Origin of the sequence: Luteimicrobium subarcticum (assembly GCF_002798015.1) — a bacterium.
In the GTDB taxonomy this organism is placed as follows: domain Bacteria; phylum Actinomycetota; class Actinomycetes; order Actinomycetales; family Cellulomonadaceae; genus Luteimicrobium; species Luteimicrobium subarcticum.
Window position 1 is genome coordinate 229,153 of record NZ_PGTZ01000008.1, and the last position, 56,007, is coordinate 285,159.

52 protein-coding genes, 1 tRNA gene, 1 other RNA gene and 1 riboswitch (2 of these 55 cut by a window edge) are annotated in these 56,007 nt (G+C 73.3%); of the genes, 30 read left to right on the forward strand and 24 right to left on the reverse strand.

Annotation, left to right across the window (positions count from 1 at the left end; translation table 11 throughout):
- From CLV34_RS09835 to CLV34_RS09850, 4 genes are all read right to left on the reverse strand, one after another.
- On the reverse strand, nt 1-1,153 hold the 5' portion of the coding sequence (locus tag CLV34_RS09835) for a beta-ketoacyl-[acyl-carrier-protein] synthase family protein (protein ID WP_100350106.1). The gene continues 92 nt to the left of window position 1, outside the view; 1,153 of the gene's 1,245 nt are visible here — the first part of the coding sequence; its start codon is at nt 1,151-1,153; the stop codon falls past the left edge of the window.
- A 106-nt stretch (nt 1,154-1,259) separates the two neighbouring features.
- Entirely contained in the window at nt 1,260-1,508 is a 249-nt protein-coding gene (locus tag CLV34_RS09840; protein ID WP_100350107.1) for an acyl carrier protein, read from the reverse strand.
- Between the two features lie 140 nt (nt 1,509-1,648).
- Complete coding sequence (locus CLV34_RS09845; RefSeq protein ID WP_100350108.1) at nt 1,649-2,608, reverse strand: ACP S-malonyltransferase; 960 nt, start codon at nt 2,606-2,608, stop codon at nt 1,649-1,651.
- A 103-nt stretch (nt 2,609-2,711) separates the two neighbouring features.
- Nucleotides 2,712-3,908 (reverse strand): PucR family transcriptional regulator, encoded by a 1,197-nt coding sequence (locus CLV34_RS09850; protein ID WP_245859157.1) that lies wholly within the window; start codon nt 3,906-3,908, stop codon nt 2,712-2,714.
- 247 nt (nt 3,909-4,155) lie between these two features.
- Here CLV34_RS09850 and CLV34_RS09855 point away from each other — a divergent pair, with 247 nt between their 5' ends.
- Nucleotides 4,156-4,752, forward strand: coding sequence for a hypothetical protein (locus CLV34_RS09855; protein ID WP_342747216.1), 597 nt, complete (start codon nt 4,156-4,158; stop codon nt 4,750-4,752).
- A 101-nt stretch (nt 4,753-4,853) separates the two neighbouring features.
- On the opposite strand, the gene aceE is transcribed toward CLV34_RS09855, so the two are convergent.
- Nucleotides 4,854-7,607, reverse strand: coding sequence for a pyruvate dehydrogenase (acetyl-transferring), homodimeric type (aceE, locus tag CLV34_RS09860; protein WP_100350111.1), 2,754 nt, complete (start codon nt 7,605-7,607; stop codon nt 4,854-4,856).
- Nucleotides 7,608-8,000: 393 nt separating this feature from the next.
- Between aceE and CLV34_RS09865 the strand changes: the two genes are divergently transcribed.
- The gene (locus CLV34_RS09865; protein WP_100350112.1) at nt 8,001-8,414 is read left to right on the forward strand and encodes a DUF3052 domain-containing protein; all 414 of its coding nucleotides are present in this window, start codon (nt 8,001-8,003) and stop codon (nt 8,412-8,414) included.
- A 4-nt stretch (nt 8,415-8,418) separates the two neighbouring features.
- A complete protein-coding gene (locus CLV34_RS09870) occupies nt 8,419-8,886 on the forward strand; it encodes a peroxiredoxin (RefSeq protein ID WP_245859158.1) in 468 nt (155 codons plus the stop codon).
- A 102-nt stretch (nt 8,887-8,988) separates the two neighbouring features.
- Here the strand turns inward: CLV34_RS09870 and CLV34_RS09875 are convergent, their stop codons facing one another.
- The 3 genes from CLV34_RS09875 to CLV34_RS09885 are packed head-to-tail and all read right to left on the reverse strand — an operon-like array spanning nt 8,989 to nt 14,207.
- Nucleotides 8,989-11,808 carry an alkaline phosphatase family protein gene (locus CLV34_RS09875; RefSeq protein WP_100350113.1) on the reverse strand — a complete coding sequence of 940 codons (2,820 nt, stop codon included), beginning with the start codon at nt 11,806-11,808 and terminating at the stop codon, nt 8,989-8,991.
- Between the two features lie 3 nt (nt 11,809-11,811).
- The gene (locus CLV34_RS09880; protein WP_100350114.1) at nt 11,812-13,209 is read right to left on the reverse strand and encodes an ABC transporter permease; all 1,398 of its coding nucleotides are present in this window, start codon (nt 13,207-13,209) and stop codon (nt 11,812-11,814) included.
- A complete protein-coding gene (locus tag CLV34_RS09885) occupies nt 13,206-14,207 on the reverse strand; it encodes an ABC transporter ATP-binding protein (RefSeq protein ID WP_100350115.1) in 1,002 nt (333 codons plus the stop codon). The genes CLV34_RS09880 and CLV34_RS09885 overlap by 4 nt, the downstream gene beginning before the upstream one ends.
- 194 nt (nt 14,208-14,401) lie before the next feature.
- Between CLV34_RS09885 and CLV34_RS09890 the strand changes: the two genes are divergently transcribed.
- The 3 genes from CLV34_RS09890 to arfB all read left to right on the forward strand — a co-directional run bounded on the left by CLV34_RS09890 (nt 14,402) and on the right by arfB (nt 15,444).
- Nucleotides 14,402-14,478 (forward strand) — tRNA-Val (locus tag CLV34_RS09890).
- Between the two features lie 136 nt (nt 14,479-14,614).
- Nucleotides 14,615-14,680: riboswitch (guanidine-III (ykkC-III) riboswitch) on the forward strand.
- 13 nt (nt 14,681-14,693) lie between these two features.
- Nucleotides 14,694-14,960 carry a CBU_0592 family membrane protein gene (locus tag CLV34_RS09895; RefSeq protein WP_100350116.1) on the forward strand — a complete coding sequence of 89 codons (267 nt, stop codon included), beginning with the start codon at nt 14,694-14,696 and terminating at the stop codon, nt 14,958-14,960.
- A gap of 37 nt (nt 14,961-14,997) precedes the next feature.
- Nucleotides 14,998-15,444, forward strand: a complete 447-nt coding sequence (gene arfB, locus CLV34_RS09900) for an alternative ribosome rescue aminoacyl-tRNA hydrolase ArfB (RefSeq protein ID WP_100350117.1) — start codon at nt 14,998-15,000, stop codon at nt 15,442-15,444.
- A gap of 88 nt (nt 15,445-15,532) precedes the next feature.
- Here arfB and CLV34_RS09905 read toward each other — a convergent pair whose 3' ends face one another.
- On the reverse strand, nt 15,533-15,877 hold the full coding sequence (locus tag CLV34_RS09905) for an EthD family reductase (RefSeq protein ID WP_211289410.1): 345 nt from the start codon (nt 15,875-15,877) through the stop codon (nt 15,533-15,535).
- Between the two features lie 43 nt (nt 15,878-15,920).
- Nucleotides 15,921-17,198 (reverse strand): MFS transporter, encoded by a 1,278-nt coding sequence (locus CLV34_RS09910; protein WP_100350118.1) that lies wholly within the window; start codon nt 17,196-17,198, stop codon nt 15,921-15,923.
- An 82-nt stretch (nt 17,199-17,280) separates the two neighbouring features.
- Between CLV34_RS09910 and CLV34_RS09915 the strand changes: the two genes are divergently transcribed.
- Nucleotides 17,281-18,180: a LysR family transcriptional regulator gene (locus tag CLV34_RS09915; RefSeq protein ID WP_100350119.1), complete on the forward strand. Its 900-nt coding sequence runs from the start codon at nt 17,281-17,283 to the stop codon at nt 18,178-18,180.
- A 214-nt stretch (nt 18,181-18,394) separates the two neighbouring features.
- Complete coding sequence (locus CLV34_RS09920; protein ID WP_157803787.1) at nt 18,395-18,949, forward strand: GNAT family N-acetyltransferase; 555 nt, start codon at nt 18,395-18,397, stop codon at nt 18,947-18,949.
- An 8-nt stretch (nt 18,950-18,957) separates the two neighbouring features.
- On the opposite strand, the gene CLV34_RS09925 is transcribed toward CLV34_RS09920, so the two are convergent.
- Both CLV34_RS09925 and CLV34_RS09930 read right to left on the reverse strand, forming a co-directional pair.
- Nucleotides 18,958-19,719 carry a succinate dehydrogenase/fumarate reductase iron-sulfur subunit gene (locus tag CLV34_RS09925; RefSeq protein WP_100350121.1) on the reverse strand — a complete coding sequence of 254 codons (762 nt, stop codon included), beginning with the start codon at nt 19,717-19,719 and terminating at the stop codon, nt 18,958-18,960.
- A complete protein-coding gene (locus tag CLV34_RS09930; protein ID WP_100350122.1) occupies nt 19,716-21,467 on the reverse strand; it encodes an FAD-binding protein in 1,752 nt (583 codons plus the stop codon). The genes CLV34_RS09925 and CLV34_RS09930 overlap by 4 nt, the downstream gene beginning before the upstream one ends.
- Before the next feature lie 98 nt (nt 21,468-21,565).
- On the opposite strand from CLV34_RS09930, the gene CLV34_RS09935 reads away from it, so the two are divergent.
- The 5 genes from CLV34_RS09935 to CLV34_RS09955 all read left to right on the forward strand — a co-directional run bounded on the left by CLV34_RS09935 (nt 21,566) and on the right by CLV34_RS09955 (nt 28,109).
- Nucleotides 21,566-23,263: a bifunctional 3'-5' exonuclease/DNA polymerase gene (locus CLV34_RS09935; protein ID WP_100350123.1), complete on the forward strand. Its 1,698-nt coding sequence runs from the start codon at nt 21,566-21,568 to the stop codon at nt 23,261-23,263.
- Nucleotides 23,264-23,389: 126 nt separating this feature from the next.
- Nucleotides 23,390-25,588: a discoidin domain-containing protein gene (locus tag CLV34_RS09940; protein WP_100350124.1), complete on the forward strand. Its 2,199-nt coding sequence runs from the start codon at nt 23,390-23,392 to the stop codon at nt 25,586-25,588.
- Nucleotides 25,589-25,632: 44 nt separating this feature from the next.
- Nucleotides 25,633-26,565, forward strand: a complete 933-nt coding sequence (locus CLV34_RS09945; RefSeq protein WP_100350125.1) for a Nif3-like dinuclear metal center hexameric protein — start codon at nt 25,633-25,635, stop codon at nt 26,563-26,565.
- A gap of 90 nt (nt 26,566-26,655) precedes the next feature.
- Entirely contained in the window at nt 26,656-27,396 is a 741-nt protein-coding gene (locus tag CLV34_RS09950) for a zinc ribbon domain-containing protein (RefSeq protein ID WP_100350126.1), read from the forward strand.
- Nucleotides 27,393-28,109 (forward strand): histidine phosphatase family protein, encoded by a 717-nt coding sequence (locus CLV34_RS09955; RefSeq protein ID WP_245859160.1) that lies wholly within the window; start codon nt 27,393-27,395, stop codon nt 28,107-28,109. The genes CLV34_RS09950 and CLV34_RS09955 overlap by 4 nt, the downstream gene beginning before the upstream one ends.
- Before the next feature lie 36 nt (nt 28,110-28,145).
- On the opposite strand, the gene CLV34_RS09960 is transcribed toward CLV34_RS09955, so the two are convergent.
- Nucleotides 28,146-28,949 carry a YaaA family protein gene (locus CLV34_RS09960; RefSeq protein ID WP_100350127.1) on the reverse strand — a complete coding sequence of 268 codons (804 nt, stop codon included), beginning with the start codon at nt 28,947-28,949 and terminating at the stop codon, nt 28,146-28,148.
- Between the two features lie 15 nt (nt 28,950-28,964).
- Entirely contained in the window at nt 28,965-29,381 is a 417-nt protein-coding gene (locus CLV34_RS09965) for a DUF2809 domain-containing protein (protein WP_100350128.1), read from the reverse strand.
- Nucleotides 29,382-29,399: 18 nt separating this feature from the next.
- Between CLV34_RS09965 and CLV34_RS09970 the strand changes: the two genes are divergently transcribed.
- The 3 genes from CLV34_RS09970 to rnpB all read left to right on the forward strand — a co-directional run bounded on the left by CLV34_RS09970 (nt 29,400) and on the right by rnpB (nt 30,440).
- Nucleotides 29,400-29,786, forward strand: a complete 387-nt coding sequence (locus CLV34_RS09970; protein WP_100350129.1) for a tautomerase family protein — start codon at nt 29,400-29,402, stop codon at nt 29,784-29,786.
- Between the two features lie 45 nt (nt 29,787-29,831).
- Nucleotides 29,832-30,032, forward strand: a complete 201-nt coding sequence (locus CLV34_RS09975; protein ID WP_100350130.1) for a hypothetical protein — start codon at nt 29,832-29,834, stop codon at nt 30,030-30,032.
- Between the two features lie 9 nt (nt 30,033-30,041).
- Nucleotides 30,042-30,440, forward strand: an RNA gene (gene rnpB / locus CLV34_RS09980) — RNase P RNA component class A.
- 2 nt (nt 30,441-30,442) lie between these two features.
- Here rnpB and CLV34_RS09985 read toward each other — a convergent pair.
- Entirely contained in the window at nt 30,443-30,985 is a 543-nt protein-coding gene (locus CLV34_RS09985; protein ID WP_100350131.1) for a tyrosine-type recombinase/integrase, read from the reverse strand.
- A gap of 291 nt (nt 30,986-31,276) precedes the next feature.
- Between CLV34_RS09985 and CLV34_RS09990 the strand changes: the two genes are divergently transcribed.
- From CLV34_RS09990 to CLV34_RS10020, 7 genes are all read left to right on the forward strand, one after another.
- Entirely contained in the window at nt 31,277-31,882 is a 606-nt protein-coding gene (locus tag CLV34_RS09990; RefSeq protein WP_100350132.1) for a hypothetical protein, read from the forward strand.
- Nucleotides 31,883-31,942: 60 nt separating this feature from the next.
- On the forward strand, nt 31,943-32,131 hold the full coding sequence (locus CLV34_RS09995; protein WP_100350133.1) for a hypothetical protein: 189 nt from the start codon (nt 31,943-31,945) through the stop codon (nt 32,129-32,131).
- 638 nt (nt 32,132-32,769) lie between these two features.
- A complete protein-coding gene (locus CLV34_RS10000; RefSeq protein ID WP_100350134.1) occupies nt 32,770-33,105 on the forward strand; it encodes a helix-turn-helix transcriptional regulator in 336 nt (111 codons plus the stop codon).
- Nucleotides 33,092-34,339: a type II toxin-antitoxin system HipA family toxin gene (locus CLV34_RS10005; protein ID WP_100350135.1), complete on the forward strand. Its 1,248-nt coding sequence runs from the start codon at nt 33,092-33,094 to the stop codon at nt 34,337-34,339. Before CLV34_RS10000 ends, CLV34_RS10005 begins: the two co-directional genes overlap by 14 nt.
- A 517-nt stretch (nt 34,340-34,856) precedes the next feature.
- Nucleotides 34,857-36,941 carry an MMPL family transporter gene (locus CLV34_RS10010; protein WP_245859162.1) on the forward strand — a complete coding sequence of 695 codons (2,085 nt, stop codon included), beginning with the start codon at nt 34,857-34,859 and terminating at the stop codon, nt 36,939-36,941.
- Nucleotides 36,942-36,971: 30 nt separating this feature from the next.
- Entirely contained in the window at nt 36,972-37,649 is a 678-nt protein-coding gene (locus tag CLV34_RS10015) for a GNAT family N-acetyltransferase (RefSeq protein ID WP_245859164.1), read from the forward strand.
- A 33-nt stretch (nt 37,650-37,682) separates the two neighbouring features.
- Nucleotides 37,683-38,750 (forward strand): hypothetical protein, encoded by a 1,068-nt coding sequence (locus CLV34_RS10020; protein WP_100350295.1) that lies wholly within the window; start codon nt 37,683-37,685, stop codon nt 38,748-38,750.
- Nucleotides 38,751-38,781: 31 nt separating this feature from the next.
- Here CLV34_RS10020 and CLV34_RS10025 read toward each other — a convergent pair whose 3' ends face one another.
- Nucleotides 38,782-39,579, reverse strand: coding sequence for a hypothetical protein (locus CLV34_RS10025; protein ID WP_100350137.1), 798 nt, complete (start codon nt 39,577-39,579; stop codon nt 38,782-38,784).
- A 297-nt stretch (nt 39,580-39,876) separates the two neighbouring features.
- Between CLV34_RS10025 and CLV34_RS10030 the strand changes: the two genes are divergently transcribed.
- The gene (locus CLV34_RS10030) at nt 39,877-40,206 is read left to right on the forward strand and encodes an STAS domain-containing protein (RefSeq protein WP_245859166.1); all 330 of its coding nucleotides are present in this window, start codon (nt 39,877-39,879) and stop codon (nt 40,204-40,206) included.
- 64 nt (nt 40,207-40,270) lie between these two features.
- On the opposite strand, the gene ppgK is transcribed toward CLV34_RS10030, so the two are convergent.
- Nucleotides 40,271-41,032, reverse strand: a complete 762-nt coding sequence (gene ppgK, locus CLV34_RS10035) for a polyphosphate--glucose phosphotransferase (RefSeq protein ID WP_100350139.1) — start codon at nt 41,030-41,032, stop codon at nt 40,271-40,273.
- Nucleotides 41,029-41,847: a type I methionyl aminopeptidase gene (gene map, locus CLV34_RS10040; RefSeq protein ID WP_245859176.1), complete on the reverse strand. Its 819-nt coding sequence runs from the start codon at nt 41,845-41,847 to the stop codon at nt 41,029-41,031. Before map ends, ppgK begins: the two co-directional genes overlap by 4 nt.
- A 206-nt stretch (nt 41,848-42,053) precedes the next feature.
- Here map and CLV34_RS10045 point away from each other — a divergent pair, with 206 nt between their 5' ends.
- A complete protein-coding gene (locus CLV34_RS10045; RefSeq protein WP_100350141.1) occupies nt 42,054-42,233 on the forward strand; it encodes an SPOR domain-containing protein in 180 nt (59 codons plus the stop codon).
- Between the two features lie 2 nt (nt 42,234-42,235).
- Here the strand turns inward: CLV34_RS10045 and panB are convergent, their stop codons facing one another.
- Both panB and CLV34_RS10055 read right to left on the reverse strand, forming a co-directional pair.
- Complete coding sequence (panB, locus tag CLV34_RS10050) at nt 42,236-43,063, reverse strand: 3-methyl-2-oxobutanoate hydroxymethyltransferase (protein WP_100350142.1); 828 nt, start codon at nt 43,061-43,063, stop codon at nt 42,236-42,238.
- A complete protein-coding gene (locus tag CLV34_RS10055) occupies nt 43,060-44,811 on the reverse strand; it encodes an NAD+ synthase (protein ID WP_100350143.1) in 1,752 nt (583 codons plus the stop codon). The genes panB and CLV34_RS10055 overlap by 4 nt, the downstream gene beginning before the upstream one ends.
- A gap of 114 nt (nt 44,812-44,925) precedes the next feature.
- Between CLV34_RS10055 and glnA (CLV34_RS10060) the strand changes: the two genes are divergently transcribed.
- The 3 genes from glnA (CLV34_RS10060) (at nt 44,926) to CLV34_RS10070 (ending at nt 50,415) form a co-directional block, all read left to right on the forward strand.
- Nucleotides 44,926-46,263: a type I glutamate--ammonia ligase gene (gene glnA / locus CLV34_RS10060; protein ID WP_100350144.1), complete on the forward strand. Its 1,338-nt coding sequence runs from the start codon at nt 44,926-44,928 to the stop codon at nt 46,261-46,263.
- A 3-nt stretch (nt 46,264-46,266) separates the two neighbouring features.
- The gene (locus CLV34_RS10065) at nt 46,267-49,431 is read left to right on the forward strand and encodes a bifunctional [glutamine synthetase] adenylyltransferase/[glutamine synthetase]-adenylyl-L-tyrosine phosphorylase (RefSeq protein WP_245859167.1); all 3,165 of its coding nucleotides are present in this window, start codon (nt 46,267-46,269) and stop codon (nt 49,429-49,431) included.
- A gap of 120 nt (nt 49,432-49,551) precedes the next feature.
- A complete protein-coding gene (locus tag CLV34_RS10070) occupies nt 49,552-50,415 on the forward strand; it encodes a CPBP family intramembrane glutamic endopeptidase (RefSeq protein WP_100350145.1) in 864 nt (287 codons plus the stop codon).
- A 93-nt stretch (nt 50,416-50,508) separates the two neighbouring features.
- On the opposite strand, the gene glnA (CLV34_RS10075) is transcribed toward CLV34_RS10070, so the two are convergent.
- Entirely contained in the window at nt 50,509-51,933 is a 1,425-nt protein-coding gene (glnA, locus tag CLV34_RS10075) for a type I glutamate--ammonia ligase (protein WP_100350146.1), read from the reverse strand.
- 204 nt (nt 51,934-52,137) lie between these two features.
- On the opposite strand from glnA (CLV34_RS10075), the gene CLV34_RS10080 reads away from it, so the two are divergent.
- Nucleotides 52,138-52,581 carry an RDD family protein gene (locus CLV34_RS10080; protein WP_100350147.1) on the forward strand — a complete coding sequence of 148 codons (444 nt, stop codon included), beginning with the start codon at nt 52,138-52,140 and terminating at the stop codon, nt 52,579-52,581.
- A gap of 79 nt (nt 52,582-52,660) precedes the next feature.
- On the opposite strand, the gene CLV34_RS10085 is transcribed toward CLV34_RS10080, so the two are convergent.
- From CLV34_RS10085 to lipB, 3 genes are all read right to left on the reverse strand, one after another.
- Nucleotides 52,661-53,389 carry a DUF4191 domain-containing protein gene (locus CLV34_RS10085; protein ID WP_100350148.1) on the reverse strand — a complete coding sequence of 243 codons (729 nt, stop codon included), beginning with the start codon at nt 53,387-53,389 and terminating at the stop codon, nt 52,661-52,663.
- Nucleotides 53,390-53,409: 20 nt separating this feature from the next.
- A complete protein-coding gene (gene lipA / locus CLV34_RS10090) occupies nt 53,410-54,411 on the reverse strand; it encodes a lipoyl synthase (protein WP_100350149.1) in 1,002 nt (333 codons plus the stop codon).
- 62 nt (nt 54,412-54,473) lie between these two features.
- On the reverse strand, nt 54,474-55,157 hold the full coding sequence (gene lipB / locus CLV34_RS10095; protein WP_100350150.1) for a lipoyl(octanoyl) transferase LipB: 684 nt from the start codon (nt 55,155-55,157) through the stop codon (nt 54,474-54,476).
- Between the two features lie 93 nt (nt 55,158-55,250).
- Here lipB and CLV34_RS10100 point away from each other — a divergent pair, with 93 nt between their 5' ends.
- Nucleotides 55,251-56,007 carry the 5' portion of a protein kinase gene (locus tag CLV34_RS10100; RefSeq protein WP_100350151.1) on the forward strand. 938 nt of this gene lie beyond the right edge of the window, so only the first 757 of its 1,695 coding nucleotides appear in the window; its start codon is at nt 55,251-55,253; the stop codon falls past the right edge of the window.

Here is a 56,007-nt window from a genome sequence, read left to right on the forward strand (position 1 = left end):
GGGTGTCGCGCACCAGCGGGACCTCGAGATCCGGCTCCGGGTTCTCCACGTTGATCGTCGGGGGAGCGACACGGTCGGCGACCGCGCGGACCGTGAACAGGGTCTCGAGCGCGCCGGCACCGCCGAGCAGGTGACCCGTCATCGACTTCGTCGCCGACAGGGCGACATGGTCGGCCTCCGACGCGAAGAGGTGGCGGATCGCGCGGGCCTCGATCATGTCGCCCACCATCGTGGACGTCGCGTGCGCGTTGACGTGCACGACGTCACGGACGCTCGCGCCCGCGTCCGCCAGCGCCATCTCCATCGCGCGGATCTGGCCCTTGCCCGTGGGCTCGGGTGACGTGATGTGGTAGCCGTCCGCGGACAGGCCGACACCCGCGAGCTTCGCGTACACGCGGGCGCCGCGGGCGGCGGCGTGCTCTGCGGACTCGAGGACCAGGACGGCCGAGCCCTCGCCGATGACGAAACCGTCACGGTCGACGTCGTACGGGCGCGAGGCGTGCGCCGGGTCGTCGTTGCGCAGCGACAGGGTGCGCGACGCGGCGAACGCCGCGACGGGCATCGGGTGGATCACGGCCTCGGTACCGCCCGCCACGACCACGTCGGCCCGGCCGGCGCGGATCATGTCGACCGCGTAGCCGATCGCCTCGGCGCCGGACGCGCACGCCGACACGAGGGCGTGGGCGCCCGCCTGGGCGCCCAGGTCGAGCGACACGTACGCGCTCGGGGAGTTCGGCATGAGCATCGGCACGGTCGTCGGCAGGACGCGGCGGGCGCCGCGCTCCCGCAGGACGTCCCAGCCGTCGAGCGTCGTGTGGATGCCGCCGATGCCGGACGACACGACCGCGCCGAGGCGGACCGGGTCGACCTCGGGGGAGCCCGCGTCGGCCCACGCCTCGCGCGCCGCGATGACGGCGTACTGCGCCGACGGGTCCATGCGCTTGATCTCGGGCCGCGCGAGACGCTCGTTGACGTCACCGACGACGGTCGCCGCGAACGTCACCGGGATGCCGTACTTCTCGGACCAGTCGTTGTCGAGGGTGCGCGCACCGGACGTGCCGGCGAGTGCCGCCTCCCAGGTGGTGGGGGCGTCGGCACCGATCGGGCTGAACGCGCCGAGGCCGGTGACGACGACGTCGGGTCGAGGGGTCATCGAAGCTCCTGGGATCGAGGGCGGTCGTCCGTGGCGGGCGCGGTGAGCGCCCGCCACGACTCCTGCGACGCGGCACGACGTGCCGGCGTCGGGGTGGTGCGAGGCGTCAGCCCTGCGCCTTGGTGATGTAGTCGACGGCGTCGCCGACGGTGGAGAGGTTCTTGACGTCCTCGTCGGGGATGCGGACGTCGAACTTGTCCTCGGCGTGCGTGACGATCGTCATCATCGACAGCGAGTCGATGTCGAGGTCGTCCGTGAAGGACGCCTCACGGACGACGGCCGAGGCGGGCTGGCCCGACTCCTCGGCGACGATCTCGGCGAGGCCGGTGAGGACTTCCTCAGAGGTGTAGGCCATCGTGGTGCTTCTCCTTGCGTGTTGACGGGGTGGTGACACGGGTTGTGGCGGGCCGTGGACGACGGCGGGGCGGGCCCCGCCGGCTGGTCCGTCGACCCGGGCGCCGCGGTGCGGGCCGTCCGGGGCCTACGGTACGACGATCAGTCGGCGGGCGTGGTGGTCGCCCGGCCCGCGTGCCGCGCGACGAACTCCTTCGCGGCGTCGACGTCGTCGGCGGACTTGACGGCGAACGCCTCGACGCCGGGCAGGGCGCGACGCGCCAGGCCGGTCAGGACGCCGCCCGGCGCGAGCTCCAGCAGTCCGGTGACGCCCTGGTCGAGGAGGGTCGCCTGGCACAGGTCCCAGCGCACGGGGCGCGTGACCTGGCCGACGAGCCGGGCGAGCGCGTCCGCGCGGTCGACGACGGCGGCACCGTCGGCGTTGGACAGCAGGGTGACCGTCGGGGCGGTGGAGCCGTCCAGCGCCAGGGCGTCGACCGCGGTGCGCAGCTCGTCCGTCGCGGGCGCCATGGCCTGCGTGTGGAACGCGCCGGCGACCTGGAGCGGGATGACGCGGGCGCGGCGCGGCGGCTCTGCGCCCAGCGCGGCGAGGGCGTCGAGCGGGCCGGCGGCCACGACCTGGCCGCCGCCGTTCACGTTGGCGGGGGTGAGGCCGAGGGCCTCGAGGCGCGCGGTGACCTCGTCGGGCTCGCCGCCGAGGACGGCGGCCATCCCGGTCGGGGTGAGAGCGGCGGCGCGGGCCATCGCGGAGCCGCGCACGCCGACGAGGCGGACGGCGTCCTCGGGGCTGAGGAGCCCGGCGACGGCCGTCGCGGCGAACTCGCCCACGGAGTGGCCGGCGGTCGTCGCGACGCCGGCAGCGCCGGCGTCGTCACCCAGGATCGCGTGGGCCGCGAGGAGCGACGCACCGACGATGAGCGGCTGGGCGACGGCCGTGTCGCGGATCGTGTCCGCGTCGGACGTCGTGCCGTGGGTCAGGAGGTCTGCGCCGGAGAGCTCGGACCAGGTGCCGAGGATCTCGCGGAGTCCGGGGATCTCGAGCCAGGGCGCGAGCATTCCGGGGGTCTGGGAGCCCTGTCCGGGGCATACGACGGCGAGCACCCCCCCACCTTGCCGCGTCGCGGGGTCGGTGGGGCGTCGCGACGCGTACCAACCTGCCGACAGCACCTTGTGCGTTTCCTACAACGGGCGCTCCTGCAGGGCGTCAGGCGTCGTCGCGGCGACCGTCGATCTGCCCGAGCGCGAGCGCGACCTGGAGCACGAAGGACTCGCGCGCGTCGAGCGGGTCCCAGCCGGTGATCTCGGCGACCTTGCGCAACCGGTAGCGGACCGTGTTCGGGTGCACGTAGAGCGACCGTGCGGCGGCCTCGAGCGAGCGCCCGGTGCCCAGGTACCCCGACAGGGTCTCCAGGACGGCTCCGCCCGCCTGCTCGAGCGGCCGGTACGCCTGGGCGACCAGGGTGCGCCGGGCCGTGGTGTCGCCGGTGAGGACACGCTCGGGCAGCAGCTCGTCCGCGTGGACCGGGCGGGGCGCCTGCGGCCACGCGGCCGCGGCGGCCAGGCCGGCGAGCGCAGCCCGGGCCGACCGGTACGCCTCGTCGACGGACGGGACGACCGGGCCGATCACGACCGGGCCGTCCCCGAACCGCGGGGCCAGCGCCTGCGCCGCGCCCAGCAGGCCCGCGCTGTCCTCCGCGTCGTCGCCGCGCCCGCCCAGCACGACGACGAGCCGGTCGCCGTGGATCCCGACGAGGGCGTCGCCGGCGCTGCGGCGTGCCGCGCGACGCAGGTCGGCGGTCCGCACCTCGTCGAGCGGCGCCGTCGTGCTGCCCACGACGACGAGGACGGCGCCCGACCCGGACCAGCCCAGCGCCGACATCCGGGACCGCAGCGACGCGTCCGAGCCCTCGGCGTCGCCGCGCAGCAGCGCGTCGACGACGAGCGCCTCGAGCCGGGCGTCCCACGCGCCGCGGACCTCCGCCGCGCGGGCGTAGACCTCGGCCGCCGAGAAGGCGATCTCGCGCGAGTAGCGCAGCACCGCCTCCCGCAGGTCGCGCTCCGTGCCGGGCAGCGCGAGCTGGTCGGAGTACTGCTCGACGACCTCGACGCCGATGCGGACGAGCTGGAGGGTGTGCTGCAGCGAGATGGACCGGGCGAGCTCGGTCGGCGCCGCGGCGAAGATCTCGCCGGCGCCGTGCGGAGGACGGTCCGGGTCGGCGAACCACTGGGTGAACGCGGTGATCCCGGCCTGCGCGAGCAGGCCCACCCAGGAGCGCTCCTCGGCGGACAGGGCGCGGTACCAGTCGAGCTCGGAGTCGATGCGGCGCATGGTGGCGCTGGTGAGGAGCCCGCCGGCCTCTCGGACGCGTTGGAGGTTCTCGGGGTTCCCGGTGGTCGGCACGGGACGAGCATACGAACGTCGTTGTGGACAGTCCACAAAGGGTCCATGCGGTGGAGCGTCCCCGGACCCGAGACGTGGCGCCATCCCGTGTCGAGATCGTCCCGGGATCGGGTCACGGGGCGACAAAGCGGTTAGGGTCGAGGGCATGGCTCTGATGCCCCGACTCCGACAGCTCCTGCGCAGGCCCGGCTCCGCATCGCGGGTGGGCGCGCGGCGGCCGTCGTCGGCGGCTCGGCGGGGGGACACCGTGCACGAAGACGCTCTGCGGGCAGTGCTGTCCGACAACCCGAACGACGTCCGCGCGTTCGGTGCCCTGGCCGAGATCGTCCGACGGCGCGCCGCCGAGGCGAACGCCGACACCGACCCCCTCGCCGGGCACGCCGACGCCGACCGCCCGGTCGACGACGAGCAGCGCCGTCGTGCGGCGGACAACGCCGAGTGGGCGCTCGCCGAGGAGCTCGCCGGCAACCCCCGCGCGTGGTACCCGCTGGTCTCGCTCGCGCGGTTGTCGATGGACGCCGACCGCGAGGGCGCGCTGCGCCGGCTGGCGACGGCTGCCGAGCGCGACAGCGACGGCGAGGGCCTCGCTGCCGGGCTCGCCCTGCTGCGCGAGCACGAGCTGCCGCAGGAGGCGCTGGGGCTCGGCGTCGGGCACTGGCGGCCGCGCGAGCACACCGCCGAGGCGGGTCGCCAGATCGTCCTCGCGGCGCTCGACGCCGATCGGCCTCTCGAGGCTCGGATGCACCTGGAGTCGCTCGTCTCCGCCGGTGGCGACATCGGCGGGGTGCGCGACGACCTCGAGCACCGTGTCGCGCACGCCGAGCAGCACATCGCCGGGACCTGACCACAGCGTCTGCCGCGGACGACACAGCTGCCGCGGACGACAGGGCCGGGCTCCCCGCGGGGAGCCCGGCCCTGTGCGCGTTCAGCCGGCGGTGCGGCGGGTCAGGAGTCGCCGCCCGCGTTGCCGGACGTGCCGGCGGTGACGTCGTGCAGGCGGTACTGCTCGATCGCCTTGGCGACGACGCCCGGGTCGACCTCGCCGCGGCGCGCGAGCTCCGACAGCGTGCGGACCACGACCGACGGGCCGTCGATCTTGAAGTACCGGCGCGCCGCGGCGCGGGTGTCGGAGAACCCGAACCCGTCGGCGCCGAGCACCGCGTAGTCGCCCGGGACCCACTGGCGGATCTGGTCGGGGACCAGGTGGTCGTAGTCGCTCGTGGCGACGAACGGACCGGGCGCGCCCTGGAGCTTCTGCGTCACGTACGGGACGCGACGCTCCTGGTCGGGGTTGAGGTACGCGTCGGCGTCGGCGTCGAGGCCGTCGCGGCGCAGCTCGGTCCAGCTCGTGACGGACCAGACGTCCGCGAAGACGCCCCAGTCCTCGCGCAGGAGCTGCTGGGCCTCGAGCGCCCACGGCACCCCGACCCCCGACGCGAGGATCTGCGCGCGCGGCGCACCCTCGGTGACGTCCTCGGCGGCCGACAGTCGGTGGATGCCGCGCAGGATGCCCTCGACGTCCACGTCGTCCGGCTCGAGCGGCTGGACCATCGGCTCGTTGTACACCGTGAGGTAGTACATGACGTTCTGGTCGCGGCCGTCGGTGCCGTCGCCGTACATCCGCTGCATCGCGTCCTTCACGATGTGGCGGATCTCGTAGCCGTAGCAGGGGTCGTACGACACGATCGCGCGGTTCGTCGCCGCGAGCAGCGGTGAGTGGCCGTCGGCGTGCTGCAAGCCCTCGCCGGTCAGCGTCGTGCGGCCCGCGGTCGCACCGACGATGAACCCGCGGGTGAGCTGGTCGCCCGCCGCCCAGAACTGGTCGCCCGTCCGCTGGAACCCGAACATCGAGTAGAAGATGTAGACGGGCACGAGGGTCTCGCCGTGCGTCGCGTACGACGTGCCGACGGACTGGAACGCGGACGCGGAACCGGCTTCGTTGATGCCGGTGTGCATGACCTGGCCGGCCTCGGACTCCTTGTAGGAGAGCATGAGGTCGCGGTCCACCGCGAGGTAGTGCTGGCCGAGCGTGTTGAAGATCTTCGCCGACGGGAAGATCGAGTCGAGCCCGAACGTGCGCGCCTCGTCCGGGATGATCGGGACGATCCGCTGCCCGACGCCCTTGTCCTTGATGAGCTCCTTGAGGAGCCGGACGAAGGCCATCGTGGACGCGATCTCCTGCTGGCCCGAGCCGCGCTTGAGGACGTCGTACGCCTTGTCGTCGGCCGGGGGCAGCACGTCGTGCTTCGAGCGGCGCTCCGGGACGAACCCACCGAGCACGCGACGGCGGTCCAGCATGTACTGGATCTCCGGCGACTCCATGCCCGGGTGGTAGTACGGCGGCTCGTAAGGGTTGGCCTCGAGCTCGGCGTCCGTGATCGGGATGTGCAGCGAGTCGCGCAGCACCTTGAGGTCCTCGAGCCCGACCTTCTTCATCTGGTGGGTCGAGTTGCGGCCCGCGAACTTCGGGCCGAGCTGGTAGCCCTTGACCGTGTGGGCGAGGATCACCGTCGGCTGACCGGTGTGCGCCATGGCCTGCGCGTACGCCGCGTACAGCTTGCGGTAGTCGTGGCCGCCGCGCTTCATCGCCCAGATCTCGTCGTCCGTCATGTTCTCGACGAGCGCCTTGGTGCGCGGGTCGCGCCCGAAGAAGTTCTCGCGGATGAACCCGCCGGACTCGGCGCGGTACGTCTGGTAGTCGCCGTCGGGCGTCTCGTTCATGAGGTGGACGAGCGCGCGGTCCTTGTCGGCGTTGAGCAGGACGTCCCACTCACGGCCCCAGATCACCTTGATGACGTTCCAGCCGGCGCCGCGGAACTGCGCCTCGAGCTCCTGGATGATCTTGCCGTTGCCGCGCACCGGGCCGTCGAGGCGCTGCAGGTTGCAGTTCACGACGAACGTCAGGTTGTCGAGCTGCTGCTGCGCCGCGTGCTGGAGCATGCCGCGCGACTCCGGCTCGTCCATCTCGCCGTCGCCGAGGAACGCCCACACGTGCTGCTGGCTCGTGTCCTTGACGCCGCGGTTGTGCAGGTACTTGTTCGTCCACGCCTGGTAGATCGCGGACGACGGACCGAGGCCCATCGACACCGTCGGGAACTCCCAGAAGTCCGGCATGAGGCGCGGGTGCGGGTACGACGGCAGGCCGCCGCCGGCGTGCGAGTGCTCCTGGCGGAACCCGTCGAGCTGGTCGGCCGACAGGCGACCCTCGAGGAACGCGCGGGCGTACACGCCGGGGGAGGCGTGGCCCTGGAAGTACACCTGGTCGCCGCCGCCCGGGTGGTCCTTGCCGCGGAAGAAGTGGTTGAGACCCACCTCGTACAGGGTCGCGACCGAGGCGTAGGAGGAGATGTGGCCGCCGACGCCGATGCCGGCGCGCTGCGCCCGCGTCACCATGACGGCGGCGTTCCAGCGGACCCACCCGCGGTAGCGGCGCTCCACGGCCTCGTCGCCGGGGAAGTAGGGCTCCTCGTGGACGCCGATGGTGTTGACGTACGGGGTGTTGACGGACGTCGGGATCGCGACGTTGCGCTCACGGGCCCGCTTCAGCAGGTTGAGCATCACGTAGCGGGCACGGGGGCCGCCACGGTCGTCGATGAGCCCGTCGAGTGCCTCCACCCATTCGTCGGTCTCGGCCGGGTCGATGTCCGGCACCTGGCTGAGCAGGCCGTTGATGAGAGGAAGGGTCTCGTCGGAAGCCACAGAAAACCTCACTCGGGTCTTCGGGCCGCAGGGCTCTCGTCGCCCCGCGGCTCGCACGGATTGGGCTGTCACGGACACGGCGCCACACGCGGGCGCTCAGGTCGTGGCGGCTCCGCGCGGAGGGCGTGGTGTGCTGATTCTGCTCATTGTGGTCCCACCGAGGGGGGTGAGTCGAACCGTCCCGACTGGTGGGCCCGCGGTCAGGGTGCTCACGAGCGGGCGGCGCACACCCCGAAATCGGCACAAGACCCGCCCAGGACCTGCCGTGTGCCGTGGTGAGGGACGCCGCACTGGGCTACCTTGAGCGCTATCGCGTCCCGGTGTTCGTGACCGACGTCACCGCGGGACGCAGTGTCGAGAACGTGCAGGAACAACAGGAAGGACCGGCGACACGTGGTTGCGGCTGCTGACCCGAGCTCCATCGAACGGCTGGGCCTCGAGCCCGGTTTCGTCGTGCAGGAGTACGGCTGGGGGGACGACTGCGACGAGCAGCTCCGTGAGGCGGTCGAAGGGCTGACCGGCAACGAGCTCGTCGACGAGGAGTACGACGACGTGACCGACGCGGTGATCGCCTGGTACCGCGACGGCGACGGCGACCTGACGGACCTGCTGGTCGACGTCCAGGTCGTCCTGGACGACGGTGGCCCGATCTGGGTGCTCACCCCGAAGACGGGGCGGCCGGGGCACGTCGCGCACGCCGAGATCCAGGAGGCCGCGAGCACGGCCGGGCTGCACGCGATGGGCAACATCGCGCTGGCGCCCGACTGGACGGCGACCCGGCTCGCGAACCGCGGACGGGGACGCTGAGCGCGTGACGTACGGCGAGGTGCTGCGCATCGGCGACCCGGCGCCCGAGCTCGGCCTGCCGGACGTGCACGGCACGCCCGTGACCGTGGCGTCGCTGCGCGGCGCGCCCGCGCTCGTCGTGTTCGTGCCGTTCGCGTTCTCGCGCACCTGCCAGTCGGAGCTGTCGACGCTGCGGGACAACCGGGGGCCGTTCGACGAGCGGCACGTCCGGCTCGTCGCCGTCTCCTGCGACAGCGTGTTCGCGCTCAGGGCATGGACCGAGCAGGAGGCGTTCGGGTTCGACCTGCTGTCCGACTTCTGGCCGCACGGCGCCGCCGCGCAGCGGTACGGGGTGTTCGACGAGCACAAGGGCATGGCCGTCCGCGGCAGCTTCCTGCTCGACGCGGACGGCGTCGTCCGGTGGTCGGTCGTCAACTCGCCCGGGCACCCGCGCGACCTCGAGGTGCACGTCGAGGCCCTGGCTCGTCTGTAGGCCACGGCTGTCGGCGCGCGCGTGGGCGCGACCACGAGCGGCCCGCCGGTGGTGTCCGACGGGCCGCTCTCTCGGTGATGCCCCGGTGGTGCTCCGTGCTGGTCAGTCCTGGTCGGCGCCCGGCAGGTAGCCGCCCGGGACCTCATTCGGCGTGTAGATCACCGCGTCGCCCGGGTAGGGGGTCGACCACTGGTGCGTCTGGTACCAGGTGTACCGGTTCATGAGCTCGGGGTTCGCGTAGTCCGCCTTCGCCCCGTTGCCCGTGAAGTGCTGCTGCTTGCTCCACGCCGTCCAGTCGGCGGCGACCTGCCTCTCGGCGGCCGGTACGGCGACCTTCGTCGCCTGTGCGGCGGCGAGCTGCGTCGCGGCCCCACCGGTCAGGCCCAGCGTGTCGGCGCCGCAGGACGGGGTGGTCGCCACCCCCTCGGTGAGCGGCACCTGGTTGGGCACCGCGTCGAACGGCGTGGTGTCGGCGTGCCGGGTGAAGGCGTCGAACATCGGCGTGGCCGCGGCGACCTTCTGGTTGAGCGGTCGGGCGCCGAGGATCTGCTCGATGGTGCGGACGATCGAGATCTGCGAGTAGTAGGTGCTGACGGTCGTACCGTGCTGCGCCCACGGGCTGATGATCTGCACGGGGGCCCGGTGGCCGTCGACGTGGTCGGCGCCCGCCTGGCTGTCGTCCTCCACCACGACGACCAACGAGTCCTTCCAGTACGGGCTGTGCGAGATCGTGTCGACGATCTTCCCGACCGCCAGGTCACCGTCGGCGACCTGCGCCTCGGGGTCGGCGGTGCCGCCCGTGTGGTCGCTCGAGAGCCACATCATGTTGAGGTTGGCGGGACCGTTCTTCTCGAAGTCCTGCTTCCAGACCTGGTAGCGGTAGATGTCCGGCACCGACGTGTCGAACGACGGCGACCGGTGGTCGCTGATCGCGTCGAGCGACGGGATGACCGAGCCGTTGTTCCAGGCGATCGACGGGTCGAACAGCTGGGCGGGATCACCGCCGGCGTCGACGCTCGTGGCCGCGCAGTAGTACTGCTGCCACGTCGCACCGGCAGGCTTGCCCTCGGTGTACTCGAACTCGCCGAAGTCGCGCGCGGTCTTCCCGGCCTTCTCGACGGCGGTCCACAGGAAGCCCGAGCTCTGGTGGCCGAGCACGTCCTCCTCCGTGTCGTACGAGCGCGTGTACTCGCCCGCGCTGGACTCCGTGTACTCCGGGTTGTCGCCCTGCATGAGCCAGTTGTGGCCCTCGGCCGAGTTCGTCCCCACGTCGTACGTGTTGTCGTAGAGGCCGAACTGGGTCGCGAGGGCGTGCTGGTTCGGTGTGACCTTCGCGCCGAACTGAGCCAGCGACGCGTCGCCGTCGCCCTGGGGCATGTCCCCGTAGACCTGGTCGTAGGTGCGGTTCTCCTTGACCAGCAGGAAGACGTGCTTGATCGTCGACGGGTCGCCGATCTTCGCGGGCACGGGGACGGCCTTCGTGTGCCGGCCCGACGCCCCCCTGGCCTCCTGGACGTCGTTCTTGCCCCAGCCGTTCTGCGCGAAGACCGTCGAGGTCCCACGGGCGACCTGCAGGTCCGTCGGCAGCGTGAACTTCGTCAGCGACGCCGTGGTGCCGTGCGTCCCGTGCCCTGTGGCCGCCGTGGTGCCCTGGCCCTCGTTGAAGGTCAGGAGCGGTCCGCGCGCATCGATGCCGCGCCGGTTGGTCACGACGACCTGGGAACCGACCGTGGCGACGTCCGACGGGTAGTAGTCCGTCGGCAGCAGCCCCACGTAGCTGACCGGCAGCAACGGGTTGCCCCAGTACCGGTAGACCGCCACGGCGTTGGCCCGCCCGAGCGTGACGAGCAGGCGGCCGTCCTTCGTCAGGGCGATGCCGGTCGGCGAGTACCCGGTGCTGGAGCCCGACCACGGCTGGGTCGCGATGGTCTGGACGACCTTGTGCGTGCGCGTCGAGACGACGGACACGGTCGAGCTGTTGGTGTTCGCGACGAACACCGCGTCCCGGGTCGCGTAGAGCGCGGTCGGGTGCAGACCGACCTTCACGGAGCCCACGGCGTCCCGCGGGTGAGCCGTGTCGATCAGGCTCAGCGTGCCCGTCGTCGAGGTCCCCAGGAACGGGTCCGCGACGACGTCGGCGCCGTACGACGTCAGGGTCGTGTCGTCGTCGGTCGCGTCGCGGCCGCCTTCGTCGCTCACGTACAGGGTGCTTCCGACGAGCACGAGGTCGCGCGGCGCGACACCGACGGCCCAGCTGTCGAGGATCGCGCCGGTGGCCGGGTCGATGGCGACGACCCTGTCCTGGCCGTTGACCGCGACGTAGAGCGTCGATCCGTCGGGTGAGTACACGGACTTGCCGGTCAGTGCGGCATGACCGTCGACCTTCGGGATCGGCACGGTCGTCCCGGCGCCGAGCGTGCCGTCGGGCTGGACGGGGAACCGGGTGAGTCCGCCCGACTGCGGGAGCCAGAGCACGGAGCCGTCCGGCGAGTACGTCGGACCCTCCTGCCCGACGGTGTTGTCGGTGATCTTCTCGTTGACGCCCGCGGCCGAGCCGACCGACCAGATCTGCTTGTAGTCGGCCAGGTCGAAGATCTGGAGCGCCACCGAGCGGTCCGTGCTGGTCGCCGCGAGGTAGCGACCGTCCGGGCTGACGGTCGACCCCATGAACTTGCCGGTCTGCGTGACCAGGCGGTCACCGATTGGCTTGATCACCTGGTCGTCGGAGACCTGGATCCCGTCGGCGTACTCGGTGCCGACGTGGTGGTCGCGGAACGACTCCGTGGTGGCGTAGGCGGCCGTCGTGCCCGCGAGAGCGACGGCGGCAGTCCCGGCCGTCGCGATGCGGACCCCGCGGGCCGTCGTCGTGCGGAGGTGCTGTGATCGAGCTGGCTTGACGCGTCGTACGCGTGTGACCTGCATCTCTCATCCCTTCGATGATGGTTTCAGCAGATCGACGATCCCGTCGAGCTGCCACAGGGGATTCGGGGCATCACCTGTCGGGGTGTGGACGACGAAGTAGCCGTTGACCTCCTGGGGTCCGTCGCCGTCCGCGACGTACCGCCCGTCGGCGGTGACGTCGAGCTGGTAGACGGCCGTGGCCTGGGTCTGCGAGCCGGGGACGTGCCACGTGACGACACACCTCCAGTCGTTCCCGGGCCCCTCGTCCTCGACGAGGGAGCCGCCCTTGTCGCAGTCGGCGCCGGCGCCCAGCTGCGACACGGTGTAGCCGGGCCGGTGCAGCTCGGCCGACTGCAGCTGGTAGAGGTGCGCGAACGAGGTCGCGAGGCTCCCCTCCAGCTTGTCCTGGGTGACGCCGGTGCCCGTCGCGGGTGTGGCCACCGCGATCACGCCCGCGGTCGCTGCGACGAGACCGACGAGCGGGAGCGCGACCCCGAGGGCCCGCCGTCCCGCGCCGTCGTACGCCAGGTCGGTGAAGTCACGCCGGACGAACACGGCGTACGCCAGCAGCGTCGCCGCGACCGCCCACGTCAGGCTCACGGCCACGCTGATGAGGAGCGGGCCGGTCTGTGCCGGGGCGGTGAACAGGCCGCGCCACGCGAGGAGGGTGTTGGTCGGTAGTGCGAGCCGCAGCGCCTCGGGCAGCGGCAGGACCTCGACCAGGCCCAGGACGACCGCCAGCAGCGCGGGCACGAGCAGGCCCATCGGGGAACGGCCCAGCACGACCGATCCGAGGAGGCCGACGCCGGCGAAAGCGAGGGTGGGGGCGAGGACGCTGAGCCAGGCGAGCAGCACGGTGCGTGCCGCGTCCCCCGTGCCCAGCGCGTGCCCGTCCAGCCCGACCAGGGGGTGGTTGCCGACGGCCAGCAGGCCCCCGACCGTCGCCGAGAGGCCGAGGGCGGCGAGGACCGCCACGATGACGGTCAGGCTCGCGAGCGACTTGGCGACGAAGACCCGGCGGGGGGAACGGACCGCCATCAGCAGGTGACGCCACGTGCCGAGCCGGTCCTCGGCGGCGAAGACGTCCCCGGCCACGAGGGAGGTCGCCAGCGGGAGCACCCACGAGCAGCAGAAGCCCAGGACCACGAGTGCGCCGGCCCATCCCGTGGCGAGCAGCCAGCGTCCGAACACGGTGTCCGTCGGGAGCGTCGTCTGCTGGCTCACCACGGCCACGAAGAGGCCCGGCCCGACGCAGCACGCGATCAGCATGATCCGCGTGCGCCACTGGGACACCAGCTTGGTCAGCTCGAACCGGTAGACCCGTCGGAGGGGGACGGGTCGGGCGGCAACCGGGGGCGTACGGGGCGGGGAGGCGTCCGGGGACAGCGGTGCGCGGGAAGATCGCGTCTCGGTCGTCGTCATCGGACGGGCTCCTCGTGGTCGGCGCCGGCTCGAAGGAGCGTCGCGGTCTGCGTCGGTGCGTCGGCATCTCCGGTCAGCGCCAGGAACGCCGCCTCGAGCGGCGGGACGAACGGTCCGAGCTCCCGGACCGCCACACCCGCTCCGACGAGGCGCGCCACGAGCTCGTCGACGGCGGTCGCGGTGCCGTGCACGACCAGGGCGTCGGGGTCCAGCGGGACGGCGGCGGGCACGGCGTCGTGCCCGGTGCGCAGGCCGGGGACGTCGGCGGCGATGCGGCGCGCGGCCGCGGTGTCGGTGGTGACGACGCGCACGTCGCGCTCGTCGGACGCGGCAGCCAGGTCGCGGGGCGCACCCGTGAAGACGACCTGACCGAGGTGGAGGATCGTCACGTCGTGACACAGTGCCGCGAGGTCGTCCATGCGGTGGCTGGACATCACGACCGCTGTCCCGGCCGCGGCCAGGCGGGTCAGGACCCGGTGCACGTGCCGCGTGCCCGCGGGGTCGAGCCCGTTGGCCGGTTCGTCGAGCACGAGCAGGCGGGGTGCCGCCAGGAGCGCGGCCGCAAGTCCGAGGCGTTGGCGCATCCCGAGCGAGAAGCCACGGAGGCGGTCGTCTGCCACGTCGGTCAGGCCGACCTCGTGGAGGGCGTCGTCCACGTCGTCCGGGCTCCGGGCGCTGTCGCCGCGCAGCGAGACGAGGGCGGCGAGGTTCTGTCGCGCGGTCAGCCCGGGGTAGAGGCCGGGGCCGTCGACGAAGCCCGCCACACCGTCCGGCACGCCGAGCGCCCGGCTGACGGGGGCGCCGAGGACCTCGAGGTGGCCGGTGTCGGCGGTCGCGAGGCCCAGGAGCAGGCCGAGGAGCGTCGTCTTGCCGGCACCGTTCGGACCGATGAGGCCGTGCACCGTCCCCGTGGGAACGTCGAGGTCGACGCCGCCCAGCGCGACCACGTCGCCGAAGGTCTTGGTGATGCCGCGAGCACGGACCGCTGCGGTGGTCATGAGTCTCCCCTGCGTCGCCGGAGCCAAAGATGCCTCTGGCAACGTAGAGGGCTGACCGGGCGCAAGGGGTGGCAGGGGAGGCAACAGGGGGTGAACTGTCGAAGACCGTCACGCGTGCGCCCGTCTCCCGGCGCCCTCGCGTGGACGGGTTCGGCCGGTCGGAGCCACGGACGGTACGCTGTCCCCGCCCTTCAGGGCCTGTAGCTCAGCTGGTTAGAGCGCCACGCTTACACCGTGGATGTCGGGGGTTCGAGTCCCTCCGGGCCCACCATCGTGATGACGCGGGACATCGTTCATCGATGCCCCGCGTGATCGTTCATCGTGCAGGGCCCGGCCATCGGTCGGGGTCCCTGGACGTGCGCGGCGGCGGCCGGCGTCTGTGCCGCCGGAGTCTGAGAAACTGGCACGGTGACGCCGACGACGGTGTCCCGGACGAGGCACGCCGTACCCGGTCAGCGACAAGACGGTGTGAAGGAGTGTCCTGTCATGTACGACGTCGTCCAGATCGTCGGTTCCCTGCTCATCCTGTCGGCCTTCGTCGGCTCGCTGCTCGGGCGCATCGACGCCTCCGGCTACCGGTACCTGGTCGTGAACGCGGTGGGTTCGGCCATCCTCACGGTGACCGCGATCATCAGCCGCGAGTGGGGATTCATCATGCTCGAGGGCGTGTGGGCGGTCGTGTCCGTCTACACGATCGTGCGCAAGGCGCGTGGCGGCGGACGTCCTGGGGAGCCGCAGCCGCAGGGTGCGTGAGGCGACCGCGCCGCGACGGGTCGGGCACGATGGGCTCATGCCCGCACCCCTCCGCACCGGCCTCGTGGTGAGTCCTGCGCTCACCATCCCGCGGGCGGAGCTCACGGAACGGTTCTCCCGCGCGTCCGGCCCGGGCGGGCAGGGCGTCAACACCACGGACTCGCGGGTCGAGCTGTCGTGGGACGTGCGCGGGTCGGCGGTGCTCACGGTGACGCAGCGCGCCCGGATCGAGGAGCGGCTCGCGTCGCGTCTCGTCGACGGGGTCCTCACGGTCGTCGCCTCGGAGCACCGTGAACAGCTGCGCAACCGGGACGCCGCCGGCCGACGGCTCGCGGCGGTCGTCGCCGAGGCCGTCGCGCCGCCGCCCCGGACGCGCCGCGCGACCCGTCCGACGCGCGGTTCTCAGGAGCGCCGGCTCACGGCGAAGAAGCAGCGCTCCACGACGAAGAGCCTGCGGTCGTCGCGGCCGCGTCGCGACGACTGAGCCTGCCCGACTGAGCCTGCCCGACTGAGCCTGCCCGACCGCGTCTGCCCGACCGCGTCTGCCCGACCGGTCCGGGACGACGCAGCCGTCACGCGTCGACGAGCTCCAGCGTCATGCCACGGAAGGTCGCGTAGGGGGCGAGGTTCGTGGCCGCGTCCTCGGCCGTCCGGCGGCCGATCTCGGAGTCGAGGGCGGCCCTCAGGGAGTCCGTGTCGTCCCAGTCCATCATCACGACCATGTAGCAGGCGTCGCCGAGGAGCGCGACGGGCTCGTGGCTGCGGGTGACGCGGCGCAGGCCCGGGTACTGCTTCACGAGCGGGACGTGCACCTCGGTGTAGTGGCGTTCGAACGCCTCCACGTCGCTCGGGGTGTCGTACATGACGACGAAGCGGGCCTTCGGCGCTGCGGTCGGGTCGACGGTCGTGTCGGTCATCGTTCGGCTCCTCGTGGTCGCGGTGGGCGGCGTCAGCGGCACGCTACTGGGCGGCGCGAGCGACTGCCGGTGACGCGCCGACGGGGCGCAGCGTGAGCGCGCACAGTCCGACCCCCAGCACCGCGGCCGCGGTGGCGAGCACGGTCACGCCCGTCCAGCCGGAGCGCGACCACGCGGCCGTGGAGAGCGTCCCGGCCACGGTGCTGCCCGCGTAGTAGAAGAGCAGGTACGCGCTCGACGCCCGGGACGTGCTCGCGCCGGTCTCGTGCGCGCGGCTGACGACCCACCCGGACAGCACGGAGTGCAGGCCGAGGAACGCGACGGTGAGCACGCCGAGCCCGACGAACACGGTGACGATGTTCGACGGCCACAGGATCGCGACGGACGCGCCCGCGACGGTCGCGCCGAGCAGGGCGGCGCGGGGTCGTCCGACGCGTTGTGCCAGCGCGCGGAACAGCGTGGGCGCGGCGATGCCGACCGGGTAGGCGAGGTAGACGAACGCCTCGGCGGCGCCGAGGTCGAACGGCGGCGCCTCGAGCCGGAACGACACGCTGTTGTAGAGCGCGACGAACAGGCCCATGTTGACGCACCCGACGACGCAGAGCAGGAGCAGCCGCCGGTCGCGGACGGCCGCGAAGGTGCCGCCGAGCACGTCGCCGAGGCGCATGCGCACGGGCGCGGCGGTGTCGCGGGGCAGGAGGGCGACGACGCCGATGCCGGCTGCGACGGAGATCAGCCCGAGCACGACGGTGGGCACCTGCCACCCGCCGAGCGCGGCGAGCGGGACGGGCACGAGGCGTCCGGCCGCGCCGCCGACCGCCGTGCCCGTGATGTAGGTGGCGTTGGCGGCGGGGTGCGCGTCGTCCGCGACGACGTCCTTGATGTAGGCGAGCGCGGCCGCGGGCAGGATCGCGAGCGCGAGACCCATCCCGGCGCGGCACGCCAGGAAGGCACCCCACGTGGGCGCCAGGGTGCACAGCAGCGCGAGGACGCCGCCCGTCAGGAGCGACCCGGCGATGGCGCGCACGCTGCCGACGCGGTCGGCGAGCGGCCCGGCGAGCAGGAGGCCGGCGAGCATGGCGAGCGTGGTCGCCGACAGGGCGAGCCCGGACGACGCCTCGGGTACGCCGAACCCGCGCGCGAGGTCCGGCAGGAGGGGCTGCACGTAGTAGATGAGCGCGAAGTTTGCGAGGCCGCCGAGCGCAAGGACCTGGAGCGTGCGGCGGTACGCCGGGTCGCCGCGACGCAGCCCGGGGCCCGACGTGGGCCCGCCGGCTGGCGCCGGTCGGGCGGTGGTGACGGCGGGGGAGCGCAGCAGCATGCCTCCACCTTCGGTCGAGCGAATCGCGTCACCAAATGCATCAGGAGAGCGCTGTGATGCTTCAGGCGCATAACATCGGACGATGGACGCGCTCAGCCTGCGGATCTTCCTCTCGCTCGCCGACACCGAGAACACCCGCGACACCGCGGCGATCCTCGGCGTCGGGCAGCCGGCCGTCTCGCGGACCCTCGCCCGGCTCGAGCGTTCGGTGGGCATGGAGCTGTTCGTCCGGCACGGCCGACGCCTGCGGCTCAACGCGCAGGGTGCCGCGTTCCGGCCCGACGCCGCCGCGGTGCTCGACGCCCTGCACCGCGCCGAACGGCATGCCGAGGCGCTCGCGACCCGGACCGAGACCGTCCGCATCGCGTTCCTGCACTCGGTCGCGAGGTGGCTCGTGCCGCAGTCGGTCCGCGCGTTCCGCGCCGTGCACCCGACGGCCCGCGTGTCGCTCCGGCAGGGGTTCGGCCGCGACATCTACGGGTGGCTCGCCGAGGGAACCGTCGACATCGTGCTCGGCACCCCGCCGCCGGCCGGGCGCGACGCCACCTGGGTGCCTCTCGCGACCGAGCAGCTCTGCGTCGCCGTCCCCTCCGGCGACCCGCTCGCGGACCGGGACGCCGTCCGGGTCGACGTCGTCGACGGGCGCGACTTCATCGCGTTCTCCCGCATCACCGAGCTGCACGTCGTCGTCCGCGCCCTGCTCGACGCCGCGGGCGCCAAGCCCGTCGTGATGTTCGAGAGCAGCGAGATCGACACGATGCGCGGGCTCGTCGCCGGGGGGCTCGGGGTGTCGGTGCTGCCACGACCGACCCATGTCGTCGAACCGGGGCTCGCGTACGTCCCGATCGAACCCCCCGTGCACCGTCGGCTCGGGCTCGGCTGGAACGAGACCGCGAAGCCGTCGGCGGCGGTGCGGGCGTTCGTCGACGCCACGGTGGGAGCACTCGCCGGGGCGTCGACCGGTGCCGACGTTCCTGGGTGAGCCCGTGTCCGGCACGCGCGGCCCGAGGTCATCGCGACGTGGAGCACCCGAGCCGCGCGAGCGGCGGGCCGCGCGGGGCGACACGTGGCGTGAACCCGCGCGTCGGAGCGGCGCATCCCGGAGCGCACTCACGGCGCCCGAGGGGCTGTGGTGCGTGGCGTCACGAAGTCCGTGCGGGTCGTCGGAGAGTCTCGCGACACCTAGGCTCGGCGGTGTGCTGACGTTCCCGCTCCGGACCGAGCGGCTCGTGCTCGAGCCGCTCGAGCACCGCGACCGTGACGCGTTCGTCGCCTACCGCCGCGACCCGGCGGTCGCGCGCTGGCAGTCGTGGGACGTCGACTGGTCGGCCGCGGACGCGGACGCCCTGATCGCCGCCCAGCCCGCCGCCGTCGCCTCTGGCTCCGGGGAGTGGCTGCAGCTCGCGGTGCGGACGGTGTCCGACGGTTCGCTTGCGGGCGACGTAGCCGTCCACGCCCACGCGGACCAGCCCGACACCTACGAGCTCGGCGTGACGCTCGCCGCCGCGACGCAGGGTCGCGGGATCGCGACGGAGGCGCTCGCCGCCGTGGTCGCCGGACTCTTCCAGGTGGGCGCGCACCGCCTCCTGGCGGTCACCGACGCGCGGAACACCCCTGCCGCCCGCGTGTTCCGCGGGCTGGGCTTCCGGCACGAGGGCCGGGCCGTCGACGCTGACTGGTTCAAGGGCGAGTGGTCGTCGCTCGACACCTGGGCGCTGCTGCGCCTCGAGGCGCTCGGCGGCGACCGGTAGGGCGCCAGTCAGCCCATCGCCTCCCGCTGGGCGTCCCGCAGCGCCTTCGCCGGGTCGACGCCCTTCGGGCACGCGCGGGTGCACGCCCCCGACTGCACGCACCCCCAGATCCCGTCCTCCGTGTCGAGGACGGCGCGGCGCAGCACGTCGCCGTGGTCGCGCGGGTCGAGGTCCCAGCGGCGTGCGGCGGCGACGGCGGCGGGACCGAGGAAGTCCGGCAGCAGGTCGATCTGCGGGCAGGCGGCGTAGCAGAGCATGCAGTCGATGCACTGCGCGAGGCCCCGATAGGTGTTGAGCTCGGCGGGTGTCTGGCGACCCGCGCCGGTCGTCGGACCGGGCTCGTCGGACCCCGGCCCGTCCGGTGCGGCGACCAGCCACGCGCGCACGTCCGCGAGCTGCCCGACGAGCCGGTCGGTGTCGACGACGAGGTCGCGCAGCACCGCGTGCCGCGCCAGGGGCGCAAGGGTGAGACCGGTCGCCCGGTAGCCCAGCACGGGCGTCTCGCACGCGAGCACGGGCCGCCCGTTGACCATGACGCCGCACGACCCGCACACGCCCATCCGGCACGACCACCGGTAGGTGACGCTCGCGTCCTGCTCCTTGACCGCGTCGAGCGCGTCGAGGACGGTCGTCCGCTCGGTGCACGCGACGACGTGCTCCTGTTCGTGGGGCTCACCGTCGGGCTCCTGCCGGACGACGGTGACGCGCACGTCCCAGGACGGTGCGTCGTCGGCGCCGGCCACCGAGGCGTCGTCGGGTCGGGGGCTCATCGCGTCCCTCCTGCGGCGGACTCCCGGACGGGTTCGGTGGCGAGCACGGGGGCGTCGGCGTGGGCGTCCCACGTCGCGAGCGTGTGCCGCGGCAGGGGGTCCGCGTCGGGGAAGTCGAGACGCTGGTGCGCCCCGCGCGACTCGGTGCGCGCGAGCGCCCCGGCGACGATCACGTGCGCGACCTGGAGCATCGCGCCCAGCTCGAGGACCTGCGCCCAGCCGGTGTTGAGCACGGTCGACGTGTCGGCGACGCGGACGTCCCGGTACCGCTCGCGCAGGTCCACGACGGCCGCGAGCGCCCGGCGCAGCCCCGCGTCGTCGCGGAAGATCCCGACGTCCGCGTCGAGCACCCGTCCCAGCTCGGCGCGCAGGGGACCGGGCGGCTCGGTGCCGCGTCCGCGCAGCGCGAGGAGCCGGTCGGCGGTGTCGCTACCGGTCGCGAGGACGTCGTCCGCGACGTCGCCGGCGGCCTCCGAGCCGCCCCGCGCGAGGGACGTGCGCACGGCCTGCTCCCCGGACGCCCGCCCCACCACGAGGGTCTCGACGAGCGAGTTCGAGCCGAGCCGGTTGGCGCCGTGCAGGCCCGTGGACGCGCACTCGCCGGCGGCGAACAGCCCGTCGAGCGCCGTCGCCCCGGTGACGGACGCGCGGATGCCGCCCATCGTGTAGTGCCAGGTGGGTCGGACGGGCACGGGCTCGGTCGCGACGTCGACGCCCGCGAACCGGCGCGCGAGCGACGCGACGAACGGGAGCCGGTCGTCGATCCGGGCACGGCCGAGGTGCGTCAGGTCGAGCAGCACGACCCCGCCGTCCCGCGAGGGGAGCGTCCGGCCGTCGCGCTCGGCGTGCCAGAAGGCATGGGAGAGCCGGTCGCGCGGCCCGAGCTCCATGCGCCGCGGCTCCGGCTCGCCGACGGGTGTGACGGGTCCGAGCCCGTAGTCGGTGAGATACCGCTCGCCGGCGGCGTCGAGGAGCACGCCGCCCTCGCCGCGCGCGGCCTCCGACAGGAGGATGCCGCTGCCTGGCAGCCCGGTCGGGTGCACCTGGACGAGCTCGAGGTCACGGACCGCGACGCCCGCGCGCAGCGCCATGGCGATGCCGTCGCCGGTGACGATGCCGGCGTTGGTGGACGTCCCGAAGACGCGCGCCGCGCCGCCCGTCGCGAGCACGACGGCGGGCGCGAGGATCGCGACCGGTTCGCCTCGGTGCTGGTCGTGCGCGACGACCCCGCGCACCCGGTCGGGGGCGTCCCCGCCGGGGCGGTCCACGAGCAGGTCGAGCACGAGGTGCTCGTCGAACCGCCGCACCGCCGCGTGCTGGAGGGTCGTCTGGAACAGCGTGTGCAGCAGGTGGAACCCGGTGCGGTCGGCGGCGTACCAGGTGCGGGCGCGCGTCATCCCGCCGAACCGGCGCACCGACGGCAGCCCGTCGTCGTCCCGGCTCCACGGCATCCCCAGCCGTTCGAGCCGCGCGAGCTCACCCGGAGCCCGCTCGACGACGAACCGCACCGCCGCCTCGTCGCACAGGCCCGCGCCGCCGGCGACCGTGTCGGCGACGTGCTGCTCGAGCGAGTCGTCGTCGCGCGCGACCCCGGCGGCGCCGCCCTCGGCGGCGACCGTGTGCGAGCGCATCGGGTACACCTTCGACACCAGGGCGACCGTGAGTCCGCGCGACACGACCTCGAGCGCGGCGCTCAGCCCCGCGGCGCCCCCGCCCACGACGACGACGTCGGACCGCTCCGTGCGCACGCGCGACCGCCTCCTCGGGTCGGGGTCCGGGCCGCTCCATCGTGTCCGAGGCGTCGCGTCCGCGCACGACGTGTGGGTGACGGCAGGGACACTGAGGCGTGCACGTCGTCGTCGCGGAACCGGCCGTCAGCCCTGACGGTGCCGACGCAGCGGCTGTCGTCGGCCTCACGGGCGACCCCGCGGCGACCGAGCCACCGCGGTGGACCTGGGCCGACACCAACCTCTGGTACCCGGGCCTGCTCGCCGCCGGCGCCCGGGTCGCCCGGGCGCACGACCTGCGCCTCGCCCACCGCGTCCTGCGGACGTCGGCGTGGACGACGGGCACGGCGCTCGCGACGCGCGGTGCCGGCCCCTGGGACGCCCTGCCGACGCTGCCCGTGACGGGGCGCGACACCGGCCCGTCCGACCAGCACGCGCTCTTCGAGATCGGCCCGGACGGCACGGCCGGTGCGGACGACCGCTCACCCGACGCCCCGGCGTGCCGTGCCGCGCTGCGCGACCAGCTCGCGGCCGTCGCGGCCAGCACCCGTCCGGGGCGCCTCCGGCTCCTCCTCGCCGCGGAGGCAGCGGGCGCGCTCGCCGCCGTCGAGATGCACCACGTCGGCGTCCCGTGGGACGCGGTCGTGCACGACGCCGTGCTGACCGAGAGCCTGGGCGCGCGGCCGCCGGCCGGCACCGCGCCGCCGCGCATGGCGGCGCTCGCGGACGACGTCCGCACGGCGCTCGACGCACCGAACCTCCACCTCGACTCGATGCCCGACGTGCTCCGTGCCCTGCGCCGCACCGGGCTCCCGGTGACGTCCACCCGGTCGTGGGAGCTGCGCGAGGTCGACCACCCCGCGATCGACCCGCTCCTCGCCTACAAGAAGCTGTCGCGCCTGCACAGCGCCAACGGCTGGTCGTGGCTCGAGCAGTGGGTGCACGGGCACAGGTTCCGGCCCGAGTACGTGGTGTCGGGCGTCGTGACCGGGCGGTGGGGGTCGAGCGGCGGGGGCGCGCTGCAGCTTCCGCGCCGCCTGCGCACCGCGGTCCGCGCCGACCCCGGGTGGGTGCTCGTCGTCGCGGACGCCGCCCAGCTCGAGCCGCGTGTCCTCGCCGGACTCGCCCGTGACGAGCGCATGGCGGCTGCCGGGCACGGGCAGGACCTCTACCAGGGCATGGTCGACGCGCACGTCGTCGACTCCCGGGCGCACGGCAAGGTCGGGATGCTCGGCGCCATGTACGGGGGGACGACGGGGGCGAGCGCCGCCGTCCTGCCCCGGCTCGCGAAGGCGTTCCCGGCGTCGCTCGCGCTCGTCGAGGCGGCGGCCCGCACGGGCGAGGTCGGGGGAGTGGTCACGACGCACCTGGGCCGCACGTCGCCCCGGCCGGGCGCCGCGTGGCACGACACCCAGGCGCTCGCGCAGACGGAGGACGCCGGCGTGGACGACGAGTCCCGTGCCCGCGCCCAGACCCGCGCGTGGGGCCGGTTCACCCGGAACTTCGTCGTCCAGGGCACCGCGGCCGAGTGGGCGCTGTGCTGGATCGCGGGCGTCCGACGCGACCTGTGGGCGTTGGGCGAGCAGCCCGGACCCGCGTCACGCGCGCCCGAGCCGTTCGCCCGGCGGCCGCACCTCGCGTACTTCCTGCACGACGAGCTCGTGGTCCACTGCCCGGCGGCGCTCGCGGACGACGTCGCACGTCTCGTCCAGGACGCCGCGGCGGGCGCCGGGCAGCTGCTGTTCCCCGGATTCCCGGTCGACTTCCCGCTGAGCGTGGGTGCCGCGACGTCGTACGCCGACGCGAAGGACGCATGACGGGCCAAACCCGCGGATCTCACGATCCGGACGAACCGTTGACCTGGGGCAGCCGCACATCGCAGAGTCACAGGTAACGCACCAGCACGACCCCACCTCAGTCAACGAAGACCGAAGGAGCTCGTCATGGCTGCGTTCTCGCGCGCCCGCACGTCATCACCCGGGGCGACCAGCGCCCCACCCGTCCCCTTCCGACGCGTCGCCGCGCTCACCGCGCTCGCGCTGCTGCTCGCCGCGGTCGTCGCGGTCGTCCCGTGGCGTCCGGCTCAGGCGGCGTCCGTCGTCCTGTCGCAGGGCGCGCCCACCACGGCGTCGTCCACGGAGAGCGATGTCGCGTTCCCGGCGAAGGCCGCCACCGACGGCGACCTCGGCACCCGGTGGGCCAGCACGGCCTCCGACCCGCAGTGGCTCGCGGTCGACCTCGGCGCCCCGAAGGCGATCACGAGCGTCCACCTGGCCTGGGAGACGGCGTACGCGTCGAAGTACCAGGTGCAGACGTCGAACGACGGCTCCACCTGGACCACCCAGGCGACGGGGACGGCGTCGTCGTCCACCGCCCAGGACGTCGCCGTGTCCGCGACCGCACGCTACGTGCGCCTCTCCACGACGGCCCGGGGCACCCAGTGGGGCGTCTCGCTCTGGGAGTTCCAGGTGCTCGGCCAGCAGGCGCCCGTGACGGAGACGCTGCTCTCGCAGGGCCGCACGACGACGGCGTCGTCGGTCGAGAACGGCGGCACCCCGGCGTCCGCCGCGACCGACGGCGACTCGGGCACCCGCTGGTCCAGCGCGGCGTCCGACCCGCAGTGGATCGCGGTCGACCTCGGCAGCGCGCAGGCGCTCACGCGCGTCCACCTCGTGTGGGAGACGGCGTACGCGTCGAAGTACCAGATCCAGACGTCGAACGACGGCTCGACATGGACAACCCAGGCGACGCAGACCGCGTCGTCGGCCGCGCCGCAGGACGTCGCCCTGAACGTCACGGCCCGCTACGTCCGGCTCTACGCGACGGCGCGCGCCACGCAGTACGGCGTCTCGCTGTGGGAGCTGCAGGTGTTCGGCGCGGGCACCTCGACCCCCACGACCACCCCGACACCCACGCCGACCCCCACCCCCACCCCGACCCCGACGAGCACGCCCACCGGCAGCACCACCCTGTTGTCGTACGCCAAGCCGGCCACCGCGTCGTCGTACCAGGACGACGCCCAGTGCTCGGGCTGCACGCCCGCCAAGGCCTTCGACGCCGACCCGGCGTCGCGCTGGGCCGTGAACGCGACCACGGGCTGGGTCGACGCCGGCTGGATCCAGGTCGACCTCGCGAAGACGGCGCACGTGTCCCAGGTCGTCCTGCAGTGGGACCCGGCGTACGCGACGGGCTACCAGGTGCAGGTCTCGGACGACGGCTCGACGTGGCGCACGATCTACACGACGACGACCGGCAAGGGCCTCACGGAGAAGCTCGCCGTCTCGGGTGACGGGCGGTACGTGCGCCTCAACCTCACGAAGCGTTCGGGCGCTTACGGCTACTCGCTGTACACGTTCGACGTGTACGGCACGGGTGGCTCGCCGGTCGCACCGCCCACGTCGAACGTGCCCGACCCCAACTTCACGCACCTCGCGTGGAGCGACGAGTTCGACGGCGCGAAGGGCAACGGCCCGGACACGTCCAGGTGGACGGTCGACTCCGGGACCGGTCAGAACGGCGAGCAGGAGTACTACACGCCGTCCGGCAACGCGACGCTCGACGGCCAGGGCCACCTCGTCATCGAGGCCCGCAAGGAGTCGGCGGGCGGCCGGGACTACACGTCGGCGCGCCTCAACACGTCGAACAAGTACATGTTCCAGTACGGCCGCGTCGAGGCCCGGATCAAGGTCCCGGACGGCCAGGGCTACTGGCCGGCGTTCTGGATGATGGGGTCGAACTTCCTCACGGGCACGCCGTGGCCGCAGAACGGCGAGGTCGACATCATGGAGGTGCTCGGCAAGGACACCACCACGTCGTACTCGACCCTGCACGCGCCGTCGTACAACGGCGCGGGCGGCTACGGCGGCTCGTACACGCTCCCCGACAAGAGCAAGCTGTCCGGCGGCTTCCACACGTGGGCCGCGGAGTGGGACAAGACCGGGATCCGCTACTACCTCGACAACACGCTCGTGTTCACGGCCGACAAGGCGACCGTCGAGGCGACGCGTGGTCCGTGGATCTACGACCACCCGTTCTACGTGATCCTCAACCTGGCCGTCGGCGGCGACTGGCCCGGCAACGTGGACGCGACCACGCCGTTCCCGGCGCAGATGGTCGTCGACTACGTGCGCATCTACCGCTGACCCTGCTCAGCACGGACGGCGGGGACGGGGCTAGCCTGCGGGCTATGAGCACCCCGTCCCCGTCGTCCGCCGGCGTCCCCGGCACCCCTGGCCCCGCCGAGGGGGCCGGTGCGCCCACGCTCGCGGACGTCGTGCGTGTCATCGAGTCCCTGTACCCGCCGTCGACGGCCGAGTCGTGGGACGCGGTGGGGCTGGTCGCCGGAGACCCGGCCGAGCCGGTCCGCAAGGTCCTCCTGGCGGTCGACCCGGTCGACACCGTGCTCGACGAGGCCGTCGAGTGGGGTGCCGACCTCGTCGTCTCCCACCACCCGCTGCTGCTCCGGCCCGTCCACTCGGTCGCAGCGACCACCTTCAAGGGCGCTCTCGTCCACCGGGCGGTCCGCACGGGCGTCGCCCTGTACGTCGCGCACACCAACGCGGACGTGGCCGCCGGGGGAGTGGCCGACGCGCTCGCCCGGGCGCTCGGGGTGGTCGAGACCGTCCCGCTGGTCCCGCTCGACACCGCGGGCAGCGACGGGACGGGCACCGGCCGCGTCGGGCGGCTCGACCCGCCCGTCACGCTCGGCGACCTCGCGGACCGGGTGGCCGCCACCCTCCCCGCGACCGCGCAGGGAGTGCGCGTCGCCGGCGCCCTCGACGCCAGGGTCGAGCGGGTCGCCGTGGTCGGCGGGTCCGGCGACGGCTTCTTCGACGACGTGCGCGCCGCGGGCGTCGACGTCTACGTCACCGCGGACCTGCGCCACCACCCCGCGTCCGAGCTGCGCGAGCGCGCCGAGCACGAGGCCCGCGCCGCCGGGCTCGGGCCCGAGGCCGCGCGCCCGTTCCTCGTGGACGTCGCGCACTTCGCGTCCGAGTGGCCGTGGCTCGACCACGCGGCCCGCGACATCGCCGCCGCGCTCGGGACCGGTACGGTGGAGCTGCGCGTGAGCACTCGCTCGACGGACCCGTGGACGGCGCGCGTGGCGTCCCCGGCCTGACCGTCCGCCGGCGTCTCCGCGACCCAGAGCTCAGCACGCAGCACCCCGTACCCCGCACCCCGAGGTACCCCGCTCCCCGAAAGGACCGCCGTGGCGACAGCCCCCGCCTCCGACCAGCGTCGACTTCTCGACGTCCAGGCGCTCGACACCCGCCTGCTCCAGCTCGCGCACCGCCGGAAGGAGTCGCCGACGCTCGCCAAGGTCACCGAAGCGGGTGGCCGTTTCGCGGACGTGCACGGCAAGGTCGTCGAGTCCGAGACCGCGGTCGCCGACCTGCGTCGCGAGCTGACCAAGGCCGAGGGCGACGTCGAGCAGGTCCGCACGCGCGCCCAGCGCGACCAGACGCGGCTCGACTCGGGGGCGGTCAGCGCGAAGGACGCCCAGGCGCTGTCGTCCGAGCTGGAGAGCCTGGCGCGCCGGCAGAGCGCCCTCGAGGAGGTCGAGCTCGACGTCATGGAGCGCCTCGAGGCGCACGAGACCGCCCTCGGCGAGCTGCACCGCGCCGAGGCCGAGCTGGTCTCCGCGCAGCGGGAGGCCGAGGCGGCGCGTGACGCCGACTTCGCCGAGATCGACGCCGAGCGGCAGGGCGTGGCCGCGGAGCGGGCGCAGGCCGCCGACGGTCTCGACGCCGCCCTGCTCGCCCTGTACGACAAGGTCCGCGCCCAGTCGGGCGGCGTGGGCGCCGCGGCGCTGCGCGGCCGCCGCTGCGAGGGCTGCCGCATGGAGCTCAACCCGGGCGACCTGGCGCGCATCACCGGCAAGGGGCCGGACGAGATCGTGCGCTGCGAGGAGTGCGGCCGCATCCTCGTCCGCCTGCCCGACGGCGCGTGACCGCTGCCGTGCCGCCGACGGGTGGGCGGGCGCCGCGGCCCAGCGGGGCGACCGTCCGGCTGGACGGCGTCGAGCCGCTCACGGTCGTCCTGGTGCGGCACGGCGTGACGCCGCTGACCCAGGTCGGGGCGTTCTCCGGCTCGTCCGTCCCGGGCCCGGGCCTCGCACCCGCGGGTCGGGTGCAGGCCGCGCAGGCGGCCGACCGCGTGCGACGGGTCGGGAGGGACACGTTTCCCGACCTGCCGCGGGTGTCGCAGGTCGTGGCGTCGCCCATGGTGCGCACGCAGGAGACCGCGGCGGCCCTCGGGCGCCGGCTGGGGCTGCACGTCGCGACCGACGCGCGGTTCGCGGAGCTGGCGTTCGGCGAGTACGAGGAGCTCGTCCTGCCGGATGTGCGCGACCGCGACCCGGAGTGGGTCGACCGCTTCTACGGCGGCGACGCCGAGGTCGCGGCCCCGGGCGGCGAGTCGCTGCTGCAGCTCGCCGACCGCGTCGAGGACGGCCTCGCCGACCTCGTGCGCGGCGGCACCGACCGCACCGTCGCGGTCGTCACGCACGCCATGGTGGTGCGGGTGGCCGTCGGACGAGCGCTGGGCGTGGCGCCGTCGCGCTGGACGCGGCTGCGGATCGTCCCGGCGTCGCTCACCGTGCTGCGCCTGTGGCCCGACGGCGACGCGGAGGCGAGCGTCGTGGGGCTGCCGTCCGACCTCTGACGCCGTACGCGTGGCGGGGGGACCCGGCGCGCCGCGCTAGACGTCGGTGACGACGACCTGCAGCGCCTGCGCCCGGCCGCGCCCCGCGACGAGGTCCGCCGCGAGGATCCGTCGCCCGTCGCGGACGTCCCCGACGAGCTCGCGCGCCGCCTCGAGCAGCGCGCCCGCGGACCGCGGCGGCGCGCCGTCCCGGTGCACGAGGTGCCCGGTGAGCACGCCCCGCGTGTGCTTCGCGTGGTGCGACACCACCGACCGTCGTCCCTGGTGCTCCCGCAGGATGACGACCTGCACGTGCTCGGCGTCCGCCGGCGGCTTCCACGCCGCGGCGTACGACGCGGACCGGCAGTCGACGACGACGTCCCCGGCGCCACGCGCGTCGAGCGCCTTCGCGAGCGGCTCGCGCCAGGCGCGCGCGAGCGGGCCGACGCCCGGCAGGTCCGTCCCCATCGAGAGCCGGTACGCGGGAACCCGGTCGAGCGGCGTGACCGCGCCCCACAGCGCCGAGACGGTGAGGACGTCGGCGAGCCGGGACGCGGGGACGCCGCCGTCCGCGAGCGCCTCGCCGAGCCGCGCGGCGGCGTAGAGGACGCCCGTGTACACGTGGGCGGCGTGGGCGGCGGGCTCCGTGCGCAGCCGCGTGTTGCGGGCCACGTCGTCGGCCAGGGACGCGCCGACGCCCAGCAGCTCGAGGGCGTCGGGGCGGGCGCTGACCGCGGCCAGCGCGTCGAGCACGCGTTCGCGGTGCTCGGTCAGCTCGGGGGCTGACAACGACGCGAGCTCGACGGCGGGACCGGTGGCGGCGGGCGTCTTGCCCTCGGACGGCGGCAGGACGACGAGCACGTTGTCAACCCTAGATCAGTCCGTGGGAGAGTCCGGACCGTCCGTCCAGCGCAGCACTCCCCACGCGAGCAGGCCGCCGAGCACGTACCCGAGCAGGTCGGCGGCGGCGAACGACGTCCCGAGGACGAGCCGGGCCGGCCCGAACGCGGCAGCGGCGTCGCGTGGCCACGGCGTGAGCTGCGCCAGCTCGACGAGGACGCCCGCGGACGTCGCGACGCCCGCCACGGTCCTCGCACCGGCGCCAGGCACCACGGCCCGCACCACGCACGCCACCGCGACCGTCCACAGGATTGTCCCCGCGAGGTCGCCGCCCGGCACCCGGTCCCGGACGGCCTGGAGGGCGACACCGAGGACCACCACCAGGCACAGCAGCGCCGCGGCGCGGGAGCGCCGCGCGGCGCGCGTGTCGGGAGCCTCGGTACGAGTCGGCATCCCCGTACGGTAGCGGCCATGGCTCAGGTGAAGGTCTACGGCAGACGGTCGGTGTGGGCGCCGCGGCGCGCGGTGCTGTCCGACGCGATCCAGAGTGCGCTCCACGTCGCGTGGGAGCTCCCCGAGGACAAGCGCTTCCAACGCTTCTGCTGGCTCGACGACGACGACCTCGTCGCGCCGCAGCGGTCCGCGGACTACCTGGTCGTCGAGATCGTGTGCTTCACCGGGCGGTCCCTGGACGCCAAGCGCGCCGTCGTCCGCGCGTTCTACGACGACGTGGCCCCTGCCGTCGGCCTCGCCGCGGACGACCTGGAGGTCGTCGTCCTGGAGTCGCCGCGCGAGAACTGGGGGATCCGCGGACGCAGCGGCGACGAGCTCGCGCTGACGTACCGCGTCGACGTCTGATCCGCGCGCGCCGTACTGCCCGGTGCCAGGATGAGGAGCGAGGGGGTGGGGCAGGTGCGTCGGACGACGTGGCTGTGGCTCGTGGGGGCGGCCGTCGTGGTCGTGGTGCTCGCGTGGGGCATCAGCGGCGAGCGTCCGTTCGTGAGCTGGACGATCGGCCGCCTCTGGGTGGTCCTTCTGGGAGCCGTGATGGTCCGCTCGGTGGCACCCGGTGCAGCTGGACCCCCGCCGCGACCGGTAGGCTGAACGGGCGGACGAGTCGGTCGGACGGCCGCGTCGGCCCCGGTCCGCCGGGACCGCCGAGGAACGTCCGGGCTCCGAAGGGCAAGGTGGTGGGTAACGCCCACCCGGGGTGACCCGCGGGACAGTGCCACAGAGAACAGACCGCCTCCGGTTCCGACCGGCGGTAAGGGTGAAACGGTGGTGCAAGAGACCACCAGCGTGCCGGGTGACCGGTGCGGCTCGGTAAACCCCACCTGGAGCAAGGTCAGACAGACTGTGTTGGAGGGCGGCCCGCCCGATTCTCTCCGGAGAAGCGCAGTCGGGTAGACCGCTGGAGGCGTGCGGCAACGTACGTCGTAGATGGATGGCCGTCGCCCGCGCGGGGGCAACCGCGCGCGGGAACAGAACCCGGCGTACAGACCGACTCGTCCGCTTTATAGCCTCTGACCTGCAGGTTGCGTTTCCGGGCCCCTCGGCAGGAGCAGGGCAGCAACAGGACGCTTCCGGAGGTCACGCGGCAGGCACGTCGTCCGCGGCCTCCGAAGACTCCCGGGCCTCGCGCTCGGCTGACCTCTTCGCCAGCACCTCAAGACGCCTCTCGGGGTCTTGACGGACGCCCCGTGCCGGATCAGGAGCGAGGCGTAGTAGTGGCGTAGGTCGTGCATCGTCCACACGTCCTCCATGCCGGCGCGCTGGCGAGCGACCACCAGGTCGTGGGAGAACCGAACTCGCTTGTGCGGGCCGCCCTGGCGCCGGCTGAAGACGAGCCCCGTGCTCGTCCCCCCGAACCGCTCGCGGTGTTCCTCCAAGAGGTCGAGAGTCACGTCGCTCAGAGGCACGAGGCGATAGGACGCAGTGGTCTTCACGCCCTTCGCGGGTGGGTCCGCGAGCATGCGGTCCGTGACCGCCTGGTTGAACACCCCCGACACGAAGCGCATGACCATCGTGGTGGTCGACGGTGCGAGCTTGAGCTGCATGGCGCGAACCAGCCGTTGGATGTCGGTGCGCGAGGTGGTGTCCAGGGCCTACGCCCCCATCACGTCGTAGACGTGGTCGCGGAAGTGGCTACGCACGAGCGCACGCTTCGAGTCCGCGCGCTGCTGCAGCTCGCGCCACCCCTCGACCGACGTTCTGGGTGTCCCCCACCACCGACCCCTCGTGCTGAACGCCGTGGCGGTCCCGCTCGTACGCTACGACCAGTTCCTGATTGCCAACGCACGCCGCGAGGTTCGGGCTGAGGTCCGTGCCGCCAAGCGCGAGGAGACCTGATGGCCGAGCAGCCCCCCGTCGCCAGCCGCATTCGCAGAACCCTGTCCGCCTACCGGCGACACTCGTGGATCTTCGCCGGCTCAGGGGTTGCCATGTGGGTGCTCGCGGTCGTTGTCCTGTGGGCCGCGGGCTTCCCCGACGACGGTTTCGTCAGCGGGCTCGCGACCTTCCTGATGGGGATCGGGCTCGTGGCACTGGTCGTCGGTCTCGGTGCACTGGCTTTCAGTCTGCGGATGGTTCGGTACGTGCACCGTTACCCCACGCAGCTTCTGCCGGTGCGGCAGTCGTTCGACTCCTTGGGTGGGTCACCGATCCTGGCGCTGGGCGACGACGGTCAGCACCCGCTGTTCCTGGTCGCGATGAGGCAGCGGTGGGACCTGTTCACCTCACTCGACCAGGTGTTGTTCTGCGGTCGCCCCGACCGGCGAGGTGTCATCGCGACGCAAGATGGTCAGAACATCATCTGGTCCCGCGGGCCGAGGGGTGGTGCGCGGCACCGGAACTGGCTCGCACGCAAGGTGGCCCGGCTCAACGCTCAGCCGAGCGCCGACCCCGCGCATCCGGCTGGCGGACGGGTGGCCGACTTCTGGGGCGGCGACCAGTGAGGAACCGAGAGCTGGACCGGATGGCGGACCTGTTCGCCCCGGGCTGACAGCGTCGGCGAGATGGGTCTGTACGTCGTCGTCTCGCATGACCCACAGTCCGACGGGTTCTCCACCTACGGTGACCCTGCCCCCGGCGAGCGGGCCACGATTCGTGCCGCCATCTTGCGCCAGGACTTCGACCGCGCCGGCCTGGACGACGTCAGGATCACCCTCGGCCGCCGCCCGGAGGAGCCGGCAGGCGGCGGGTAGCCTCGAATGACGGGGATGTTCGCGAAGGACACCAGGTCCGACGCGGGAACGAAGGCCGTGGCTGCAGAAGCTCAGGCCGCGAGGCGCAGGAGAAGGAACGGGCTGCCGCCGATCGCAAGGCGCAGGCCGATGCCCGGATGGAGCGGTTCAGTTCACGAGCCGCCGGGCGGGGGACGAGTCGATCCCGATGTCGCGGGTGTCCTCGGTGAAGGTGAAGAAGTCCAGCCTGACCGAGAAGATCTCGATCTACACCCCGGGATAGCACGATCGAGTTCACGGCATACGTCGGGCAGGGCTACCCGATCGCCGAGGTGATCCGGGGGCTGATGGCACGTTCCCAGACGAGCCGCGCAGTCACGAGGATGTGCCCGTCGCGCTGCGTGTCGCGCGGCGGGATGTCGTGGCCGTTGAGGATCCGCTGCTCGGACCTGCGCGCGGAGTCCCAGGAGTGCCCACCGGTGAGGTGAACGCGGAAGAGCGGGCTGCGGCCATGGCACCAGTGTGCCCGTCGGTCGGTTCCGTCGGGCGGGCCGTTGCATGCCTCACAGCACGGCAGGGCCAACGCGGCGTAGAAATAATAGTGGTGTTTAAGCGCTCAATTGATAGAATCGTTTGTATCGTGACCTGAGGAGGATGCCATGCCACCCCGAACGTACTCGCCCGCCACTCGAGAGGCACTGCGCCTCCTGGGCACGCAGATCGCGGCCGCGCGGCGCGAGCGCCGGTGGACGGCGGCGGACCTTGCCGAGCGCGCCGGCATCACCACGGTCACGCTGCGCCGCGTGGAGCACGGTCAGCCTGGCGTGGCGATCGGCACCGCTTTCGAGGTCGCGACCCTGGTCGGCGTCCCCCTGTTCGTCCCCGACTCCGACCTGGCGTCGCTGGCCGGCGCACGCGCACGGGCCGCAGATCAGCTCGCCCTGCTGCCCGCCCGGGTGCGCGAACGGGCAGGAGACGACCGTGACGACTTCTGAGCTCGACGAGCTGTTCGTCTGGGCGTGGCTGCCCGGCGCCGCCGAACCCGTCGTCACGGGCCGCGTCTTCCGCAGCGGTACGCGCTTCCGCTTCCAGTACGGGCGCTCCTACCTGGGACGCCCGGGCGCCGTCGCGCTCTACGCCCCGGAGCTCCCCCTGGTGCGGGGGCCCATCGACCCCGTCAACAACCTGGACATCGCCGGGTGCCTCGACGACGCCGGACCGGCCTCGTGGGGGCAACGCATCATCCTCGCGCGCCACCAGGGCCGCCTCGACAAGACCTCGGACACCGGCGACCTGGACCGCCTCGTGTACTTCGCCGAGTCCGGGTCCGACCGCATCGGGGCCCTGGACTTCCAGGCTTCCGCCACGCAGTACGTGCCGCGGACCGCAGCCACCCGGGCAGACCTGGGCCAGCTGCTGACCGCTGCCGACGACCTGGAGGAAGGACGCCCGCTGACGCCCGCCCTCGCGGAGGCGCTGCTGCGGGGCACGTCGATCGGCGGGGCACGCCCCAAGGCCCTGCTCGACGACGGCGACCGCAAGCTCGTGGCGAAGTTCTCCTCCACCACCGACACCTACCCGGTGGTGCGCGCCGAAGGCGTGGCGATGAACCTGGCACGCCGCGTCGGCCTCAACGTGGCCGCCACCGAGGTGATCTCGGTGCTGAACCGGGACGTGCTGCTGGTGGACCGGTTCGACCGCGGCCCGGGCGCTACCCGGCGGATGATGGTCTCCGCCCTGACGATGCTCGGGCTGCACGAGATGGTCGCCCGGTACGCGACCTACGTCGACCTGGCGGACCTGATCCGGGCCCGGTTCACCGACCCGGGCGCCACCCTGCGTGAGCTGTTCACGCGGATCGTGTTCAACGTCGCTGTCGGCAACACCGACGACCACGCCCGCAACCACGCCGCGTTCTGGGACGGGGACATGCTGACCCTGACCCCGGCGTACGACGTGTGCCCGCAGGTGCGTTCGGGTGGTGAGACGGCGCAGGCGATGGCGATCGGACGCGGCGGGGAGCGCGACTCGCGGTTCTCCGTGTGCGTGAACGCGGCTGCGGAGTACCTGCTCACGCGCGGGCAGGCCAAGGAGATCGTCGACCGGGTGGTCTCGACGATCCACGAGCAGTGGGACGACGCGGCCGAGGAGGCCCTGCTGACCGACGCGGACCGACTCGCGTTGTGGCACCGACAGATCCTGAACCCGTCGGTCTTCTACGACGCATAGGCGCGGGTGTTCGCTCGGTCCGAGCCCCCGGGAGCCCTTCGCGTCGACCCGTTCGTCCAAACGTCGCCGAGCCGCCATCCATCTGGTGGGGCTCGGAACGTCGCTGCCCCGGTCGACGTCGCGAGTGACGACGGCATCGACTCGTCCCGGTGAGCTCCTTGCGTAACGGCGATCGTTTCGTCGTGCGGCCCCGTGACCGTTTCGAAGACCGCGCCCCTGTTCCGCTCACGAGCGGTGGTGAGTCGGGGGCGACGCTGGACGCAGCACTCCAGCACGACCTCCACCTGGGCCCATTCACCACGTGGTGACTGACTCCCCCTCCTTGGCACGCTGCCGGAGAAGCGGCCGCAGCTCGTTCGTCGAAGGCCGCGACGGGCTTGCCCGGGCCGTCGCCCCGCCGGCAGTGGGGAGGCATGGCGACGGGTGTGGAGCGCGGGTGCACGGCGTGGGGGCCCGCGGATCCCTACGATGAGACCCCGCTGCCCGCGGACGACGACGATCGCTGAGGAGACGCCCGGTGCCCACGCGACACCACGAAGACGACCGTACGACCACCCCCGCCACGGCAAGGCGAGGGCCAGAGGAAACACGTGCGGGCGGCGTCGTCCGCCTGATCGTCGGTCGCCGCACGGGCTGGGTCTTCGCCCTCCTGCCGATCCTCATCGCCGGGGCGCTGCTCGCCCTCGTGGGCGAGGGCCAGCGCGACCGCATGGTCACGGACGACCTGCCGCGCGGGCTCGACAGCACCCTGGCCGCGCAGATGGCCGACGAGCTCCCGGACGAGGGCGGCAAGACCGCGATCGTCCTGTTCACCGCCGACGCGGGTCGCCTGGACGCGAGCACGCTGCCGTCCGTCGGTGTCGGCAAGCCCATCGTCAGCGAGGACGGCACCGCGGCGATCGAGGTCGTCCCGATCGAGTCGACCAGCTCCACGGCCAACGCCGACGCGGTGCAGAAGCTGCGCGACACGCTCGCCGAGAAGACGCCGGACGGCGTGACCGCGCAGGTCACGGGACCGGCGGGCATCGAGGCCGACCTGGCCGCGGTGTTCGACGGCGCCGACATCACGCTCCTCGCGGTCACGTCGCTCGTCGTCGCGCTGCTGCTCATCGTGACGTACCGCAGCCCGGTGCTGTGGATCGTTCCTCTGCTCGTGGTGGGCGTCGCGGACCGGCTCGCCTCGGTGCTGGCGACGCGGGTGCTGAGCGCGCTGAGCGACGGGGGGGTCCCGATCGCGTGGGACGAGTCGACCATCGGCATCCTGTCGGTCCTCGTGTTCGGTGCCGGCACGAACTACGCCCTGCTGCTCATCTCGCGCTACCGCGACGAGCTCCACCACGTCGAGGACCGCCGGGACGCGCTCGCCTCCGCGCTGCGGCGGACCGCCGAGCCGGTGCTGTGCAGCGCGGCCACCGTGGTCGTGGGCGTCCTCACCCTGGTGCTGTCGTTGGTCCCGACGACGCGGGGGCTGGGCGTCGCTGCCGCCGTGGGCATCGTGACCGCCGCGTTCTTCGGCCTCGTCGTCCTTCCGGCGCTGCTCAGCCTGTTCGGACGCTGGCTGTTCTGGCCGCGTGTGCCCCACGCGGGCGCCGCAGCGGGTGACGCCCAGCCGTCTGTCTGGCGGCGCGTGGGCGACCGGGTCGCGGCGCGCCCCGCGGCGGTGGCGGCCGCGGTGCTCGCCGTCCTCGCCCTGTGCGCGACGGGTCTGTTCAAGATCGAGCTGGGGCTCGACACCTCCGACCAGTTCCTCCGCACCCCCGAGGCCATCACGGCCGCCGACCGCCTCGCCGAGTCGTTCCCGGCGGGCTACTCCGACCCGACGCTCGTGCTCACCCGGTCCACGGACCCCGACGCCGTCACGGCGGCGGTCGAGGGCGTCGACGGGGTGTCGTCCGTCCAGCAGTCCGCCCAGGACGGCGGCATCACCGAGCTCCAGGTCGTGCTCGACGGCGGCTCCGGCTCGCAGGAGGCCAAGGACGCCGTCGAGGGGATCCGCGACGCGGTGGCCCCCTACGACGACACCCACGTCGGCGGGTCGGAGGCCGAGGCGATCGACGAGGCCGCCGGTGCCGCACGCGACCGCGCCCTGCTCATGCCGCTCATCCTGTGCCTCGTCCTCGTAGCCCTGATCCTGCTGCTCCGGGCGCTCGTGGCCCCCGTCGTGCTCGTCCTCGCCGTCGTCGCGTCCTACGGCGCCGCCATGGGGCTGTCGTGGTGGCTGTTCACCGGGCCGCTCGGCTTCAGCGCGCTCGACTCCGGCACGCCGCTCATGGCGTTCCTGTTCCTCGTCGCGCTCGGCGTCGACTACAGCATCTTCCTGGTCACCCGTGCTCGCGAGGAGGCCCTCGCGCACGGCACCCGCGAGGGCATGCTCCGCGCCCTCGGCGCCACGGGCGGCGTCATCACCAGCGCCGGGATCCTCCTCGCCGCGGTGTTCGCCGTCCTCGGCGTGCTGCCCCTCGTCGTGCTCGCCCAGCTTGGCACCATCGTCTGCGTCGGCGTGCTGCTCGACACGCTCGTCGTCCGGACGCTGCTCGTCCCGGCCGTCGCCTTCCTGCTGGGTGACCGGTTCTGGTGGCCGCGTCACCTCGCCCGCACGTGACCGGTGCGCCGGCCGTCGACAATGGATCTCGTGCCTGACGACTCCGTGCTCGACAACCCCGTCCTGTCCTCGCTCGAGGGCTTCCACTCCCACCTCGCGCGGCGGCAGGGCCGCGCCCTCGCGTTCCCGGCCGACGTCGCGCCGTTCACCGCCCTCCCGCTCGACGCGACCGCCGCGGACTGGGACGACCTGGGGTCCCTCGTGGGTGCAGGTGCTCAGGCGTGGCTCGCGGGCGACCCGCGCCGCGCGCCGGACGGCTGGACGTCCGTGGCACGGCTCGACGGGGTCCAGATGGTCGCGGCCACGGTGGACGCCCAGCCCGACGACGAGGCCCTCGTGCTCGGCCCGGACGACGTCCCCGACATCCTCGACCTCGTCTCCCGGACGCGCCCCGGCCCGTTCCTGCCGCGCACCATCGAGGTCGGCCGCTACCTGGGGATCCGCCGCGAGGGTGCACTCGTGGCGCTCGCGGGGGAGCGGTTGCGCCCGCCGGGGTTCACCGAGGTGAGCGCCGTGTGCACCGACCCCGCCGTCCGGGGACAGGGTCTCGCGGGGCGGCTCGTGCGCGCGGTGGTCGCCGGTGTCGAGGCGCGCGGCGACGTCGCCGTGCTCCACGCGACCGCGGACAACCCCGCGGTCGGGCTGTACCGGACGCTCGGGTTCGTCGTCCGGCGCGCGGTGACCTTCGAGGGCTTCACCGCCCCCTGACGGATGCGGCACCCCCGACACCGCCGCGCGATGATGGGGGACGTGCCCGTTCCCACGCATCTGGTCGGCAGCGTCTCGCAGCCCGACGCCGAGTCCGTGTTCCGTGTCGTCGCCGAGACCCTCGGCGCTTCGGCTCCCCGCATCCCGGACGGTGAGGTCGGTGAGCGCTTCTACTGGATCCAGTTCCAGAAGTCGCGCTTCGACGCGACCGACGGTCTCGTCCGCGTCGGACCGCCCGGGCCGCTGCTGCGCGACCTGTTCGACAACCGTCCCGTCGCGCTCGCGGACGGGGTCGACGCGTCGTCGATCGTGCTCCCGCCCCTGGGCTACGCGGCCGCCGCGACGGAGTCGTACCGCACGTTCGCGCGGCTGCGCGACTCGGGCGTGATCGCGCCCGGCACGCGGTTCCAGGTGTCGTTGCCGACCCCCGCGGGGGTGATCGGCAGCTTCTTCGCCGACGGGTCGCGCGCCGCCATGGAACCCGTGTACGAGCGGGCGGTTCTGGCCGAGCTCGACGCGATCCTCGACGCCGTGCCGCACGACGACCTGGCCGTCCAGTGGGACACCGCGCTCGAGTTCGCGTACCTCGAGGGCGTCGAGATGCGCGGTCGGCGCATGCTCCCGTGGTGGGGCGAGACGCACGACGACGTCCTCGCCGGCGTGGTCGAGCGCGCGGCCCGGTACGCCGCGGCCGTCCCGGGCGACGTCCAGGTCGGGTGGCACCTGTGCTACGGAGACGTCGAGGAGCACCACTTCGTGCAGCCGACCGACGCGCGCCACCTCGCGGACGTCGTGACGGGCCTCGCGACGGCTGTGGGACGCCGAGTCGACTGGGTGCACCTGCCCGTCCCGATCGAGCGGGACGACGCCGCCTACTTCGCCCCGCTCGCGGACGCGCAGCTCCCCGCGGGGGCGACCGTGTTCCTCGGTCTCGTGCACCACGAGGACGGGCTGGACGGCGCGCTGCGGCGTGCCGAGGCAGCGCGCACCGCCGTCTCCGGCTTCGGGATCGCGACGGAGTGCGGCTTCGGGCGCGGCCCGGCCGAGCGCACCGTGCCGCTCCTGCAGCTCCACGCGGACGTCGCGGCGGCGCTGGCCTGACACGTCCGGGCATGCGTCAGGGCTCTGCGCGTCACGGGGAGGTAGAGCCTTCGTCGCCCGACGCCGCCCACACCGACTCTGCGGCGGCCCGCCACCGCAGCCCCCGCGCGAGGAGGACGCCGGCCTGGTGCTCGTCGAGTGGCTCGTGCAGGACGGGGACGCCGTGGCGCCCGGCCGTGTCGAGGATCGCGGTCGTCGCGGTCGGCAGGGAGAGCTGGAGCAGCGCCGCGCTCGGGCTCGCGACGAGGGTTCGCGCACCGCGCGTGCCGCGGTACTCGATCGCGGCCACGACGCGGCGGGCGCGCAGCAGCGTGTCCAGCGCGGCGGGGTCGTCGCTGACGATGCGTGCGGCGGCGAGCAGGTCGTCCACGTCCTGGGACGCGGCCGCGGCGAACAGGCTGACGCCGACCTCTCCGATCCGTTCGAGCAGCCAGCGCCGTCCCGGCACGCGGGGGAGCGTCGTGGCGGCGGCGTCGAGGGAGCGGTCGAGCGCGGTCGCGGACGCCGTGACCCAGCCGACCTGCGTGCGGACCCGCGTCACCCGCGACCAGTCCAGGACCTCGCCGTCGAAGCCGACCGTGTCGGGACCGATCTCGACGGCGCCGAACCGGTCGAACGCGTGCAGCCTCCGCGCGACCGCGCCGGGCACGAGCACCTGGCGTTCCGCGATGCCGGCCATCGAGACGTGCCACGGTTCCACCACCGGGACCTGCGGGACCGGGAGGGCGTCGACGGCTCTCCCCACCCAGTCACCCGGCCGGACGACCTCCGCGAGACGTTGTGCGGACGCGAGGGACCGTCGGACGGTGCGGCCGACGCGGTGCTCCATCGAGACGTTCCTCCTGCTGCGTAGGCGGCGGTCGTCGTCGACCGTGGCCGCAACCTAGCGCTCCGGGGCTCGCGGCGCCAGACCTGTCCATCGCGCACGAACGTCGCCGGAAGATGACTCTTTCGCGGTTTGTGAGGATGCCTTCGTAATCTCTGACCTCGGACTTTCGCTCTGAGGTCAAGAATGCATATCGAGTACTACACATCGTTGCCTTGTTCGGCTAGCCTCGTACCACCTTCATGGGGCATGTCGCGCAACGGCGCTCGGCATCGAAGATCCACAACGCAGGGAGCACACGTGGTCGGGACGAGCGAGATCCTCGCGACGGGAGCCATCCGACTGGTCGAGGAGGCCGGTCACAGCGTCGTCGAGCTCGAGGGCGAGATCGACGTCGCGCTGCGCGGCGACGCCGGTGCAGCACTGGCCAACGCGCTCGAGCGCGAGCTGCCCGTCATCATCGACGCCTCGCGCGTCACCTTCGCCGACTCGACCGGCATCGCGTTCCTCGTGCAGTTCGTGACGATCGGCCACGAGGAGGGTCTCCAGGTCAGCCTGCGCAACCCGCCTCAGGTCGTCGTCGAGGTGCTCGAGATGCTCGGGGTGCACGGGATGTTCTTCGACGCCTGAGCGTCGACGACGCACGAGGGGCTCTCCCGACACGATCTGTGGCGGGGGAGCCCCTCGTCCGTGGTCAGTGGGCGTCGCCCGCGAGCGCGGCGGCCCCGACGATCCCGGCGCGGTTGCGCAGCGACGCGGGGACGATCGGCGCCCGCAGGTGCAGCAGCGGGAGGAACTTGTCCCAGTGCTTCGACACGCCGCCACCGACCACCACGAGGTCCGGTGACAGCAGGTCCTCGACGACCGAGAAGTACCGCTGCAGCCGCTCGGCCCACTGCGGGTAGTCGAGGTCCTCACGCTCACGGGCCGCCGTCGACGCGCGCGTCTCGGCGTCGTGCCCGTCGATCTCGAGGTGCCCCAGCTCGGTGTTCGGCAGCATGCGCCCGTCGACGAAGATCACCGTCCCGATGCCCGTGCCCAACGTGGCGACCAGGACGACGCCGTCGGTGTTGCGCGCCGCCCCGTACCGCAGCTCGGCCACGCCCGCAGCGTCCGCGTCGTTGACGGCGACGACGTGCCGTCCTGTGACCGAGTGCATGAGGTCGGGCAGGTTGACGCCCGTCCAGGACTCGTCGAGGTTGGCGATGAACCGGACGACGCCGTTCTTGATCGGGCCGGGGAAGGCGACGCCGACCGGGGCGTCGGGCAGGTCGAACGAGTCCACGATCTCGTGGATCACGTCGGCGACCGCCTCGGGCGTGGAGTGCTCGGGCGTCGGGATGCGCACGCGGTCCGCGGCGAACTCGCCGGTGTCCAGGTCGACCGGGGCGCCCTTGATCCCGGATCCTCCGACGTCGATTCCGATGGCGATACGGGGTGCGTCGTGGTGGGTCATGGCAGTGTCAGGATCTCCGCTTCGGTGTCGGTGACGACGAGGGTGTGCTCGAACTGCGCGGTGCGCGAGCCGTCCGCGGTGACAACCGTCCACCCGTCGTCCCACTGTCGCCACTCGTACGAGCCCAGCGTCAGCATCGGCTCGATGGTGAACACCATGCCGGGTTCCATCAGTGTGTCGTATCTCGGGGCGGCGTCGTAGTGCGGCACGACGAGTCCCGAGTGGAAGGACTCCCCGACCCCGTGGCCCGTGAAGTCGCGCACGACGCCGTAGCCGAAGCGGGCGGCGTACTTCTCGATGACGCGCCCGATCACGTTGATCTCGCGTCCGGGGGCGACCGCCTTGATGCCGCGCGCGAGCGCCTCGCGGGTGCGCTCCACGAGCAGGACGGACGCCTCGTCGACGGCCTCTGGCCCGCCGACGAGGAACGTCGCGTTGTTGTCGCCGTGGACGCCGTCGACGTACGCCGTGATGTCGACGTTCACGATGTCGCCCGCGACGAGGGCCGTGCTGTCGGGGATGCCGTGGCAGATCACCTCGTTGAGCGACGTGCAGAGCGACTTCGGGAAGCCGCGGTACCCCAGCGTCGACGGGTAGGCGTCGTGCTCGACGACGAAGGCGTGGCCGATCGCGTCGAGCTCGTCCGTGGTGACACCGGGCCGCACGTGGCGGCCCACCTCTTCGAGTGCCTGTGCGGCGATGCGGCTCGCCCGGCGGATGCGCTCGATCGTCGCGGCGTCCTTGATCTCCGATCCCGTGAAGGGCGCGGGTCCGGGTCGCCCGACGTACTCGGGGCGCGCGATCCCGGTGGGCACGGACCGCTCCGGGCCGACGCGACCGGGCGTGACGGGGTCGGTGGTCGCGCGCGCGTCCGGTGACGCCGGGGGCGCGGACGGGACGGCAGGGGTCGACGAGGGAGGAGAGGCAGGAAGGGCAGGCACGGTCACGAGTCTACGAACGCCCCGAGGGGCGCAGCGTGCCGTGCCGTGCCTCGAGCCGCCCGACGGGGCACGATGACCCCATGAGCACCGACGCCGAGTACTACTTCAACACCGAGACGGGCGAGGTCGAGCAGGGAAAGCCGACCGCGTGGACGCACCGGATGGGCCCCTACCCGACCCGCGAGGAGGCCGCCCGCGCCCTCGAGAAGGCGCAGTCACGCAACAGCGCCTGGGAGAAGCAGGACGCCGAGGACGACTGACCTCAGGACTCGTAGCTGTGCTCGGCCTGCGGGAACGCGCCCGAGCGCACCTCGTCCACGTAGGACGCGGCGGCGGCACGCAACGCTGCACCGACCTGGCCGAACTGCTTCGCGAAGCGCGGCGACCAGTCGCCCATGCCGGCCATGTCGAGCCACACGAGCACCTGCCCGTCGACCTCGGCCCCGGCCCCGATGCCGATGGTCGGGATCGCCAGGATCTCGGTAGCGCGCGCGGCGACGGGTGCCGGGACCATCTCGAGCACGACCGCGCTGGCGCCGGCCTCGGCGAGCGCGAGCGCGTCCTCGCACAGGGCCTCGGCGGCCTCGTCGCCGCGGCCCTGGACGCGCTTGCCCCCGAAGATGTTCTCGGACTGCGGGGTGAAGCCCAGGTGCCCGATCACGGGGATGCCGGAGTCGGTGAGGAGCTTGACGTGCGCGGCGACCCGGCGTCCGCCCTCGAGCTTCACGGCGTGCGCCCCGCCCTCCTTGAGCATGCGCACGGCGGTCGCGAACGCGTGCTGGGGGCTGTCCTCGTACGAGCCGAAGGGCAGGTCGGCGACGACGAGCGCGTGCCGTGCGGCCCGCGAGACGGCGCGCACGGCGGGGATCATCTCGTCGACCGTCACGGGGATGGTGTTGGCGTGCGCGAGCATGTTGTCGCCCATCGAGTCGCCCACCAGGAGCATGTCGACGCCGGCGTCGTCGAAGATCCGCGCGGTCGGGGCGTCGTACGCCGTGAGCATGGTCAGCGGGCGGCCCGCGTCCTTCGCGGCGGCGAGGTGATGCACCCGGAACGGCTTGCGGGCCGGGGCGTCGGGGGTCTGGCTCATCGGTTCGCTCCTTCAGGGGTGGCGGTGTCCGTGGGGTCGGGGACGACGGGCGGCTCGATCGGGCCGGGGTCGTCGACGGGCTCGCGCCAGCGGGACGTCACCGGCAGGCGGCGGTCGCGCCCGAACGCCAGCGCGGTGACCTTGGTGCCGAGCGGGTACTGGCGCCGCTTCCACTCGGCGCGGTCCACGAGGGTCACGACCTTGTCGACCACGTCGGGGTCGAAGCCGCGGGCGAGCAGCTCGGCGCGTCCCTCGGCGTGCTCGATGTACGCGTCGAGCACCTCGTCGAGCAGGTGGTACGGCGGCAGCGAGTCCTGGTCGAGCTGACCGGGGCGCAGCTCCGCCGACGGCGGCTTGGTGATCGACGACTCGGGGATCGGGGGGATCTCGCCCGCATCGAGCGCGTGGTTGTTGCGCCACCGGGCGAGCCGCCACACCTGCGACTTGTCGACGTCCTTCAGCGGCGCGAAGCCGCCGATGCTGCCCGCGTCGTAGATCGTCGCGTACCCCGTCGCGAGCTCCGACTTGTTGCCGGGTGCGATGACGAGGTGGCCCTCCATGTTGGAGATCGCCATGAGGATCACGCCGCGCACGCGCGCCTGCAGGTTCTCGGCGGCGACGCCCTCGACCGTCATCGCGCCCTCGAACGCCTCGACCATCGGCGCGATCGGCTGGACGCGGTAGTCCGCGCCCAGCCGCCGCGCGAGGTCGGCCGCGTCGTCGCGCGAGTGCTCGCTCGACCACTGCGACGGCATGGACACGCCGACGACGTTCTCGCCGCCGACCGCGTCCGCCGCGATCGCGGCGGTGAGGGCCGAGTCGATCCCCCCGGAGAGCCCGAGCACGACGGACCGGAACCGGTTCTTGCGGACGTAGCCCGCCAGGCCCGTCACGCACGCGCGGTAGACCTCCTCGTCGGGGTCGAGAGGCGCGGCGCGCTCGCCGCGCACGGGCTCCTCGCCCCGCAGGGGCACGTCCCACACGAGCAGGTGCTCCACGAGCTGGGGTGCGCTCGCCAGGACCTCGCCGGCCGTCGACACGACGAACGAGCCCCCGTCGAACACCAGGTCGTCCTGGCCGCCCACCTGGTTGACGTACGCGAGGGGTGCGCCCACCTCGCGCGCGCGGCGGGCGGCGAGCTCGGTGCGCTGGTGGCCCTTGCCCTCCTCGAACGGCGAGCCGTTGACCGCGAGCAGGAGGTCGAGGCCGGCGTCCGCGAGCTCCGCGACCGGTCCGCCGTCCTGCCAGATGTCCTCGCAGATCACCAGGCCGACCCGGCGGCCCGCGACCTCGACGACGCAGGGCTCGTCGCCCGGCGTGAAGATGCGGAACTCGTCGAAGACGCCGTAGTTCGGCAGGTGGTGCTTGTCGTAGACGGCGACCACCACGCCGCCCCGCAGCACGACCGCCCGGTTCGTCGGGCGCCCGGGCGATCCCAGGGCCGCCACGCGGCGCTCGCGCGACGGGCGCTCGCCGACGGTACCGACCACCACGGTGACGTGACCGAGGCCGTCGGCGGCGAGGTGTGCGGCGAGGTCCGTCGCGGCGGCCGCCGCGGCGCGGCGGAAGGACGCCCGCAGCGCCAGGTCCTCGATCGGGTACCCGGTGAGCGTCATCTCGGGGAACGCGACGAGGTCCGCTCCCGCGTCGGCCGCGCGACGGACCCAGTCGCGCACCGCCGCCGCGTTCCCGTCGACGTCACCGACGCACGTGTCGATCTGGGCGAGCGCGAGTCGCATCGAGGGCATACGACCAGCGTAGGTGGTCCTGCGGACACCCCGCGCCGGTCGTCCTGGGTCCCCGATCCGGGACGCCGCGGCGCGCTGTACGCAGCAGGGCCCGACGTCGGGCAGGATGGGCGCATGGACAGGCAACAGGAGTTCGTGCTGCGCACCGTCGAGGAGCGCGACATCCGGTTCATCCGGCTGTGGTTCACCGACGTGCTGGGCATGCTCAAGTCCGTGGCGATCGCGCCCGCGGAGCTCGAGTCGGCCTTCGCGGAAGGCATCGGGTTCGACGGGAGCGCCATCGAGGGCTTCACGCGGGTCTACGAGGCCGACATGATCGCCAAGCCCGACCCGACCACCTTCCAGGTGCTGCCCTGGCGCGGCGAGCAGCAGGGCACCGCCCGCATGTTCTGCGACATCCTCACGCCCGACGGCGAGCCCTCGCTCGCGGACTCGCGCAACGTCCTCAAGCGCGCCCTCGCGCGGGCGTCCGACAAGGGGTTCACGTTCTACACGCACCCCGAGGTCGAGTTCTACCTGTTCAACCCGCCGGAGTCCGACACCGGACCGCTCGTCCCCGTCGACCGCGGCGGCTACTTCGACCACGTGCCGCGCGGGTCGACGCACGACTTCCGCCGAGCCGCGATCACCATGCTCGAGTCCATGGGCATCTCGGTCGAGTTCTCCCACCACGAGGCCGGCCCCGGGCAGAACGAGATCGACCTGCGGTACGCCGACGCGCTGACGACCGCCGACAACCTCATGACGTTCCGCACGGTCGTCAAGGAGGTCGCGCTCGAGCAGGGCGTCTACGCGTCCTTCATGCCCAAGCCGATGGCCGACCAGCCCGGCTCCGGCATGCACACCCACATGTCGCTCTTCGAGGGCGACCGCAACGCCTTCCACGAGCCGTCGTCGCAGTACGAGCTGTCGAAGGTCGCGCGGCAGTTCATCGCCGGCCTGCTGCACCACGCCGCCGAGATCACGGCCGTGACCAACCAGTACGTCAACTCGTACAAGCGCCTGTGGGGCGGTGCCGAGGCGCCCAGCTTCGTGTCGTGGGGCCACAACAACCGCTCCGCGCTCGTCCGCGTCCCGATGTACAAGCCGGGCAAGGGGAACTCGAGCCGCATCGAGTACCGCGGCATCGACTCGGCGGTGAACCCGTACCTCGCGTTCGCCGTCCTGCTCGCCGCCGGTCTCAAGGGGGTCGAGGAGGGCTACGAGCTGCCCGACGAGACCGCGGACGACGTCTGGGAGCTGACCAACACCGAGCGCCGCGCGCTCGGCATCACGCCGCTGCCTGCCGACCTCGCCGAGGCGATCGCGATCATGGAGCGCTCCGAGCTCGTCGCCGAGACCCTCGGGGAGCACGTCTTCGACTACGTCCTGCGCAACAAGCGCGAGGAGTGGGAGGCGTACCGGGCGCAGGTGACCCCGTACGAGCTCGAGCGGTTCCTCCCGCTGCTGTAGCCCGTGACCGGACCGGTGCAGGACAGCTCGCGCCGCCCGACGCTCGTCGGTCGGCTCACGCGGCTCGGCTTCGGCGACGCGAGCCGCGCCCAGACGTTTCTCGGCGACCGTGACCTGGTCGCGCTCGCCGGCGAGATCGACGTCGACGCCGTGCTCGTCGCCGAGCTCGGCGGGACCGCCGACCCGGACCTGGCGCTCCTCGGGCTCGTCCGGCTCTGCGCCGCCGCACGCGGGACGGAGGCCGGCGAGGAGCTGGGCCGCCTCCTCGCGGGCACCGGCGTGGCCGCGCCCCCGACCAGGGCTGCGGCGCACGCCCCCCGACGCACCATGGCCGGCCGCGCCGCGGACGACGTCGACCCTGCGTCCGAGGTCGCGGCGGCACGCGGCCGGCTGCTCGCCGTCCTCGGCGCGTCGACCGCGCTCGGGGACGAGCTCGTCCGGCGTCCGCGGCTCGTCCGGTCGCTCGCCGACCCCACCGGGGTCGTCGGGGTGCCCGTCGCCGACGTGTACGACGAGCTGCTGCGCGCCGTCGGCGCCGACCCCGACGCCGCGGTCCCGGTCGCGGCGGCCGGCGGGCACGAGGGCACCGACGCGCTGCGCCGCGCCTACCGCGCCCGGCTCCTGCGGATCGCCGCGACCGACCTGCGCTTCCCCGACCCGCTCTCGCGCCTGCCCGGCGTCGCCGCGGCGCTGGCCGACCTCGCGGGCGCCGCGCTCGAGGCCGCGCTCGCCGTGGCCAGAGCGGACCTCCCGGACCACGGGACGGGCGTCCGCCTCGCGGTGATCGGCATGGGCAAGACGGGCGGCCGCGAGCTCAACTACGTGTCCGACGTCGACGTGGTCTACGTGGTCGAGCCCGCCGACGGGTACGACGAGGACTACGCGACCAGCACCGGGACCCGCCTCGCGAGCGGGCTGACGACGGTCTGCGGCGCCCCGTCGGGAGAGCCGCCGCTGTGGGCCGTCGACGCCGCCCTGCGGCCCGAGGGCAAGCAGGGCCCGCTCGTGCGGACGCTCGCGAGCCACCTGGCGTACTACGAGCGGTGGGCCAAGACGTGGGAGTTCCAGGCGCTCCTCAAGGCGCGCCCCGTGGCAGGCGACGCCGCGCTCGGCCGCGCCTACGACGAGGCCGTCAACCCGCTCGTCTGGAACGCCGTGCAGCGCGAGCACTTCGTCGAGGACGCGCAGGCGATGCGCCGGCGCGTCGAGGCGCACGTGCCCAGCGCCGAGGCCGACCGGCAGATCAAGCTGGGCAAGGGCGGCCTGCGGGACGTCGAGTTCACCGTGCAGCTCCTGCAGCTCGTGCACGGCCGCGCCGACGAGGAGATCCGCAGCCCCAACACCCTCACCGCGCTCGCCGCGTTGTCCGCCCGCGGGTACGTCGGGCGCGCGCACGCCGCGCAGCTCGCCGTCTGCTACCGGTTCCTGCGGGCCGTCGAGCACCGCGTCCAGCTCTACCGGCTGCGCCGGACCCACCTCATGCCGACGCTCGAGGCCGACGTCCGGCGGCTCGCGCGCACCCTCCACCTGCGCCCCGACGGCCCGGACGGGCTCATGGAGCGCTGGCGCAGCACCCGGCGCGAGGTGCGCACGCTCCACGAGGAGCTGTTCTACCGTCCGCTGCTGCCCGCGACCGCGCAGCTCTCCCAGGAGGAGGCCAGCCTCGCACCCGAGGCGGCCCGTGCCCGCCTCGCCGCGATCGGGTACCGCGACCCGGCCGGCGCGATGCGGCACATCCAGGCGCTCACCGAGGGTGTCAGCCGCCGGGCGTCGATCCAGCGCCAGCTCCTACCCGTCATGCTCGGCTGGTTCGCCGAGGGCGCCGACCCGGACCGCGGGCTCCTGGCGTTCCGCAAGCTCTCCGAGGTGCTCGGCACGAGCCCCTGGTACCTCAAGCTGCTGCGTGACTCCGGGTACGCGGCACGCCGGCTCGCGACCCTGCTGTCCAACTCGCAGTACCTGGCCGACGCCCTCGCGCGGTCGCCCGAGTCGGTCACCTGGCTCGACGACGACGCCGAGCTCGTCCCGCGCGACGCGGCGCGCCTCGCCGGTGAGGTCGACGCCATCCTGACGCGCGCCGACGAGAGCCAGCCGGCCGCGACCGCGCTGCGTGCCGTCCGGCGCCGCGAGCTGTCGCGTACCGGCGCCGCGGAGCTCCTCGGCACGTGCGAGTCACGGCAGGCGCAGGCAGCGGTCTCCGCCGCCGCCGACGTCGTGCTCGTCGGCGCGCTGCGCATCGCGGCGTTCACCGCCGCGGCGGACGCGGGCCTCGACACCGCGCCCGCCGCCGCCCCGGCACGTCTGCTCGTCGTCGGGATGGGCCGCCTCGGCGGGCAGGAGATGGGCTACGGGTCGGACGCCGACGTCCTGTTCGTCTACGAGCCGGTCCCCGGGGCCGAGGACGCCGCGGCGAAGGCCTTCGCGCTCGCCGTCGCGACCCGCCTGCGGACCGTCTGCTCCGAGCTCGGCCCCGAGCCGCGCCTCCTCGTGGACGCCGACCTGCGGCCCGAAGGGCGCAACGGGCCCCTCGTGCGCTCGCTCGCGTCGTACGCCGAGTATTACGGCCGCTGGTCCGCGGTGTGGGAGGCGCAGGCGTTGCTCCGGGCGCGTCCCGTCGCGGGCGACCCCGCCCTGGCGCAGCGCTTCGTCGAGCTGATCGACGGCGTCCGGTACGTGCCGGGCGGCGTGGACGGCGCCGCCGAGCGTGAGGTGCGGCGCGTCAAGGCCCGCGTGGAGGCCGAGCGCCTCCCGCGCGGCGTCGACCCCTCACGGCACCTCAAGCTCGGGCGTGGCGGGATCTCCGACGTCGAGTGGACCGCGCAGCTCCTGCAGCTCCAGCACGCCGGCGACATCCCCGCCCTGCGGACCACGCAGACGATCCCGGCGCTGCGCGCGGCCGTCGAGGCGGACCTGCTCGACCGTGAGGACGCGGACGTGCTCATCGAGGCGTGGGTCCTCGCGTCGCGGGTCCGGGCGGCGAACGCCCTGTGGTCGGGGCAGCCGACGGGCCAGGGCGTCGACGTCCTGCCGCACGACCGCGTCGCCCTCAACGGCGTGGCGCAGGCGATGCGGCTCGACGGCACCGGGAGCGACCTCGAGGACCACTACCTGCGCGCCGCCCGGCGCTGCCGGGCGGTCGTCGAGCGGGTGTTCTACGCCGCCGACTGAGCGGCCGTCGGGGAACACCCTGAGCGCTCCCGGACCGAGGGTGAACCCGACCCTGGGCCGTCCCTTGTTACGTGCCGGTCACCCTCCCGCGCCGGTCGACGGGTCCCTAGCGTCGGCGGTATGAGACCTCGTGGCGCACCTGAGCTCCTGCCCGTGCCGAGCCCGCACGGCGCCCCCTTCGGCGACATCACCGGTGACCCCGGCGCCGGCGTCGTCCCGCAGGCCGACCCACCGGCGGGCCGGCCCCCGCACCAGCTCGCCTGGCCGGGGCTGATGGCCGTGTGGGCCGCGGCCGCGCTCCCGATGGCGTTCGCCGCGTGGGTCGTTGCGCCGTGGCTCGCGGACCGGTCCGGCTGGTCCGCCGGGCTCCCGGGCGCGCTCATCGTGACCCTCACGGCCGGGCTCGTGTGGCAGGCGCTGCTGACGCTCGCCCTCGTGGTGCGCGAACAGCGCACGTGGCGGTGGGGCGTGCTCTGTGACGCCCTGTGGCTGCGTGCGCCACGCTCGCCCCGGACGGGCCGGCGCGGAGGACGGGCCTGGTGGGTCGTCGCGCCCTTCGTCGTCGCCTTCGCGCTCGAGTCGGCGCTCCCCTCACTGCCGTTCCCGGCCGACCACGACCTCGGCACGTTCCTCGGGTCGGACGCCGGGCGCTCGCTGCTCGACGGCTCGTGGGGCTGGTTCGCGCTCATCGCCCTGATGCTGGTGGCCAACACCGTCGTGGGGGAGGAGCTGCTGTTTCGCGGCTACCTGCTGCCGCGCTCCGCCGGAGTCTTCGGGCGACGCGCATGGCTCGGCAACGGCGTCATGTTCGCGCTCTACCACCTGCACATGCCCTGGGCGATCCCCGCGGCCCTGCTCGACGCGTTCGTGCTGGCGTGGCCGTCGCAGCGCTGGCGCAGCGCGCTCGTCGGGATCGCCGTGCACAGCGCCCAGAGCGTCGTGATCCTCGGGATGGTGCTCGCCGTCGTCCTCGGGGCCGGGTGACGCCGGTCCGGGGGTGAAGACGCCGACGGCGCCCTCCCGCCCGGCCGCAGCCGGGGAGAGGACGCCGTCGACGCTCTGCCTACGCCGTACCGATCAGACGTCGTAGTAGAGCGAGAACTCGTGCGGGTGCGGACGCAGACGCAGCGGGTCGATCTCGTTGGCGCGCTTGTACGCGATCCAGGTCTCGATGAGGTCCGGGGTGAACACGTCGCCCTTGAGGAGGAACTCGTGGTCGGCCTCGAGGCAGTCGAGCACCTCGTCCAGCGACGCAGGCACCTGCTGGATCTGCGCGTGCTCCTCGGGGGGCAGCTCGTACAGGTCCTTGTCGACCGGCTCCGGCGGCTCGATGCGGTTCTGGATGCCGTCGAGACCGGCGAGCAGCTGGGCCGCGAACGCCAGGTACGGGTTGGCCGACGGGTCCGGCACGCGGAACTCGATGCGCTTGGCCTTCGGGTTCGAACCGGTCACCGGGATGCGGATGCACGCGGAACGGTTGCGGGCCGAGTAGACCAGGTTGACCGGCGCCTCGTAGCCCGGGACCAGACGCTTGTACGAGTTCACGGACGGGTTCGTGAACGCGAGCAGCGACGGCGCGTGCTTGAGCAGGCCGCCGATGTACCAGCGCGCCAGGTCGGACAGGCCGCCGTAGCCCTTCTCGTCGAAGAACAGCGGCACGCCGTCCTTCCAGAGGGACTGGTGCGAGTGCATGCCCGAGCCGTTGTCGCCGAAGAGCGGCTTCGGCATGAAGGTGACCGTCTTGCCGGCCTCCCACGCGACGTTCTTGATGACGTACTTGAACTTCATCAGGTCGTCGGCCGCGTGCTGCAGCGTGTTGAAGCGGTAGTTGATCTCCTGCTGGCCGGCGGTGCCGACCTCGTGGTGCGCGCGCTCGACCTTGAGGCCGACCTCCGCGAGCATCGAGACCATGTCGTCACGCAGGTCCGCCATCTGGTCGGACGGCGAGACGGGGAAGTAGCCACCCTTGTAGCGGGTCTTGTAGCCGAGGTTGCCGCCCTCCTCCTGGCGGCCGGTGTTCCACGCGGCCTCCTGCGAGTCGAGGGAGTAGAACGACGAGTGCTGGGTCGTCTCGAACCGCACGTCGTCGAAGATGTAGAACTCGGCCTCGGGGGCGAAGAACGCCGTGTCCGCGATGCCGGTCGACCGGAGGTACGCCTCGGCCTTCGCGGCGATGTTGCGCGGGTCGCGCGAGTACGCCTCGTCGGTGAACGGGTCGACGATCGAGAAGTTCACGACGAGCGTCTTGTGCTTGCGGAACGGGTCCACGAAGGCGGTCTCGACGTCGGGGATGAGCTTCATGTCGGACTCGTGGATGGCCTGGAAGCCACGGATCGACGAACCGTCGAACATCATGCCGTCGGTGAACGCAGCGTCCTCGAACTCCGAGATCGGGATGTTGAAGTGCTGCTGGACGCCGGGCAGGTCGCAGAATCGCACGTCGACGAACTCGACGCCCTCGTTCCGCGTGAAGGCGATGGCCTCTTCCGCGCTCTTGAACATGCGATGAACTCCTTGATCGGTGTGGCCCCGGAAGACGAGGCGCCTCGAACTTAGGGCGGGGCCGTTACCCCGTGGTGATGCTGACGTTTCCGGAGTGTTACGGCTCGCCGCCCTGTGTGACGTTACTGCGACACGGCCCCGGTGTCTGTGGAGCGTCCGGTCCGCGGGCACCGGCGCCCGCGGACGCTCCCGTACCCTGGACGGGTGGTGTCACGTGAGGAGATGGGTTCCTGGCTCGAGGGAACGCCGGTCGGGACGACGAGCCGGGGCGCACGCCTCGGGCTGCCCGCCGACGGTCCCGGTTCGATGGCCCGCATCGGGCGCCGGATCGGTGCGCTCTGCGTCGACTGGGCGTGCTGCCTCGTCGTGAGCGTCGCCTTCTTCCACGGGAACCCGACCGCCACGCTGCTCGTCTTCCTCGCCGAGAACGTGCTGCTCGTCGGGACGGCCGGGTTCACGCTCGGTCACCTGCTCCTCGGCCTGCGCGTCCGCCGGATGCTGCCGGGCGTCCCCGACGGTCCGCCCGGACCGCTGCGCGGCCTGTACCGCGCCCTGCTGCTGTGCCTGGTGATCCCCGCGATCGTGTGGGACGCCGACGGGCGGGGGCTGCACGACCGGATCTCAGGCACCGCGATCGTCCGCCGCTGACGTCCAGGGGCCGCTGCTGGTCGAGCAGGCGGTTGCCCCGACGACGGCGGTGCGACGCGTGGGGTGAGGGGGAGAGCGGTCAGCGACCGCGCATGCCCTTGCGGTCCGGGCGGGCGCGCATCGGGTCGATGCCCTTCGGGATCGGGAGCTTGGCGCCGCCCAGGGCACGCAGGCGCTTGGACACCTCGGCGACCTCGGCCTTGGTCATCTGGGGGCGCATCTTCTGCACGGTCGAGACGACCTTGCGCAGCGGCACCTGACCGGCCGCGCTGCCGACCTCGAGCGTGACGATCGGCACACCGGGCAGGACGCGGGCGGTGCGCTTCTTCTCGGCGTCGAGCAGGCGCGTGCTGCGGCCCGTCGTGCCCTCCGACACCAGCAGGACGCCGGGACGTCCCACCCCGCGGAACACCATGTCCTGGGTGCGGGCGTCGAACGCGACGGGCTCGTCCGCGAAGGACCAGCCGCCACGGCGCACGCTGCCGAGGGCCGCACGGGCCGCGCCCGGCTGCCCCTCGATCTGCTTGTAGGCGGCGGACTCTGCGCGGCGCGTGAGGGTGTACATCGCGGCCAGCAGGCCGAGCGGCAGGCCCATGATCAGGCCGAAGATCCAGTGCCCGCCCAGGAGCAGGCCGAGCAGCAGACCGACGACGAGGCCGCCGGCCAGCATCAGCAGCATCCACCACGTCACGGACGGGTCGGTGCGGCGGGTCATCTGGTACGCCTGCCACACCTGGTGGTACCAGCGCTGCTTCTTGACCTTCGGTGCGGCGTCGGACGCGCCGTCGGTGGACTTGTTGCGGGCCATGGTCCCCGAGTCTAGTCGGGTCAGCGGGCGAGCAGCGCCGAGGCCTCCTGGCGCGACGTGGTCGGCTCCGCGAGGTGCGCCAGGGCCGCGGGGATCTGCTCGCCGCGCCGCGTCATCGCCTGGCCCCACAGGCGCCCGGCACGGTACGACGACCGCACGAGCGGTCCCGACATCACGCCGAGGAACCCGATGCGCTCGGCCTCCTGGGAGAGCTCGACGAACTCCTCGGGCCGCACCCACCTCTCGATGGGGTGGTGGCGCACCGACGGGCGCAGGTACTGCGTGATCGTCACGAGGTCGCACCCGGCGTCGTGGAGGTCCTGGAGCGCCGACTTCGCCTCGTCGATCGTCTCGCCCATCCCCAGGATGAGGTTCGACTTGGTGACCAGGCCCGCCTCGCGCGCCCGCGTCAGCACCGACAGCGAGCGGTCGTACCGGAACCCCGGACGGATCTGCTTGAAGATGCGCGGCACCGTCTCCAGGTTGTGGGCCAGCACCTCCGGGCGCGAGCCGTACACCTCGTCGAGGAGCTCGGGCACCGCGTTGAAGTCGGGGATGAGGAGCTCGACGCCCGTGCCCGGGTTCAGCGCGTGGATCTGGCGGACCGTCTCGGCGTAGAGCCACGCGCCGCCGTCCGCGAGGTCGTCGCGCGCGACACCCGTGATCGTCGAGTAGCGCAGCCCCATCGCCTGGACCGACTCCGCGACGCGGCGCGGCTCGTCGGCGTCGAAGTCGGCCGGCTTGCCCGTGTCGATCTGGCAGAAGTCGCAGCGGCGCGTGCACTGGTCGCCACCGATGAGGAACGTCGCCTCGCGGTCCTCCCAGCACTCGAAGATGTTCGGGCAGCCCGCCTCCTCGCACACCGTGTGCAGGCCCTCGGACCGCACGAGCCCCTTGAGCTCCGTGTACTCCGGCCCCATGGTCGCGCGCGTCTTGATCCAGGACGGCTTCTTCTCGATCGGCGTCTCGGCGTTGCGGGCCTCGATACGCAGCATCCGGCGGCCTTCAGGGGCGATGGTCACGCGTGCTCTCCAGGGGTGTCGGAGTGGTCCGGGGGAAAGGCTCGGAGGGGTTCACGGCCACACTACGGCAGGGCTGCCGGCACTTCGTCCGGTGCGCCGTCCCGCGAGACGACCACGTCGGCCAGCCGGTCCCGCAGCGCCGCCTCGAGCAGCGGTGCCGTCTCGAGGACCGTGACGTCGCGGCCGAGCTCGCGGCTCAGGGACGTCATGTCGGCGTCCGGGATGCCGCAGGGCACGATCCGGCCGAACTGGCCGAGGTCCGGGTCGCAGTTCAGCGCGAGGCCGTGCATCGTGACGCCGCGCGCCACCCGCACCCCGATCGAGCAGATCTTGCGCTCGCCCGCGCGGTCGTCGGCGGGCAGCCACACGCCCGTCAGGCCGTCCACGCGGACCGGGTGCAGGCCCAGCCCCTCGCAGACGTCCATGACGGCCTGCTCGAGCGTGCGCACGTACGCCACGACGTCGATCGGCGCACGCAGCCGCACGATCGGGTACGCGACCAGCTGCCCCGGCCCGTGCCACGTCACCTTGCCGCCCCGGTCGATGTCGACGACCGGCGTGCCGTCCTGGGGGCGCTCCGCGAGGTGCGTGCGGCGGCCGGCCGTGTAGACCGGCTCGTGCTCGACGAGCAGCACCGTGTCGTCGCGCGTGCCGTCGGCGACCTCGCCGTGCACCGCGCGCTGGAGCTCCCACATCGGCTGGTACGGGGAGTGGGTGGCGCCGAGCCCGACCGGGACGAACCTCATCCGGACAGGCTAACGCCCGCAGCGTGCAGGTCTGTCGTGGTCCGTCCTGTGGATAACCGTCGTGCGGGCGTCCCCGCACGATGGGATGGGGGCATGACCGCTCACCCGGCCCACGTCGACCTGCCCGGCACCGCCGTCCGGGACGTCCTCGCCGCCGCCGGGTGCACCGGAGCGTCCCGCGGCAGCGCGGGCCGGTGGACGGCGACCACCGACGGCGAGCCGTGCACCGTGACCTTCTGGCGGCGCTCCGCCCTCCCCGACGACGGGGCGTTCGACGAGCGGGTCCGCCTGCTGCGCGGACTCGACCACGCCCACCTCGGCGTGGTCTCGACGGTCGTCGAGGCCGGCGACGAGATCGCCGTGGTGCAGCGCGGCGCCTACGGCACGCCCCTCGCCGACGTCCTGGCCCGTCGCGGCGCGCTCACCCCGCGCGAGGTCGTCACGCTCGTCGTCCCGGTTGCGCAGGCGCTCGTCGTGCTGCACGGTGCGGGGCTCGTCCACGGCCCGCTCGACGCGCACGACGTCGTGGTCGACGACGACGGGCGCGCGCACCTCGTCCCGCGCGTCCCGCCCGCCCCGCCGCACCTCGTCCGGCACGACGACGTCCGTGCGCTCGCCGCGATGGCCCGCGCTGCGCTCGACGAGCGGCCCGAGACGGGCGCCGACCCGGCCACCGTCGGTGGCGAGGAGTCCGCGGCCGTCGCGACGGTGCTCGGAGAGGTCCTCTCGCCGCCGCCCGCGCGGCCGCCCACCGAGGCGGGGACGTTCGCGGCGCTCGCCGCCGAGGCGTGCCCGGCCGAGCCGATCCGGGTCGTCGACCCGGGTGCGGCGGCCGCGGCGGCGCTCGCGC

Bases quoted from the DNA above. Each gene is read 5' to 3' on its own strand.
- CLV34_RS09875 (WP_100350113.1), bottom strand. From the start codon at position 11,808: ATGCAGGTCACACGCGTACGACGCGTCAAGCCAGCTCGATCACAGCAC.
- CLV34_RS10045 (WP_100350141.1), top strand. From the start codon at position 42,054: ATGAGCACCGACGCCGAGTACTACTTCAACACCGAGACGGGCGAGGTC.
- CLV34_RS09905 (WP_211289410.1), bottom strand. From the start codon at position 15,877: ATGACCGACACGACCGTCGACCCGACCGCAGCGCCGAAGGCCCGCTTC.
- CLV34_RS09885 (WP_100350115.1), bottom strand. From the start codon at position 14,207: ATGACCACCGCAGCGGTCCGTGCTCGCGGCATCACCAAGACCTTCGGC.
- CLV34_RS09925 (WP_100350121.1), bottom strand. From the start codon at position 19,719: ATGAGCCCCCGACCCGACGACGCCTCGGTGGCCGGCGCCGACGACGCA.
- CLV34_RS09990 (WP_100350132.1), top strand. From the start codon at position 31,277: ATGGCCGAGCAGCCCCCCGTCGCCAGCCGCATTCGCAGAACCCTGTCC.
- panB (WP_100350142.1), bottom strand. From the start codon at position 43,063: ATGAGCCAGACCCCCGACGCCCCGGCCCGCAAGCCGTTCCGGGTGCAT.
- CLV34_RS10055 (WP_100350143.1), bottom strand. From the start codon at position 44,811: ATGCCCTCGATGCGACTCGCGCTCGCCCAGATCGACACGTGCGTCGGT.
- CLV34_RS09940 (WP_100350124.1), top strand. From the start codon at position 23,390: ATGGCTGCGTTCTCGCGCGCCCGCACGTCATCACCCGGGGCGACCAGC.
- CLV34_RS10020 (WP_100350295.1), top strand. From the start codon at position 37,683: ATGGGGGACGTGCCCGTTCCCACGCATCTGGTCGGCAGCGTCTCGCAG.
- arfB (WP_100350117.1), top strand. From the start codon at position 14,998: ATGCCCGCACCCCTCCGCACCGGCCTCGTGGTGAGTCCTGCGCTCACC.
- CLV34_RS09965 (WP_100350128.1), bottom strand. From the start codon at position 29,381: ATGCCGACTCGTACCGAGGCTCCCGACACGCGCGCCGCGCGGCGCTCC.
- CLV34_RS09945 (WP_100350125.1), top strand. From the start codon at position 25,633: ATGAGCACCCCGTCCCCGTCGTCCGCCGGCGTCCCCGGCACCCCTGGC.
- glnA (WP_100350146.1), bottom strand. From the start codon at position 51,933: ATGTTCAAGAGCGCGGAAGAGGCCATCGCCTTCACGCGGAACGAGGGC.
- CLV34_RS09910 (WP_100350118.1), bottom strand. From the start codon at position 17,198: ATGCTGCTGCGCTCCCCCGCCGTCACCACCGCCCGACCGGCGCCAGCC.
- CLV34_RS10085 (WP_100350148.1), bottom strand. From the start codon at position 53,389: ATGGCCCGCAACAAGTCCACCGACGGCGCGTCCGACGCCGCACCGAAG.
- CLV34_RS09995 (WP_100350133.1), top strand. From the start codon at position 31,943: ATGGGTCTGTACGTCGTCGTCTCGCATGACCCACAGTCCGACGGGTTC.
- CLV34_RS10000 (WP_100350134.1), top strand. From the start codon at position 32,770: ATGCCACCCCGAACGTACTCGCCCGCCACTCGAGAGGCACTGCGCCTC.
- lipB (WP_100350150.1), bottom strand. From the start codon at position 55,157: ATGAGGTTCGTCCCGGTCGGGCTCGGCGCCACCCACTCCCCGTACCAG.
- CLV34_RS09895 (WP_100350116.1), top strand. From the start codon at position 14,694: ATGTACGACGTCGTCCAGATCGTCGGTTCCCTGCTCATCCTGTCGGCC.
- CLV34_RS09985 (WP_100350131.1), bottom strand. From the start codon at position 30,985: ATGCAGCTCAAGCTCGCACCGTCGACCACCACGATGGTCATGCGCTTC.
- CLV34_RS10070 (WP_100350145.1), top strand. From the start codon at position 49,552: ATGAGACCTCGTGGCGCACCTGAGCTCCTGCCCGTGCCGAGCCCGCAC.
- CLV34_RS09915 (WP_100350119.1), top strand. From the start codon at position 17,281: ATGGACGCGCTCAGCCTGCGGATCTTCCTCTCGCTCGCCGACACCGAG.
- CLV34_RS09880 (WP_100350114.1), bottom strand. From the start codon at position 13,209: ATGACGACGACCGAGACGCGATCTTCCCGCGCACCGCTGTCCCCGGAC.
- CLV34_RS09840 (WP_100350107.1), bottom strand. From the start codon at position 1,508: ATGGCCTACACCTCTGAGGAAGTCCTCACCGGCCTCGCCGAGATCGTC.
- ppgK (WP_100350139.1), bottom strand. From the start codon at position 41,032: ATGACCCACCACGACGCACCCCGTATCGCCATCGGAATCGACGTCGGA.
- CLV34_RS10025 (WP_100350137.1), bottom strand. From the start codon at position 39,579: ATGGAGCACCGCGTCGGCCGCACCGTCCGACGGTCCCTCGCGTCCGCA.
- CLV34_RS09970 (WP_100350129.1), top strand. From the start codon at position 29,400: ATGGCTCAGGTGAAGGTCTACGGCAGACGGTCGGTGTGGGCGCCGCGG.
- glnA (WP_100350144.1), top strand. From the start codon at position 44,926: ATGGACAGGCAACAGGAGTTCGTGCTGCGCACCGTCGAGGAGCGCGAC.